The sequence below is a fragment of the Lysinibacillus boronitolerans JCM 21713 = 10a = NBRC 103108 genome, assembly GCF_000772935.1.
Taxonomy (GTDB): Bacteria; Bacillota; Bacilli; order Bacillales_A; family Planococcaceae; genus Lysinibacillus; species Lysinibacillus boronitolerans.
The window spans coordinates 173,014-230,684 of the sequence record NZ_JPVR01000076.1 but is presented as its reverse complement, the minus strand read 5'-3'; the positions used below and the strand labels follow the sequence as shown (position 1 = coordinate 230,684).

At 38.3% G+C, this 57,671-nt stretch carries 55 protein-coding genes, 1 riboswitch and 1 other annotated feature (2 of these 57 only partly in view); of the genes, 34 read left to right on the top strand and 21 right to left on the bottom strand.

Translation table 11 applies throughout. From position 1 onward, the window contains the following. From CD31_RS14355 to CD31_RS14340, 4 genes are all read left to right on the top strand, one after another. On the top strand, positions 1-498 hold the end of the coding sequence (locus CD31_RS14355; protein ID WP_036078500.1) for a diaminopropionate ammonia-lyase. It extends 717 nt beyond the left edge of the window; the window shows 498 of its 1,215 coding nt (coding positions 718-1,215); the start codon falls outside the window, past its left edge; it ends in the stop codon at positions 496-498. Between the two features lie 142 nt (positions 499-640). Further along, positions 641-1,399 carry a MerR family transcriptional regulator gene (locus tag CD31_RS14350; protein ID WP_036078498.1) on the top strand — a complete coding sequence of 253 codons (759 nt, stop codon included), beginning with the start codon at positions 641-643 and terminating at the stop codon, positions 1,397-1,399. A 78-nt stretch (positions 1,400-1,477) separates the two neighbouring features. Beyond that, entirely contained in the window at positions 1,478-1,927 is a 450-nt protein-coding gene (locus CD31_RS14345) for a TraR/DksA C4-type zinc finger protein (RefSeq protein ID WP_036078497.1), read from the top strand. Positions 1,928-1,974: 47 nt separating this feature from the next. Then, complete coding sequence (locus tag CD31_RS14340; protein ID WP_036078495.1) at positions 1,975-2,901, top strand: dipeptidase; 927 nt, start codon at positions 1,975-1,977, stop codon at positions 2,899-2,901. Between the two features lie 12 nt (positions 2,902-2,913). Here the strand turns inward: CD31_RS14340 and CD31_RS14335 are convergent, their stop codons facing one another. Further along, a complete protein-coding gene (locus CD31_RS14335; protein WP_036078494.1) occupies positions 2,914-3,834 on the bottom strand; it encodes a 1,4-dihydroxy-2-naphthoate polyprenyltransferase in 921 nt (306 codons plus the stop codon). A gap of 247 nt (positions 3,835-4,081) precedes the next feature. On the opposite strand from CD31_RS14335, the gene CD31_RS14330 reads away from it, so the two are divergent. The 6 genes from CD31_RS14330 (at position 4,082) to CD31_RS14305 (ending at position 11,873) form a co-directional block, all read left to right on the top strand. Next, a complete protein-coding gene (locus CD31_RS14330; RefSeq protein ID WP_036078490.1) occupies positions 4,082-5,467 on the top strand; it encodes an isochorismate synthase in 1,386 nt (461 codons plus the stop codon). After that, a complete protein-coding gene (gene menD, locus CD31_RS14325; protein ID WP_036078487.1) occupies positions 5,460-7,175 on the top strand; it encodes a 2-succinyl-5-enolpyruvyl-6-hydroxy-3-cyclohexene-1-carboxylic-acid synthase in 1,716 nt (571 codons plus the stop codon). The genes CD31_RS14330 and menD overlap by 8 nt, the downstream gene beginning before the upstream one ends. Beyond that, positions 7,172-7,981 (top strand): 2-succinyl-6-hydroxy-2,4-cyclohexadiene-1-carboxylate synthase, encoded by an 810-nt coding sequence (menH, locus tag CD31_RS14320; protein ID WP_036078485.1) that lies wholly within the window; start codon positions 7,172-7,174, stop codon positions 7,979-7,981. Before menD ends, menH begins: the two co-directional genes overlap by 4 nt. Before the next feature lie 63 nt (positions 7,982-8,044). Beyond that, entirely contained in the window at positions 8,045-8,863 is an 819-nt protein-coding gene (gene menB, locus CD31_RS14315) for a 1,4-dihydroxy-2-naphthoyl-CoA synthase (RefSeq protein ID WP_004225917.1), read from the top strand. Positions 8,864-9,126: 263 nt separating this feature from the next. Beyond that, on the top strand, positions 9,127-10,551 hold the full coding sequence (locus tag CD31_RS14310; protein WP_016992518.1) for an o-succinylbenzoate--CoA ligase: 1,425 nt from the start codon (positions 9,127-9,129) through the stop codon (positions 10,549-10,551). Between the two features lie 131 nt (positions 10,552-10,682). Then, a complete protein-coding gene (locus CD31_RS14305) occupies positions 10,683-11,873 on the top strand; it encodes a transglutaminase domain-containing protein (RefSeq protein ID WP_016992519.1) in 1,191 nt (396 codons plus the stop codon). Here CD31_RS14305 and CD31_RS14300 read toward each other — a convergent pair. The 4 genes from CD31_RS14300 to ytzI form a co-directional block, all read right to left on the bottom strand. Beyond that, positions 11,859-12,899, bottom strand: a complete 1,041-nt coding sequence (locus tag CD31_RS14300; RefSeq protein ID WP_016992520.1) for a metal ABC transporter solute-binding protein, Zn/Mn family — start codon at positions 12,897-12,899, stop codon at positions 11,859-11,861. The genes CD31_RS14305 and CD31_RS14300 overlap by 15 nt on opposite strands. A 110-nt stretch (positions 12,900-13,009) precedes the next feature. Continuing rightward, on the bottom strand, positions 13,010-13,243 hold the full coding sequence (yidD, locus tag CD31_RS14295; protein WP_016992521.1) for a membrane protein insertion efficiency factor YidD: 234 nt from the start codon (positions 13,241-13,243) through the stop codon (positions 13,010-13,012). Next, on the bottom strand, positions 13,206-13,400 hold the full coding sequence (locus CD31_RS23545; protein WP_167334367.1) for a hypothetical protein: 195 nt from the start codon (positions 13,398-13,400) through the stop codon (positions 13,206-13,208). The genes yidD and CD31_RS23545 overlap by 38 nt, the downstream gene beginning before the upstream one ends. A gap of 30 nt (positions 13,401-13,430) precedes the next feature. Then, on the bottom strand, positions 13,431-13,577 hold the full coding sequence (gene ytzI / locus CD31_RS23350; RefSeq protein WP_016992523.1) for a YtzI protein: 147 nt from the start codon (positions 13,575-13,577) through the stop codon (positions 13,431-13,433). A 137-nt stretch (positions 13,578-13,714) separates the two neighbouring features. Between ytzI and CD31_RS14290 the strand changes: the two genes are divergently transcribed. Then, entirely contained in the window at positions 13,715-14,032 is a 318-nt protein-coding gene (locus CD31_RS14290) for a hypothetical protein (protein WP_016992524.1), read from the top strand. Between the two features lie 46 nt (positions 14,033-14,078). On the opposite strand, the gene CD31_RS14285 is transcribed toward CD31_RS14290, so the two are convergent. The 4 genes from CD31_RS14285 to CD31_RS14270 all read right to left on the bottom strand — a co-directional run bounded on the left by CD31_RS14285 (position 14,079) and on the right by CD31_RS14270 (position 18,630). Further along, the gene (locus tag CD31_RS14285; protein ID WP_016992525.1) at positions 14,079-14,750 is read right to left on the bottom strand and encodes an AroM family protein; all 672 of its coding nucleotides are present in this window, start codon (positions 14,748-14,750) and stop codon (positions 14,079-14,081) included. A 5-nt stretch (positions 14,751-14,755) separates the two neighbouring features. Further along, positions 14,756-15,898 (bottom strand): amidohydrolase, encoded by a 1,143-nt coding sequence (locus CD31_RS14280; protein WP_036078482.1) that lies wholly within the window; start codon positions 15,896-15,898, stop codon positions 14,756-14,758. Next, a complete protein-coding gene (locus CD31_RS14275) occupies positions 15,895-16,965 on the bottom strand; it encodes an amidohydrolase family protein (protein WP_036078480.1) in 1,071 nt (356 codons plus the stop codon). The genes CD31_RS14280 and CD31_RS14275 overlap by 4 nt, the downstream gene beginning before the upstream one ends. A 63-nt stretch (positions 16,966-17,028) precedes the next feature. After that, a complete protein-coding gene (locus CD31_RS14270; RefSeq protein ID WP_036078477.1) occupies positions 17,029-18,630 on the bottom strand; it encodes an ABC transporter substrate-binding protein in 1,602 nt (533 codons plus the stop codon). A gap of 219 nt (positions 18,631-18,849) precedes the next feature. Between CD31_RS14270 and CD31_RS14265 the strand changes: the two genes are divergently transcribed. The 10 genes from CD31_RS14265 to CD31_RS14220 all read left to right on the top strand — a co-directional run bounded on the left by CD31_RS14265 (position 18,850) and on the right by CD31_RS14220 (position 28,231). Continuing rightward, positions 18,850-19,812 (top strand): ABC transporter permease, encoded by a 963-nt coding sequence (locus tag CD31_RS14265; protein WP_004225947.1) that lies wholly within the window; start codon positions 18,850-18,852, stop codon positions 19,810-19,812. A gap of 2 nt (positions 19,813-19,814) precedes the next feature. Continuing rightward, a complete protein-coding gene (locus CD31_RS14260) occupies positions 19,815-20,681 on the top strand; it encodes an ABC transporter permease (protein ID WP_004225950.1) in 867 nt (288 codons plus the stop codon). A gap of 17 nt (positions 20,682-20,698) precedes the next feature. Further along, a complete protein-coding gene (locus tag CD31_RS14255; protein ID WP_016995144.1) occupies positions 20,699-21,721 on the top strand; it encodes an ABC transporter ATP-binding protein in 1,023 nt (340 codons plus the stop codon). Next, the gene (locus tag CD31_RS14250) at positions 21,705-22,712 is read left to right on the top strand and encodes an ABC transporter ATP-binding protein (RefSeq protein WP_036078474.1); all 1,008 of its coding nucleotides are present in this window, start codon (positions 21,705-21,707) and stop codon (positions 22,710-22,712) included. Before CD31_RS14255 ends, CD31_RS14250 begins: the two co-directional genes overlap by 17 nt. 44 nt (positions 22,713-22,756) lie before the next feature. Next, positions 22,757-23,710 carry a DUF1177 domain-containing protein gene (locus tag CD31_RS14245; RefSeq protein ID WP_036078472.1) on the top strand — a complete coding sequence of 318 codons (954 nt, stop codon included), beginning with the start codon at positions 22,757-22,759 and terminating at the stop codon, positions 23,708-23,710. Continuing rightward, a complete protein-coding gene (locus CD31_RS14240; RefSeq protein ID WP_036078470.1) occupies positions 23,703-24,971 on the top strand; it encodes a M20 family metallopeptidase in 1,269 nt (422 codons plus the stop codon). The genes CD31_RS14245 and CD31_RS14240 overlap by 8 nt, the downstream gene beginning before the upstream one ends. 134 nt (positions 24,972-25,105) lie before the next feature. Next, on the top strand, positions 25,106-25,867 hold the full coding sequence (locus CD31_RS14235; protein WP_036078468.1) for an IclR family transcriptional regulator: 762 nt from the start codon (positions 25,106-25,108) through the stop codon (positions 25,865-25,867). Between the two features lie 11 nt (positions 25,868-25,878). After that, positions 25,879-26,802 carry an aminopeptidase gene (locus CD31_RS14230; RefSeq protein WP_016995139.1) on the top strand — a complete coding sequence of 308 codons (924 nt, stop codon included), beginning with the start codon at positions 25,879-25,881 and terminating at the stop codon, positions 26,800-26,802. 201 nt (positions 26,803-27,003) lie between these two features. Continuing rightward, positions 27,004-27,471 (top strand): NUDIX domain-containing protein, encoded by a 468-nt coding sequence (locus CD31_RS14225; RefSeq protein WP_036078466.1) that lies wholly within the window; start codon positions 27,004-27,006, stop codon positions 27,469-27,471. Next, entirely contained in the window at positions 27,455-28,231 is a 777-nt protein-coding gene (locus tag CD31_RS14220; protein ID WP_036078464.1) for an alpha/beta hydrolase family protein, read from the top strand. Before CD31_RS14225 ends, CD31_RS14220 begins: the two co-directional genes overlap by 17 nt. A gap of 66 nt (positions 28,232-28,297) precedes the next feature. Here CD31_RS14220 and pckA read toward each other — a convergent pair whose 3' ends face one another. After that, complete coding sequence (gene pckA, locus CD31_RS14215) at positions 28,298-29,884, bottom strand: phosphoenolpyruvate carboxykinase (ATP) (RefSeq protein WP_016994468.1); 1,587 nt, start codon at positions 29,882-29,884, stop codon at positions 28,298-28,300. A gap of 389 nt (positions 29,885-30,273) precedes the next feature. Continuing rightward, a riboswitch (SAM riboswitch) is annotated at positions 30,274-30,392 on the top strand. Between the two features lie 258 nt (positions 30,393-30,650). On the opposite strand from pckA, the gene metK reads away from it, so the two are divergent. Beyond that, complete coding sequence (gene metK, locus CD31_RS14210; RefSeq protein ID WP_036078461.1) at positions 30,651-31,847, top strand: methionine adenosyltransferase; 1,197 nt, start codon at positions 30,651-30,653, stop codon at positions 31,845-31,847. A 179-nt stretch (positions 31,848-32,026) separates the two neighbouring features. Here the strand turns inward: metK and CD31_RS14205 are convergent, their stop codons facing one another. Then, positions 32,027-32,539 carry a gamma carbonic anhydrase gene (locus CD31_RS14205; RefSeq protein ID WP_016994472.1) on the bottom strand — a complete coding sequence of 171 codons (513 nt, stop codon included), beginning with the start codon at positions 32,537-32,539 and terminating at the stop codon, positions 32,027-32,029. A gap of 134 nt (positions 32,540-32,673) precedes the next feature. On the opposite strand from CD31_RS14205, the gene CD31_RS14200 reads away from it, so the two are divergent. Beyond that, a complete protein-coding gene (locus CD31_RS14200) occupies positions 32,674-33,480 on the top strand; it encodes an alpha/beta hydrolase (protein ID WP_016994475.1) in 807 nt (268 codons plus the stop codon). Positions 33,481-33,606: 126 nt separating this feature from the next. Further along, positions 33,607-35,115, top strand: a complete 1,509-nt coding sequence (locus tag CD31_RS14195) for an alanine/glycine:cation symporter family protein (protein WP_016994476.1) — start codon at positions 33,607-33,609, stop codon at positions 35,113-35,115. Positions 35,116-35,181: 66 nt separating this feature from the next. On the opposite strand, the gene mnmM is transcribed toward CD31_RS14195, so the two are convergent. Both mnmM and mnmL read right to left on the bottom strand, forming a co-directional pair. Beyond that, positions 35,182-35,757 carry a tRNA 5-(aminomethyl)-2-thiouridylate-methyltransferase MnmM gene (mnmM, locus tag CD31_RS14190; RefSeq protein WP_016994479.1) on the bottom strand — a complete coding sequence of 192 codons (576 nt, stop codon included), beginning with the start codon at positions 35,755-35,757 and terminating at the stop codon, positions 35,182-35,184. Further along, the gene (gene mnmL / locus CD31_RS14185; RefSeq protein ID WP_036078458.1) at positions 35,754-36,710 is read right to left on the bottom strand and encodes a tRNA modification radical SAM protein MnmL/YtqA; all 957 of its coding nucleotides are present in this window, start codon (positions 36,708-36,710) and stop codon (positions 35,754-35,756) included. The genes mnmM and mnmL overlap by 4 nt, the downstream gene beginning before the upstream one ends. 225 nt (positions 36,711-36,935) lie before the next feature. Between mnmL and CD31_RS14180 the strand changes: the two genes are divergently transcribed. From CD31_RS14180 to leuS, 4 genes are all read left to right on the top strand, one after another. Next, complete coding sequence (locus CD31_RS14180) at positions 36,936-38,114, top strand: MDR family MFS transporter (RefSeq protein WP_016995609.1); 1,179 nt, start codon at positions 36,936-36,938, stop codon at positions 38,112-38,114. A gap of 147 nt (positions 38,115-38,261) precedes the next feature. Next, the gene (locus CD31_RS14175) at positions 38,262-38,609 is read left to right on the top strand and encodes an ArsR/SmtB family transcription factor (protein WP_026023572.1); all 348 of its coding nucleotides are present in this window, start codon (positions 38,262-38,264) and stop codon (positions 38,607-38,609) included. A 56-nt stretch (positions 38,610-38,665) separates the two neighbouring features. Beyond that, positions 38,666-40,408 carry a SulP family inorganic anion transporter gene (locus CD31_RS14170; RefSeq protein WP_036078455.1) on the top strand — a complete coding sequence of 581 codons (1,743 nt, stop codon included), beginning with the start codon at positions 38,666-38,668 and terminating at the stop codon, positions 40,406-40,408. Between the two features lie 65 nt (positions 40,409-40,473). Further along, positions 40,474-40,684 (top strand) — a binding site (T-box leader). 86 nt (positions 40,685-40,770) lie between these two features. Beyond that, the gene (gene leuS, locus CD31_RS14165) at positions 40,771-43,188 is read left to right on the top strand and encodes a leucine--tRNA ligase (protein ID WP_036078453.1); all 2,418 of its coding nucleotides are present in this window, start codon (positions 40,771-40,773) and stop codon (positions 43,186-43,188) included. A gap of 125 nt (positions 43,189-43,313) precedes the next feature. On the opposite strand, the gene CD31_RS14160 is transcribed toward leuS, so the two are convergent. Beyond that, positions 43,314-44,495 carry a NupC/NupG family nucleoside CNT transporter gene (locus CD31_RS14160; RefSeq protein WP_036078450.1) on the bottom strand — a complete coding sequence of 394 codons (1,182 nt, stop codon included), beginning with the start codon at positions 44,493-44,495 and terminating at the stop codon, positions 43,314-43,316. A 374-nt stretch (positions 44,496-44,869) separates the two neighbouring features. On the opposite strand from CD31_RS14160, the gene CD31_RS14155 reads away from it, so the two are divergent. Both CD31_RS14155 and CD31_RS14150 read left to right on the top strand, forming a co-directional pair. Continuing rightward, positions 44,870-45,391 (top strand): sigma-70 family RNA polymerase sigma factor, encoded by a 522-nt coding sequence (locus CD31_RS14155; protein WP_016992555.1) that lies wholly within the window; start codon positions 44,870-44,872, stop codon positions 45,389-45,391. Next, a complete protein-coding gene (locus tag CD31_RS14150; RefSeq protein WP_036078448.1) occupies positions 45,378-46,313 on the top strand; it encodes a DUF4181 domain-containing protein in 936 nt (311 codons plus the stop codon). The genes CD31_RS14155 and CD31_RS14150 overlap by 14 nt, the downstream gene beginning before the upstream one ends. Before the next feature lie 37 nt (positions 46,314-46,350). Here CD31_RS14150 and CD31_RS14145 read toward each other — a convergent pair whose 3' ends face one another. Genes CD31_RS14145 through CD31_RS14115 form a run of 7 tightly spaced genes read right to left on the bottom strand, consistent with a single transcriptional unit; the run spans position 46,351 to position 52,982 of the window. Then, a complete protein-coding gene (locus CD31_RS14145) occupies positions 46,351-47,589 on the bottom strand; it encodes a permease (RefSeq protein WP_244905041.1) in 1,239 nt (412 codons plus the stop codon). Positions 47,590-47,611: 22 nt separating this feature from the next. After that, positions 47,612-48,310, bottom strand: a complete 699-nt coding sequence (locus CD31_RS14140) for a response regulator transcription factor (protein WP_016992558.1) — start codon at positions 48,308-48,310, stop codon at positions 47,612-47,614. Positions 48,311-48,348: 38 nt separating this feature from the next. After that, a complete protein-coding gene (locus CD31_RS14135) occupies positions 48,349-49,089 on the bottom strand; it encodes a sensor histidine kinase (protein WP_036078444.1) in 741 nt (246 codons plus the stop codon). Between the two features lie 37 nt (positions 49,090-49,126). Next, positions 49,127-50,119: an ABC transporter ATP-binding protein gene (locus CD31_RS14130; RefSeq protein ID WP_016992561.1), complete on the bottom strand. Its 993-nt coding sequence runs from the start codon at positions 50,117-50,119 to the stop codon at positions 49,127-49,129. Further along, a complete protein-coding gene (locus CD31_RS14125; protein ID WP_016992562.1) occupies positions 50,116-51,129 on the bottom strand; it encodes an ABC transporter ATP-binding protein in 1,014 nt (337 codons plus the stop codon). Before CD31_RS14125 ends, CD31_RS14130 begins: the two co-directional genes overlap by 4 nt. A gap of 15 nt (positions 51,130-51,144) precedes the next feature. Then, positions 51,145-52,065: a nickel ABC transporter permease gene (gene nikB, locus CD31_RS14120; RefSeq protein WP_016992563.1), complete on the bottom strand. Its 921-nt coding sequence runs from the start codon at positions 52,063-52,065 to the stop codon at positions 51,145-51,147. Positions 52,066-52,079: 14 nt separating this feature from the next. Further along, a complete protein-coding gene (locus CD31_RS14115) occupies positions 52,080-52,982 on the bottom strand; it encodes an ABC transporter permease (protein ID WP_016992565.1) in 903 nt (300 codons plus the stop codon). Between the two features lie 182 nt (positions 52,983-53,164). On the opposite strand from CD31_RS14115, the gene CD31_RS14110 reads away from it, so the two are divergent. From CD31_RS14110 to CD31_RS14095, 4 genes are all read left to right on the top strand, one after another. Then, positions 53,165-54,724, top strand: coding sequence for a glutathione ABC transporter substrate-binding protein (locus CD31_RS14110; protein WP_016992566.1), 1,560 nt, complete (start codon positions 53,165-53,167; stop codon positions 54,722-54,724). A 43-nt stretch (positions 54,725-54,767) separates the two neighbouring features. Next, the gene (locus CD31_RS14105) at positions 54,768-56,018 is read left to right on the top strand and encodes an amidohydrolase family protein (RefSeq protein ID WP_036078441.1); all 1,251 of its coding nucleotides are present in this window, start codon (positions 54,768-54,770) and stop codon (positions 56,016-56,018) included. After that, positions 56,015-57,226: an amidohydrolase gene (locus tag CD31_RS14100; protein ID WP_036078439.1), complete on the top strand. Its 1,212-nt coding sequence runs from the start codon at positions 56,015-56,017 to the stop codon at positions 57,224-57,226. Before CD31_RS14105 ends, CD31_RS14100 begins: the two co-directional genes overlap by 4 nt. Positions 57,227-57,383: 157 nt before the next feature. Continuing rightward, a protein-coding gene (locus CD31_RS14095; RefSeq protein WP_036078437.1) for a DMT family transporter crosses the window boundary here: on the top strand, positions 57,384-57,671 show its beginning. The gene runs 618 nt beyond the window's last position; only the first 288 of its 906 coding nucleotides appear in the window; it begins with the start codon at positions 57,384-57,386; its stop codon lies off the right edge, out of view.

Genomic DNA, 57,671 nt, shown 5'->3' with positions numbered 1-57,671 from the left:
GGGTCCTTTGCAGGATCGGTTGTAGCATTTTTACAACAATTCTATGAGCAGGAAATTACATTTGTCTTGGTTGAGCCACATGTCGCTAATTGCTATTATGAAAGCTTTAAGAAAAATACAGATCAATTTGTCACTGTTGGTGGGGAGATGCAAACTATAATGGCAGGTCTTGCTTGTGGTGAACCGAATCCACAGGCTTGGCAAATCTTAAAAGCCTACACAAAAATAAGTATCTCCTGTGAGGAAGAAATAGCAGCAACAGGTATGCGCGTTCTAGGAAATCCTTTAGCTACAGACACTCGCATTATAGCAGGTGAATCAGGAGCGGCGCCATTTGGTTGCTTTTATGAAATAATGGTAAATGATCAATATCAAGAATTAAAACAAGCCTTGCACCTAAATGAACAGGCGAGGGTGCTGTTTATTAATACAGAGGGTGATACAGATAAAGAGAGTTATCAACAAATAGTATGGCATGGGAAATATGCGAATCAATAGCAAACTAGTGATTTACTAGTTTGCTATTTTTACTTTTGTAAAAGGAATTGAAAGTATAATTAAGTTTAATTAAATTTTTTTATTTTGCTCTTGACCTTAACGTTGCGTCAAAGCTTACAGTAGCATTAGTGGAGGTGATGAGATGGAATATACCATTCAGGAGCTTGCTCAACTATCGGGTGTTAGTACAAGAACATTGCGTTATTATGATGAAATTGGATTGCTGAAACCAGCAAGAACCAATGAGGCAGGTTATCGATTTTATGGCCAATGGGAGGTCGATATGTTGCAGCAGATTTTATTTTACCGTGCTTTGGATATGAAATTAGCGACAATTCAGGCTATTATTCAAGCACCAAACTTTCAGCATGCTGAGGCGCTCAAAACACATAGAGCTGCTTTGCTTCAACGCAAAGAGCAGTTGGAAACGATCTTACAGACAGTAGAAAAAACAATACAATCCATTGAGGAGGAACAACCAATGTCAAATGAAGAAAAATTTAAAGGCTTTAAAGAAAAGTTAATTGAGAATAACGAAAAGCAGTACGGCAAAGAAATCCGTGAGAAATATGGGAATGAAACAGTGGATGCATCCAATGCTAAGCTTATGAACATGACGGAGCAACAATATGAAGCGATGCAACAGCTAGAACAGCAAATGTTTGAACGCTTAGCAGAGGCAATGAAACTTGGAGATCCTACAAGTGACATTGCAATGGAAGTTGCAGAGTTGCATAAACGCTGGCTGAACTTTACGTGGAAAGAGTATTCCAAGGAGGCACATGCAGGGCTGGCACAGATGTATATTGCTGATGATCGTTTTACAGCTTATTATGATGAGCGTGGTGAAACAGGAGCAGCGCAATTTTTACATGACGCGATTATAGCTTATACAAGTTAATAGATAGGTCTTCCTTATGCTGACATGTTTTAGAAATCGTAAATTAGGAAAAAATGAAAGCATGAGGAGGAGATTATTGTGAATCAACAAGTAATGCAACAATTAAAAAGACAACTAGAGCAAGAATTACAAGAAATAGAACAACGAATAGAGCAATCAGAGCGACCACAAGCGACAGAACTATCAAATTATGATAATCATCCAGCTGACAATGCTAGTGATTTAACGGATCAGCTTACAGAAATGGCTATCGATGAGCATCGTGGTGATAATGCTGAAGAAATAAAAGAAGCTCTTCAGGCAATGGCAGACGGTACATATGGCAAGTGTGCAGTCTGTGGTAAAGAAATTCCGATTGGTCGCTTAGAGGCAATGCCACAAGCTCTGACATGTGTGGAGCATGCAGAAAAGAAAGAAGACAATTTACGCCCAGTGGAAGAAGATGTTCTTTCTTCAACACCAAAATCAGATGATTTTATTGAGCTGGAGGAATTCGGCTCTTCTGATACACCACAGGATAAAATTTAGTAAGTTTTTCCTCGCAGAAGCAGTATAATAACTGTAGAGGTGAGGATATGAAGATTATTGATTTACATTGTGATGCGCTTTTAAAGTTAACTACTCTTGAAACGGCCAATTTTGCTGATGATGTGCGAATACATGCTAATCAAAAAAGATTGCAATTAGGGCAAGTAGAGGCTCAAGTGTTCGCTATCTTTATTGACCCAACAATCCCACAAAGTTTACAATTTCTTGAGGTCATGCGCCAAATCGAAGCGTTCCATACTCACGTCTTACAAACAGAGGGCATGGTGCATATTACAGATTGGGCACAGTTAGATCGATTAGCTCCACACGAAATAGGAGCCATTTTAAGCCTAGAGGGCTGTAGTGCCATTGGCGAAGATTTAACAAAGCTGACAGCTGTACTTGATGCAGGGGTGAAATTAGTAGGTTTAACGTGGAATGAAGAAAATGCTGTGGCCCATGGTGCTGAACAGGATGCAACACTTGGATTAAAGCCATTTGGTAAAGAAGTTATACAATTATTAAATGAACGCGATATTATTATTGATGTGTCCCATCTAAATGAGCAAAGCTTTTGGGATGTCTTGCCGCTTGCGAAGCATATTATTGCAAGTCATAGTAATGCACGTGCACTATGTGACCACCCGCGTAACTTAACAGATGCACAGGCAAAGGCACTTGTAGAGGCTGGAGGACATATCCATGTTGTTTATTTCCCACTCTTTATTGGCGAAGATGCAACACTAGACCATCTAGTGGGGCATGTAGCGCATTTAGCGAAACTGGTAGGCGTGGAGCATATAGGATTAGGCTCCGATTTTGATGGGATTGATAGGACTGTCAGTGGCTTAGCACATGCAGGAGAGGCACAAAATTTACTAGAGGCATTACGTACACGCTTTTCAGATGAAGAAGTGTATGGTATTGCAAGCCAAAATTTCCGATGCTATGTAAAAAAAGCAGCAACCCGTTAAGGCTGCTGCATCTTAATAAAAGAAATAATGAATTAATAAACCGATTCCTAATAGGAAGCCAAAGAATGTGTTTGTTTGCGCTGTATATTTCATCGCAGGCATTACCTCTTTGGCTTCTTTTTTGTCTCGGAAAATTTGAATGGCACGTAATGGTTTTGGAATGCTTAGGAAGATGATTAATGCCCAAAACGTAATGCCATCAACGGCTACAAGAGCAATCACCCATAAATAGGAGACGATAAAAAAGCCTGATAATACGGAAATTGCATTGTCTCGTCCTACCAAAATAGCCAAGGTTTTTCGTCCGCCTTCTGTATCGCCAACAATATCACGTATATTGTTCGATAGCATAATGGCACCGACTAAAATCATGCTTGGTACAGAAAGCAAGACAGCATCCAATGTTACTGTAAGCGCTTGAATATAGAAGGCAATTAATACAATGCCCATCCCCATTACTGCGCCAGAAACAATTTCACCAAATGGCGAATAGGCGATTGGGTACGGTCCACCTGTATATAAAAAGCCAATAAGCATACAAACAAGTCCGACAGCAGCTAACCACCAAGATGTGGAGGCACATATGTAAATGCCAAGAAGCATGGCAATAGCATAAAAGCTTAATGCAATCATCATAATTGTTTTTGGCTGTACACCATGACGGACAATTGTTCCGCCAATCCCGACGGAATGCTCGTTATCTAATCCTAATTTGTAATCATAATATTCATTGAACATATTCGTTGCTGCTTGTATAAGCATACTTGCAATGAGCATAGCAAAAAATAGTCCAAAATCAATTGTTTCTTTTTCAATTGCTAAGGCAATTGCTGTTCCTAGAAATACTGGAACAAATGAAGCGGTTAAAGTATGTGGACGTGTTAAATGCCACCAAACTTTAAAACCCCTATCAGCTTCAATGACTTTGGTCATAAGGTCTTTCTCTCCTTCAAATGTTGTCGACTCTTCTTATTTTAAACGAAGATTGAGAAAATGGGTAGGTTCACAGCTTATTACATACTGTTTAATGAAAAAAAGTGATACAATAGAACATGCATTTATGAACTGAAAATAAAAAAGAACGATTAGCAACAGTACGAATAACGTGTTGCCAGCCAAAATATGATGTGTTATTTAACCATCATTCATTATGTACATTGCAACAACGGAGGTAATTTTCATGCAACAGAAGTGGTACCAAGCCACAGAAGTAGAAGTGGACTCTTTGGGCCAAAGCCTTCATTTTTATATGGAAACAATTGAAGTAAGTCGCCTATCTGCACTGGCGTTCTATGCAGCTGGCGAGGAATATTATAAAGGTGAACGATTTTATTGGCAAAATAGAGAAAAAACAATGACATTAGTTGGGTTAGGACATGCTCATACTATTCAAAACAACGCTAAAGAAAACCGCTTTGATGCAGTTGAAGCGGAATGGAAAAACTTAACGAAAAACTGTCCAAAGGGTCAACAAGCGTTACAACCAATTTTGTTTGGCGGTTTTACATTTGATCCTCAAAATAATGTAGATGGGGAATGGACGGATTTCCCAGAGGCTTATTTTGCATTAGCAACTTTTCAACTGGTGATACGCGATGATAAAGCATACGTGAGTATTCATCTTTTGACACAAGACCAACAGGCTGAGGATCAGTTTGAAGCGCTAAGAAAAGAGCGCGATCATTTAATCCATGCAGCTCAGGTTAAAGAAGTGAAAACGTATACAAAACCTGAAATCACAAGTTATTTTGAGCCATATAAGGAACCTTATTTAGCTTCAATTGATCAAGTGACAGCATTAATTAAACAGAAAAAGGCAGATAAAGTGGTCATTGCACGATCACTTGCTTTGCAATTTAAAGAGTATGTATCCGCACCACAAGTACTTTCTCAAATTATTCATGAGCAACCAGAAAGCTATTTATTCGGTTTAGAGCATAGACATTTATTGTTTTTCGGAGCATCACCCGAACGACTTGTGAAGGTAGAAGATGGTCGAGCATTTTCATCCTGTATTGCTGGCTCAATTAAGCGAGGTAAGACTGCAGAGGAAGATGAGGCTTTTGGACAAAGTCTATTAAATGATCCTAAAAATGGCGGAGAACATCAGTATGTTGTGGATATGATTGCGGAAACATTCCGTAAAAATTGTGTGGACATGACGGTGCCAGATAGACCGCGCTTGTTAAAAATACGAGATATTCAACATTTGTATACGCCTGTTGAAGGTCAGTTAAATCAGGATGCAACAATCTTACAATTGACTAAATCATTACACCCAACACCTGCTTTAGGTGGTGTACCACGCACAGAAGCATTGGCAGCCATCCGTAAATATGAGCCGATGAATCGAGGGCTGTATGCTGCGCCAATAGGCTGGCTAGATGCAGAGGGTAACGGTGAATTTGCAGTTGCCATACGTTCAGCAGCCTTACTAAATGATAAAGCTTATTTATATGCAGGCGGTGGAATCGTCGCAGATTCAGAGCCACAATCTGAATATGAAGAAACATTAGTAAAATTCCGTCCAATGCTTCGTGCGCTAGGGGGACAATTACATGAGTGAACGAAAAATACTAACAGATTATGTTTATAAAATGGTCGCATCGCTAGTGCAAGCTGGTGTAGAAAATGTTGTCGTTAGCCCAGGCTCACGTTCAACACCGCTTGCTTATGCGGTTGCTTCTACTAAACAAGTAAAAATGTATCGGCAGGTAGATGAGCGCTCAGCAGCATTCTTTGCGCTAGGGCTTGCTAAGGCAACTACTAAGCCTGTGGTTCTTTTATGTACATCTGGTACAGCAGCAGCAAACTATTTTCCTGCGATTGTGGAGGCAAGTTATGCACGTGTACCATTGATCATTATAACTGCTGATCGCCCACATGAATTACGTGAGGTAGGCGCTCCACAGGCTATCAACCAACCCAATTTATATGGTTCACATGTGAAGTGGAGTGTTGACTTTCCGTTAGCAGATGGTGCTGAACCAACATTGCCTTTTATTGAGCGTCATCTTGCTCGTGCGGTAGCCATTGCAACAAGCGCACCATTTGGACCAGTACATATCAATGTACCTTTCCGTGAGCCATTATTAATTGATTTGCAGCAGGACCTACCAGCAGTGTCGTTTAAGCACAGCAGTATGGGACAATTAATCCCAACACGCGTGGATCAGCAGGAACTAGCCTCTATTATAGAATCAACTAAAAGAGGCTTTATGATCATTGGTGAGTTAGCTCTTGGTACAGAATTATCCATTGTTTGGGAATTTGTACGTCAGCTGAAGTGGCCTGTCATTATTGAAAGTTTATCGAATATGCGTACATCCGTACCAGAGGATTGTTTACCATATATCGTGACAACCTATGATGCCATTATGAAGAGTGATGACTTCAAAGCACTAGTGCGACCAGATACAGTAATCCGAATAGGGGCACAACCGGTTTCAAAATTTATGATGCAATTTATCACAAAGTCACGTCCAAATGCGTATGTGATTATCGATGAAGACCCGATGTTTAGAGATGCTACAGGCGTATCTACGCATTTTATTCATGCGAATGTCGATCAGTGGCTAACAGAATTAGCTATCACTGAAACAGCTATCGAGGAAGCATACTTAGCTGAATGGCAAAAAGCGAATCAGCTTGCCTCTATGTATATTGAGCAATACGCAGAGGTAGAAAAGGATGAAGGGGCTATAGTCAGTCGTTTACTCAAAATGATTCCTGACGGTAGTGATATTTTCGTTAGCAGTAGTATGCCAGTACGAGATATTGATACATTTTTATTGGCTACCCCGAAAGATTTACGTGTTTTTGCCAATCGAGGAACGAACGGGATAGATGGTGTCGTATCAACAGCAATCGGTTTCAGTCAAGGAAATAATCGAGAAAGTTATTTACTAATTGGTGATTTAGCCTTTTTACATGATGTGAATGGACTCATTGCTTCCAGATATCAGGAATGTAACTTAACGATTATTGTGATGAATAATGATGGTGGTGGTATTTTTTCATATTTACCACAGTCAACTGTTGAAGATCACTATGAGGATTTATTTGGCACACCAACAGCCCTTGAATTCCGTGATATTGCACATATGTATGAAATGGACTATATACGCGTCGAAACAATCTCTGAGCTTTCTGAGAAATTTTCAGCAAGTAAAAACCGTTCTTTACGATTAGTTGAAATATTTACAGATAGAACCGAGAATGTGAATGCACATCGAGCTCTATGGAATCGAATTAATGCGGAGTTAAAAGCATGACAAAGTGGATGATTCGTGGTCTTGAAACCCATGTGGATATATGGAATGAAGACGGTGAGTACACAGTCGTTGCGTTACATGGATTTACTGGTAGCTCGGCAACTTGGCATAATCTAGCGAAAACTCTACCCCATATTCGTGTTATTGCCGTTGATTTAATCGGACATGGACAAACAGCTATTCCACAGCACGTACAGCGTTTTTCTATGGAAGAGCAATTACAGGATTTAGAAGAACTATTTTGCCAACTCCATTTAGAGAAATTTACGCTGTTAGGCTATTCAATGGGTGGAAGAATCGCTTTATCCTATGCTATTACGTATCCAGATCGCATTCATCGACTCATTTTAGAGAGTGCATCTCCTGGCCTACGAACAATCGAAGAGCAAAATGAACGTTGTAAGCGAGATGAAGCATTGGCGCAAAAAATAATGACAAATGGTATACTGTCCTTTGTCAATGCATGGGAAAACATACCGCTTTTTGCTTCACAGCAACGTCTACCTAAAACTGTAAGAGAAACTATTCGAGAAGAGCGACTATCACAGAAGGAAGAGGGACTCGCTGGTAGCTTGAGAGGTGTTGGGACAGGCGTTCAGCCCTCAAATTGGGATAGACTGGCGCAACTAGAAATACCTGTCCTGCTAATTACTGGTTCATTGGATGAGAAATTTTGTAAAATTGCACTAGAAATGAAAGCGCTATTAAATACTGTTAAGCATTTAACAGTAAATGACGCTGGACATGCAATTCATGTGGAAAATCCCGCTGAGTTTGCTACAATAGTAGAGGAGTATTTAACGTAATATATGATTACGTTAGCGCCTCGCTAGAAACGAGACGAATTTAATGATATAGGAGGCAATTCAATGACACGTCAATGGACTACATTACATACTTATGAAGACATTAAGTATGAGTTCTATAACGGTATCGCAAAAATTACGATTAACCGTCCAGAAGTGCGTAATGCATTCCGCCCAAAAACGGTTATGGAAATGATTGACGCATTCTCACGTGCACGCGATGATAAAAATATCGGTGTTATTATTCTAACTGGTGAAGGTGAACATGCTTTCTGCTCAGGCGGAGACCAAAAAGTTCGCGGTCACGGTGGCTACGTAGGGGAAGATGAAATACCACGTCTAAACGTTCTTGATTTACAACGTTTAATCCGTGTCATTCCAAAACCTGTCGTAGCAATGGTAGCTGGCTATGCAATTGGTGGAGGTCACGTTTTACATGTTGTTTGTGACTTAACAATTGCTGCTGACAATGCTCGCTTTGGACAAACTGGACCAAAAGTAGGTTCATTCGACGCTGGTTATGGCTCAGGCTATCTTGCTCGTATTATTGGTCATAAAAAGGCACGCGAAATTTGGTACCTTTGCCGTCAATACGATGCACAACAAGCACTTGATATGGGCTTAGTCAATACGGTTGTGCCTTATGCGCAATTGGAAGATGAAACAGTTCAATGGTGTGAAGAAATGCTTCAAATGTCACCAACTGCACTACGCTTCTTAAAAGCAGCGATGAATGCAGATACAGACGGTTTAGCAGGTCTTCAACAAATGGCTGGAGACGCTACACTTCTTTACTACACAACTGATGAAGCAAAAGAAGGTCGCGACGCATTCAAAGAAAAACGTCAACCAGATTTTGGTCAATTCCCAAGATTCCCTTGATTAATAGAGGATTTAAAGCTCGTATCTTTTTGGAGATACGAGCTTTTTATATGTCTAGAGAAGATTGGTGGATAGAATGCTAAAAGAAGGGGATAGAAGCAGCTAAGAGGTGGATAAAAGGCTTAAACTAGCGGATAGCACCTAAAATGTGAAGGATATTGTAGGGCTTGCGATAGGAGAGCATTCCTAAAGTAACAGACTGACATGCAAATGGACAAAATATATGATAAAACGTTAAGATGTAGGTGATTGGAGTGACAAAGATGTATCCTAACTGGATTTTACAACGAGCTTATTTAACACCATTACGCAAGGCACTTACTTTTAAAAAGCAAAGCTGGACTTTTCAAGAATTAAGTGATGAATCGATAAAGCGTGCCCGACAATTAGTGACACTCGGTATACAACAGGGTGATCGAATTGCTATCATGGGGCCAAGTAAGCCTGAATTAGTTATCATGATGTATGCCTGCATGCATTTGCAATGTGAGATGGTCATGCTTAATCGCAGACTTTCACAGGATGAGCTAGCTTATCAGCTAAAGGATTCAGAGGCTGTAGCAGTGTTGATTGCCGATGAGGATGTAGAAAAGCTACCATCTGAAACAACCTATCATTTATTTTCAGCAATTGAAGAGGGTGCAGAGGGTGCAGTAAATATTGTCAAAGAATGGCCTCTTCATCAAACAACAACAATTATGTATACTTCGGGTACAACGGGCTTTCCTAAAGGTGTTCGCCAAACAGTTGGAAATCATCAGGCTAGTGCGACTGCCTCTGTTTTAAATATTGGGCTACAGGCTCAGGATGTTTGGCTATGTGCGGTACCTTTATTCCATATTAGTGGATTTTCCATACTAGTGCGATCACTACTATATGGTAATCAAATCTTTTTATATGATCAATTTGATGTGGAAGCTATCGCACAAAATATTATGGATGGGGATGTCACCCATATGTCTGTTGTAGCGGTGACCTTGGAACGAATTCTACATACGCTAGAGCAACGCAATGCGAAAGCTTCCTCTTATTTTAAGCTGATGTTAGCAGGAGGTGGGCCTGTTCCCGTTGATTATTTAGCAAGAGCACATGCATTAAATTTAGCTGTCGCACAAACGTATGGAATGACTGAAACCTCCTCGCAAACAGCTACATTGGCAAGTGAAGATGCTATGCGGAAAATTGGTTCTGCTGGAAAGCCTTTATTTTTTAATCAAATAATGATTGCTGAGCCAAATGCTAAGGGTGAAGGGGAAATTTGCATTCGAGGGCCCCATGTCACACCTGGCTATATTGGACGTTTTGCACAAAAAAATGCAACGAAGGCTGGCTGGCTTCATACAGGTGATATTGGTTATGTGGATGAAGAGGGTTATTTATTCGTCATTGATCGAAGGGCAGATTTAATCATTTCAGGGGGAGAAAATATTTATCCTGCAGAAATAGAAAACGTGCTACTCACACATCCAGCTGTCAAAGAAGCGGGTGTATGTGGGATGCCTGATGAACAATGGGGGCAGGTGCCAATTGCATTTATCGTGCTAAATGAGCAGCTATCTGTTGAGCAATTACAAGCCTTTTGTTTACAGAAACTTGCTAAATATAAAGTGCCTAAGGAAATTATTATCACAGACAGTCTACCACGCAATGGTGCGGATAAATTGTTGAGACGGAAATTATTACAATAAAAATCTTGTGAAAGAAGTCTTCTTAAAAGGAAGGCTTCTTTTTTATTTAAACTTTTAGCATGAAATTAATCATTTATTAACATAATAAAAAAAGAGAGGCATAAACTATTTAGTAAAGGAGAATGACTCATATGAGGAAATATATATATAATGTTGTCATTATATTATTTGTTCTACAAATGAGTCATGTGCAAGTATTTGCAAACTATGAAAAAGAAGATGTAGCAACAGCTCATTCAATTGAAACACTACAATCTCTCATTAATAAAGAAGTTATGCAACTATCATCCGAATTCTCGATTCGTTATACTGGCGACATAGCCGAGATAAAAGATGAACTAACAGAAATTACTAAAGATGCAATTGAAAACTCTTATATTTATACTAATATTTCAAGTTTCCAATGGAAGTACGAAGGTTATAGCAATAATATTGTCATTGCATTTGCATTTACGTACCATCTATCCCAAACGGAGGCATTATTTGTAGAGCAAACGTTGGCGAATATTATTGCACCTATGCATGGATTAAGTGACATAGAAAAACTACAGGCTGCACATGATTTTATTGTCTTGTCCGCGGAATACTCTAAGGAAACGGAAGGAAGTCAATATTCTCCTTATACATTATTAACGGAGAATAAGGGCGTCTGTCAGGCATATGCTTTAGTGTTATACCGAATGTTAGAGATGTTGGGCTTTGAGGTACAATATGTACCTGGAAAAGTAGGAGAACAGCTACATGCCTGGGTATTAGTGAAACTTGATCATGCTTGGTATCATATTGATGTGACATGGGATGACCCTTTGCCTGATCGTAAAGGGGAAGTGCGCTATCAATATTTTTTAGTGTCGGATCGCCAATTAGCACAAGATCATACCTGGGATTATGCAAGTTTCCCTGCTGCAACAAGCGAGAAATATATAGATTTGCAGGAAGAAACGAAAAGACAAAGTTTAGCAACGCCTATACAACATCGTTTCAATCAAAATATGGGATTATCAATCATTGGAGAAAATAGGTTAGCCGTACAACAATTAGTGGAACAGCAGATGAAGCTTGTTACACAAAAAACAGATAAACAAGACAATCTAGTTCAGTTTGACTTTACTGAATGGGCACCGATGCTAGTAGAAAGTAGTATAACGGCTTTTGTTACAATTCAGCCAAAAGTTAAGCATGTGACTAAGCAAAAAACAATGAAGTGGCTAGCGTCTTTTTATCGAACGGAAAAAAGAATGCCACAAGAAAAATACGTCATAATAAAGGAGGTGTCCCATCCATTGCGGGGCACCTCCTTACTCATATCATTGAACGCTTAAAGCTTTTTCTAATGTGTCAATATTTTTTTGCATCAATGTGAAATAGGTTTCCTCATTTTTTTCATCATCAGCTGTTAATACGCTTAAATTATGCAAGACAAGCGATTCTGCACCAACTTCTTTTTGAATAACCTCTGCTAATTTGGAAGAGACATTCTGTTCAAATAAAATATAATGAATGTGCAATTCATTTGCTTTGTCTACAATCTTTGTTAATTCTTTTTGAGATGGCTCATTTTGTGAATTCAAGCCAGCAATCGGCACTTGAGTTAAGCCGTATTGACCAGCAATATAGCCAAATGCAGCATGGGATACAAAGAATGTTTTATTTTGTGCTTTGTCAGTCATTGCTTTGAAATCTTGATCTAAATCCTGTAATTCTTTTACTAATGCCTCATAATTTGTGTTAAAAGTTGCCTCCTGAGCTGGCATTTTTTCAACGAGTGTGTTTTTGATAGACAGTGCTAAGTCTTGACTAATTGTAGGAGATAACCAAACATGCGGATCGATATCGCCATGCTCATGCTCATCATGTCCATGTTCTTCAGCTTCATGTTCATGATCGTCTTCTGTGGCACCATGCTCATGATCGTCATGAGCGTCTGCTTCATGTTCATCATCCTCTGCATGAACATGTCCTGTGCTTACCGCTAATTTTTCATCTGAAACATCATCAGCAGTTGCCACCATTGTGACATCTTCGTTCGCTAAAGTTTTTTTAGCGTTTTCTACAAATCCTTCAAGTCCTAAGCCAATATAGAAAAAGATATCAGCATCTGCTAATTTCATCATATCTTTTTGAGTTGGCTCGAAGGTATGTTCATTCGCACCAGCTGGGTAAATAGAAGCTACTTCAACAGCATCTCCACCAATGCGCTGTGCAAAATAGCTTAACGGATAAACTGTTGTATAAATACTTAACTTATCTTTTTCCTCAGTCTTTTGTGATGTAGACGATTTGTCTCCACAAGCAGCAGTAAATAAAGCAAGAACTGCGACTAACAATAATAAATACAGTTTTTTCATATAAGTAAGATACCTCTCTTAAATAGTAATCATTACGATTTATTTTTTAGAACAGTTATTATGATAACGCACAACTTAAAAAAGTACAAGAAAAAAATGCCCTCCGAAAATTAATTCTTTTTCGAAGGCCATTTTTCAGGCACAGGATCAAAGCCACCAGGATGAAATGGATGGCATTTAGATATACGTGTAATGGTTAAGAGGAAGCCTTTGAATGCACCGTGCTTTTGAAAAGCTTCGAGCCCGTAAGAAGAACAAGTAGGATGAAAACGACAGGTTGGTGGCGTCATCGGTGAAATGAATTTTCTATAAAATTGGATGAGCCAAATAAAGGGGTATTTCATCGCTGCTCTTCCTTTTGCTGAGACGTAAGTTGTTCAGGCTTTGGATCAATTGTTTGTGTAAAGATATTATTTTTTTCTTCATAATGATAATGACAGAAACACCAAACATTAGCATCATCATCGCAATCATAATGATAATTGGTAAAGGTACGCCCATTTATTTCACTCCAAATTTAAGTATTGATAATTAATTCTCTTCTTGATGATAGCTTTGCTTCGGTTTTTCATCAACAGTATGTTTAAAGGCATAGGCACGGTTGACACTAATAATCGTCGCAACCGTGATAAAGATAACGATGATAACTGCGACTATTAAGAGCGTAGTTAAACTCATAGTATCCACTCCGTTCTTTATTCATCATACCTATTATAAATTATCTGGTCCTATTAATTGTGAAGGAAGTTTGACATAAAAGCGAATAAAACAGCACCTATCACTCCATACTATGGAAAAAGGAGTGAATCGTAAAGATGGATCGTCAGCGCGTATATTTTTCACTTGCTAATAGAACGTATTATACCAACCCATATGCAGGACCGTGGAATTTCGAACTGAATGTAGATCGACAAGCATTAGATGTATTTGAGAGGATCTTTCAGCAAATGCAACTGTTAGAAATTTCGAATGCATGGCGTGCACAGTTACCGTATATACAGTATCACTTGGATAGAGAAAATGATGAAATAGATAAAAGATTAATGAAAATCTATGCACTTGTTCATGAATATGGGGATGATGATACGAAGGCATTCGTTGAGCAGCTTCCTTATTTTAATAAGCGTGTCTAGTGAATGAAGGAAAAGGTCACTGCTTTAGAAGTGACCTTTTCGTCTATTAACAAATGGCTTTTAAAATTGTAAAAACTGCTTCTCGAGGGACAATGATGGGGATAGTGAGTTGATCTTTAATCATGTTTTTCATCGTTGTGGAATAGCCCATGCAATCAAGAATAAGCAAATCGGCTCCTTGCTCTTCTAATTGTTGTGCTTTTGACAATAAATGTTGGTTATCAAAGTGGTACGGGGAGCTTGCTGAAAAAGTTACATCGAACTGTGCTTTTTGCCATTTCTCTGCAACCGTTCGTTGTTGTTCGGGTTCGGGACCTATTAAACCAATGGCTAATTTTGTATGTAACCCCTTCACTAAATTCGTCATCATACGATCAGGTAATAAAAGATTTTTATAGGATAATTTATTCGTAAAATCTCCTGTACACATAAGTAGTATCCAAGTGAATTCATGTAGATCATCAATGCATCTTTGAATATAAGGCATGAGTTTTTGTTTACTGAGCTTTACTTGTCGACCATTAGTAAGTAGTGTTACTAACACATCTGAGTCCTCATGAGAAGGCGAAAGGGTGGCAATTTCCTCTGAGGAAAGTGAATCCAGTACACCGAATTCATGAACGTGTAAACCTGCTTCTCTTAATTGCTGTATATCCTCTGCCATATCTTTACGTGGTGCCTGACCAATTGTTACAACGGCAATTTTCGAATGTTGCATTGCGCTCACTCCGCTTCGTAATATTTTTGTCCATTTACATAAGTTTGTAAAACCTTTGCTTCTGTTTCAAAAATAGGGTGCGACCAAACAACAAAATCAGCATCTTTGCCTTCCTCAAGGCTACCAATGCGGTGATCTAGCTGTACGAGCTTAGCTGCATTGATCGTAATACTTTTGAGGGCTGTGTTTTCATCTAAACCATAACGAATCGCCTCTGTCGCACAATACTTTAAGTATTGAATTGGTACAAATGGATGATCTGTCATGATAGCAAACGGAATATTATGTTCTTTAAAAATGGCAGCTATCGCTGGTGTAGAATGACGTGTTTCATATTTAGACGGCGTTAACATATAAGGGCCAAGCGTCGCATGGAATCCACTATCTTTAACGGCATCCACAATGAGATAACCTTCTGTGCAGTGCTCTAAATGAAGCTTCACATTAAATTCTTTGGCAATTCTAATAGCTGTCATAATGTCATCTGCTCTATGGCAGTGAAGGCGAAGGGGCATGTCGCCTCGAAGTACCTCAATAAACGGGCGTAACTCAGCATTTTGTTTAATCTGCTCAGTTTGTTGTTGTTCATTGAGTTGACTTGCACGTTGGAAACCATCCCGTAAAAGCTGTGCAATGGCCATGCGAGTCATCGGCTTGCGTTTATACTGATTGCCAAAGACGTTTTTCGGATTTTCCCCTAGGGCCCCCTTTAAACCGCTCCGCTCTACTAAAACACGAGAGGAAAGGGTAGGTCCTGCTGTTTTAAGAATGCTCCAAATGCCACCAATAACATTGGCACTACCTGGACCAGTTTGCACAGTGGTTACGCCACCTTCTAATGCATGTTGAAAGGAAAAATGTCGGATATCTACACTGTCTAAAGCGTGCATAAGAGGTGTAAAGGGTTCGCTATATTCATTGGCATCATTAATGTCTTCGGTGACTTCAGCCCATGTTCCAACATGAGCATGAATATCAATTAACCCCGGTGTAACATAAGCTCCCTGTAGATCAACTAGCTCTGCTTGTGGGGGAAATTCTTTGGCTGGTCCAATATAGACAATTCGTCCATCTTCGATCCATAACTGTTCACAAGTATCGTTTTGCTCATTGACTGTAAGAAACTTTGCATGATGATAAATAATCATTGTGTCAACCCTTCTTCCCGTGCATAAACTTTTGTTCCTTTAATATAGGTTGCGACAACCTGTGCATCTAGATTTAATGGATGCTTATCCCAAATAACAAAATCAGCAAGAAGACCATCACGAATCGCGCCTGTTTTATGGGCGATCCCTAGAAAATTTGCAGCCCCTGTTGTGAGAGCATATAGCACGTCCTGGCGTGCCATACCTTCTCTTACAGCTAAGCAACCTTCTAATGTTAGATGAGAGGTGCTACTAACAGGATGATCCGTACAAAAAACGAAGGGAATATTGTGCTTAAACAGTTGATGATACAGTTTTGGTGATAGTGCCATCATCTCATTGTGCTCAATATATCGAAATGTAGGACCAGCTATAACCGTATTAAAGGATGTTTCATGAAGGAATGTAACTTCAGTGCCATGGATAATATGAAAATCAAAAGTTGAGCCAAATTCTTCTTGAAGGCGGCTAATGAATTCAAGATCAACGGCTTTGTGCGCTCGAATAACGATTTTCGTAATGGACGGCTCTTGTTGCTGAATTTGTTGTAATGTTTCTCTTAAAATTTTGGCGATGCCCATACGCGTGAGTGGTTTTTTCTTTTCAGCGAAAAATGTACTTTTTGCCTGATGTCCAATAGAGAAGGAATATGCCACATCTTTTGAAATAACCATTTCATCAACCGTTGTATGTGTATGGTGAATAATAGCCGTTTTTGCACCAATCAGGCTCTTAGGAGATGGAACAATATGAGATGCTGTCACCCCATGAGAAACAGCCTTTTGAAAAGCAGTATCAAATGGGTAAATGCCATCAACTACAGAATATTGCAAATGTGAGTCAAGTTCATAGCTATCATCACCTTCCCAACGAATTCCTATTTCAGCTAGACCGATTTGTGAACAGCTATCGATAAAACCTGGTGTAATATAGTAGCCATCTAAATCTAACTCTGTTTCGGGTGTATTAGTAGCGGGTTCAAAGTATTGCCCTTGCACTTGAAAAGATTGCTTATTAAAGCTACGAGTCTCAGAATTAAAAACAAGTCCATTTATATAGCGAGTCATCGGATCAAATCTCTCCTTATGAAGAGAAAAGCGGAGACTAGAATCTCCACTTTTCCAGTTTAATTATTTAGTAATGGATACGTTTGTGCCGTTTGGATGTACAATTTGGACGGAGTTATCAGCAGAAACCTCAAAGCCCTGTACTTTTTTGTTTACACCTGCAACCGTTTGTGTTGCCTCTAATTCAATACGTGGAACATCTGCTAAAATCAGCTTTAATGCTTCTTGGTATAATTTTGCACGTTCTTCTTGCACCACTGTTTCTGATACGGCGCGTTCTAATAATTTATCCACTTCTGGATTGCTGTAGCCTTTACCATTTCCTAACGCACCAATTTGATTTGTGTGGAATAATTGATAAAGGAAGAAGTAAGGATCTGGGTACCAAGTCCAGCCACCAATATTCATTGGGGCATTCCCCTTTGCCACAGTATCACTGTAAGTACCCCATTCAAGCACTTTTATTTCCACATCAATATTTAAGTTTTTCTTTAACTGACTTTGGAAAATCGTTGCGTAAGGAACACGTGCTTCTGATACGAAAATCTCTGTCTTGAAGCCATCAGCGTAACCAGCCTCTGCTAGTAATTTTTTTGCTTCTTCTGGATTATATTTTGGTACCATATCAACTAACGATTGATCATATCCCCATGAACCAGGTGGTAATGGTAAATAAGAAACATCGCCGCCACCCCATTGGTTAACGCCGGAAATAATTTCCTCTACATTTGTTGCCATATAAATCGCTTCACGAACGCGTTTGTCAGCAGTTGGACCTACTTTGTTATTAAGATCAAGATAAACAATCGATAGACCTGGATTTGTTAAAAGCTCAAGGTTACTATCTTGGTTGATGATTTCTCGGTTTTGACCTTTAACGTCCATTGCAATATCAATATCACCAGAACGTAATGCGTTTGTCATCATATTTTGATCGGAGATAAACTTCATTGTTAAGTTTTCGACATTTGGCTTATCGCCCCAGTAATTATCGTGACGAACTAATTTTACCTCTTGGTCTTTTTTCCATTCTGTTAGTTGGAATGGACCTGTACCAACAAAGTGTTCAGAAAAATTATCGCCCCATCCTTCAACTTCTTCTTTTGGAATAATAATATTCCCTGCATCCGTTAGCATAGCAAGTAGGGCAGCATTCGGTGTAGCTAAGTGAATCTCTACTTCATAATCCGATAACACTTTCACTTCTGTCACACCACTTAAACGATTCATAGCAGATTCTTTAGCAGAGCGTTCTAAAGAGTATTTCACATCTTCAGCTGTCATTTCACGGCCATCCTGATACTGACCCTTTTGGAATTTAACACCTTCGCGTAATTTGAATGTGTACACTAACATATCCTCTGATACATTCCATTCAGTCGCTAATGAAGGGATGATATCAGATAGATCTTTGTTATAAACAACTAACGTATCACCCATTTGACGCATTACCTGTGATTCATAAACCCCTGTATATTTGATCGGATCAAACGTTTTTGCATTGGCTGACAGACCAATATTTAATGTGCCTCCAGAAGTAGCTTCTCCCTCTTTTTCATCCGTTGAAGTACTTTTCTCATTGTTTCCACCACAAGCAGCTAAAACACCAATTAGTAAAGTTAAAAAGAGTAGTAGTAAAGACTTTCTTACGTTTAATTTCTTCATATGCACTAGCCTCCTTAGTTTTTGTTTCACAATATGAACCGTTGATTCAAAAATGGTAGGTTCGAGATTAAAATTAGCACACTTGTAAATAGAAAGTAAATATAAAATTACAAAGATTCAGAAAAAAATATATTTACAAACAATTATTAAGTGGTGTACTATGTGGTTATTCACAATATGAACCACTGATTCTAATAATGAAAAGGAGGTCTTGCTAAGATGGGCTCATTTATTTTAAAAAGGTTAGTTAACCTCATCCCCACACTGCTAGTAGTAGGGATTATCGTCTTTATTATTACGCGAATGATTCCCGGTGACCCGGCTTCAGTCATGCTTGGACCACAAGCGAGTGTAGAAGATGTAGAGAATTTAAGAGAAGAGCTAGGATTAAATAAATCCATGCCTTCGCAATTTATTTCATATGTAGGAGATCTAGCACAGTTAAATTTAGGATATTCCTATTCTTATAGTGAGTCTGTCATCGGACTTATTCTCGAAAGGTTCCCTAATACAGTGATATTGGCATTGGCAGCGCTGTTAATAGCAGTCGTGATTGGCATCCCAGCAGGAATATTTGCAGCGAGAAAGCAAAATACCATCATTGATTATGTTGTAATGCTTGTGTCATTAGTTGGTGTATCCATGCCAATTTTCTGGTTGGGCATCATGCTTGTTTTATTCTTTAGTGTTAACCTTGGTTGGTTCCCAGCAACTGGGATGGGGAATATCAGCGATGGCCTATGGACCTATTTGAAGCATTTAATATTGCCAGCATTTGCTTTAGCAACGATTCCAATGGCGACATTTGCACGGATTACCCGTTCAAGTATGTTAGAGGTTATTTCGCAAGATTATATTAAAACAGCTCGTTCTAAAGGTATTAAAGAATATTTAGTAATTGGTAAACATGCATTTAAGAATGCGCTAACACCGATTTTAACCGTGTTAGGAATGCAGATTTCTAATTTACTGGGCGGAGCGGTATTAACAGAAACGATTTTTAGTTGGCCCGGTATGGGTCGATTAATTGTAGATGCCATTGATAAACGTGACTTTGTAGTCGTACAAGGTACTGTTATTTTCATTGCGTTTATCTTTGTGCTTGTTAACTTAGTAGTCGATGTACTTTATAAAGTGGTCAATCCTAAGGTCAATTTAGAATCGGATGGGGGGAAAAAATAACAATGACTCAAGCAATCGTCCAAGAAACGAAAAAAAGAAATACGTTATTGCGCAAGTTGCTAAAAAATAAATTAGCGACAATCGGGTTAATCATTGTCACTTTAATGGGTATTGTTGCTATTTTTGCCCCATTGATTGCTACCCATCCACCGAATGAAATGATTGTCGGTAAATCATTTTTACCGATGAATACAGAAGGACATTTATTAGGAACAGATAACTATGGTCGTGATCTGTTTAGTCGCTTAGTTTACGGTACACGAATATCGATGATTGTTGGGATTGCGGCAGTGCTATTTGGTGCTGTGTTTGGCACACTGTTAGGCTTAGTGGCAGGGTATTTTGGTGGACGCATTGATTCGATTATCATGCGCACAATGGATGGTCTTTTCGCATTCCCGTTTATTTTACTGGCTATTACATTGATGACGGTATTAGGGCAAGGACTTGTCAACGTTATTGTTGCGATTGGTATTGCTAATATTCCAGGTTTCGCACGACTTGTTCGAGGACAGGTTTTAAGTGTAAAAGAGGAAGAATTCGTTGAAGTAACACATTCCTTAGGTGCTACACATACGAGAATTATTTTTAGTCATATATTACCAAACTGTTTAGCTCCTTTAATTGTCTATGGAACGATGAGTACAGCTGGCGCTATTATTTCAGAAGCTGCCCTTAGCTTTTTAGGATTAGGCGTTCAACCACCGACAGCTTCATGGGGCAGTATTTTAAAAGATGGTAAAGACTTTTTAGTATTAAATCCCCAAATGGCGACATTTTCAGGCATTTGTATTTTATTAACAGTTCTTGGAATTAACCTATTAGGGGATGGGTTGCGCGATGCATTAGATCCGAAAATGAAAGTTTAATGGAAGGGGGTGGAGTCATGACTGAACGTTTACTAGATGTAGAAAACTTAACAGTAGAATTTAAAAGTGGCGGCTCTACAATGAAAGCTGTTAATGGAGTAAATTTACAATTAAATAAGAAGGAAACACTAGGTATTGTGGGAGAGTCAGGATCAGGAAAAAGTGTCACAGCAACTGCTCTCATGCGTTTAATTCCATCTCCGCCAGGAAAAATAACGAATGGGAAAATTCTATTTAATGGCCGCGATTTAATAGAAATTTCTGAAAAGGAAATGCGCAATGTCCGAGGCAATGACATTTCAATGATTTTCCAAGATCCTATTACAAGTTTGAATCCAGTATTAACAGTGGGCAATCAAATTATTGAAGTCATTCAAGCACATGAAACAATATCGAAGAAAGATGCAGCTATCAAAGCCGTCGATATGTTAAAAATGGTTGGGATTCCTGAGCCAGAGAAACGATTAAAAATGTATCCTCACGAATTTTCAGGAGGAATGCGCCAACGTGTCATGATTGCTATTGCCCTTGCTTGTAACCCGAAACTACTCATTGCCGATGAGCCAACAACTGCACTGGATGTAACTGTACAAGCTCAAATTCTTGATTTAATGAAAAAATTACAACAAGAACATGATACAGCCATCATTATGATTACGCACGATTTAGGTGTGGTTTGGGAGCTATGTGACAAAGTAAATGTTATGTATGCAGGTCGTACAGTAGAGTCTACTACAACAAGGCAGCTCTATGAAAAACCTTTACATCCCTATACGTGGGGATTATTAGAGTCTCAAATTACAATGGGGACACAAGAGCAACAAAGGCTGCCGGCTATTCCTGGTAGTCCACCAGATTTAACAATGCCACATAGTGGCTGTCACTTCTCAGCACGATGTCCTTTAGCGACAGATATTTGTCGTAGTACTGTACCTGACTTAGTGGAAGTACAGGACAACCATTTTGTAGCCTGCCATTTACAAGCAAAAGATCAAATTGTCCCTAGGAAGGAGGGAATTTTTAATGCAACAGTACAATGAACTTGTCTTAAAGGTAAGCAATTTAAAAAAGCATTTTCCTATTAAAAGTTCAATTCCTTTTAAAAAACCAACACAATTTGTGAAGGCGGTAGATGGTGTAAGTTTTGAGTTATATAAAGGTGAGACACTGGGGATTGTGGGAGAGTCGGGGTGTGGTAAATCGACGGTTGCCCGTTTAATCAACCAGCTAATTTCACCAACAGAGGGAATAGTTGAATTTAAGGGAACGGATTTAGCAAGCTTAAATTCAAAAGATATCCGCTCTGCTCGAAAATCCATCCAAATGGTTTTCCAAAATCCTTATGCATCACTCGATCCTCGTAAAACGATTGAATATCTTATTGCTGAGCCATTAGTGATCCATGGGATTGGTGATGAGGCATCCCGTAAAAAGCGAGTGGTTGAATTACTTGAAACAGTCGGATTAAGTGCATACCATGCAAAACGCCATCCACATGAATTTTCTGGTGGACAGAGACAACGCATTAATATTGCTCGGGCTCTTGCACTGAATCCAGATATTGTGGTGTGTGATGAACCTGTTTCCGCACTAGATGTCTCTGTACAGGCTCAGGTTATCAATCTATTAAAAGATTTACAAAAAGAATTCGGCTTAACCTATATTTTTATTTCACATGATTTGAATGTCGTGAACTACATGTGTGATCGAATTGCTGTCATGTATTTAGGAAAAATAGTGGAAATTGGCACATACAAGGAAATTTACGAAAACCCTCAGCATCCTTATACACAAGCCTTGTTGTCAGCCATTCCTAAGGAAAATCCTTTTGATAAAAAGGAACGCATTATTTTAACTGGTGATGTTCCAAGCCCAGTAAATCCCCCGAGTGGCTGTGCATTCCATAAGCGCTGTCGTTTTGCTACAGAAAAATGTGCAGACGTCCAACCGACACTTGATACAGTATCAGCTACACATCAAGTATCGTGTCATTTATTTAAGTCGATAGAGCAAGAAGTATCATCAATTTAACAAAAGATAAAATTTATTGAAGCAGAAAAAGGAGCGGACTGATTATGTCATTGAAGCATGTTATTGAATTATACGAGGTAATGGATAGTATTTATGTAAACGGAGAAACGATTAAAGAGTATTTACACAATATTGATTCCGCAGCAGATGTTAAGGTAAAAACTATTCAAGGCGAAAGCGGCTCAACTGATTTTGTTCGCGTCCTTGTGAAAGGAAAGAACGGCAAGTCCTCAGGCGGGAATGCACCTACATTGGGAATTATTGGACGATTAGGTGGTATTGGAGCGCGCCCTGAAATGACAGGCTTTGTATCAGATGGAGACGGCGCACTGGCCTGTCTGGCAGGAGCAGCAAAAGCTATTGATATGGCCTTAAAAGGCGATCAATTAGAGGGTGACGTTATTTTCTCCACACATATTTGTCCAACAGCTCCAACCTTACCACATGAGCCAGTGCCATTTATGAACTCGCCAGTGGATATTAGTGTCATGAACGAAAATGAAGTAGAAGATACAATGGATGCTATTCTATCCATTGATACAACAAAAGGCAATCAAGTATGTAACCATAAAGGATTTGCTATAACGCCAACTGTTAAAGAAGGTTACATATTAAAAATTAGTGATGATTTATTGCACGTATATACACAATCTGCTGGTATTTCTCCAGTTGTCCTACCGATCACGATGCAAGACATTACACCATATGGTAATGGATTATTCCATATCAATAGTATTTTACAACCGGCTGTTGCAACATCTAGCCCTGTTGTAGGTGTGGCGATTACAACTGAATCTGTTGTAGCAGGCTGTGCAACAGGTGCAACACATGTCACAGATGTAGAAAATGTTGTGCGATTTGTGTTAGAGGTAGCAAAAACTTATGGTACTAATAAATGCTCTTTCTTTGATGAAACACAATTTTCACATATGAAAGGCTTATATGGTAGCATGAGTCATTTACAAACGAAAGGAAACGAGGTACACACACATGAATGATTTACAAGCACTTAAAGCTCAATTAGTAGATGCAGTTGAAAATCATCAAGAGGAATTGTTAGCGTTTTGTTCAAAGCTCATTCAAATTCCAAGTGTCAATCCTCCAGGGGATACGACTGAAATAACAGCTTTTATCGAAAACTATTTAAATGATGTAGGCATTACTTATCAAAAATATGAAGCTGCAGATAAAATGTTTAATTTAGTAGCATCCATTGGAAATGGGGAAGGAAGAGAACTCGTTTATTGTGGTCATACCGATGTTGTACCTGTTGGTGATCTATCGAAATGGGATTTTGATCCATTTTCAGGAGAAGTGAAGGATGGCTGGATGCTTGGCCGTGGGGCAAGTGATATGAAAGCCGGTTTAGCGGGTATTATTTTTGCAACAAAGCTATTAAAGAAACTGGACATCGAACTACCAGGAAAATTAACCTTGGCAATCGTACCAGATGAAGAAACAGGCGGCGAATTTGGTGTTCCTTGGCTGTTAGAGAGAGGCTATGTGCAGGGAGATGGTTGTTTAATCGCTGAGCCCTCTTCACCTTTAAATCCAACAATTGGACAAAAGGGCTCTTACTGGTTTGAATTAGAAGTGCGTGGGGAACCTGGACATGGAAGCCTATCACCATTGGCTGGACGAAATGCCATTGTCGATGCAATTCGAGCTATTCAAGAGATTCGTACACTATGGGATGTAGAAATTACGATTCCTGAAGAGGTACAGCCACTTATCGAGGTATCAAAAAAATACATGCGTGAAGTGGAAAAAGATCGCTTGAAATATCAAGAAGTTTTAGAGAAAATTACTGTAAATATTGGTACAATTGAGGGAGGTACGAAGTCAAACGTAATCCCAGATTACTGTAAGGTTCAGGTCGATTGTCGTTTACCATTTGGCATTACACAAGAGGAAGTAACAGAAATCTTGACAAATAAACTAGATGGTTTGGCTATCGATTATTCAATCCAACGTTTTGGCTTCAAAAGTGTAGCCAATTATACACCTGCTGAAAATCCTATATGCCAATCGATAGTGGAAAATATTTCTTATGTTACGGGGCAAGAGGCATATGGTGTCATGCAGTGGGCAAGCAGTGATGCTCGTCATTTCAGACAGTATGATATTCCTGTATTGCAATACGGCCCAGCTTATTTACCAAGTATTCATGGTTATAATGAAAAAGTGCGTGTTGAGGATATCGTACGCTGTGCAAAAGTTTATATAACTGCTGCTGTTGATTTCCTATATCAAAAGTAAGAGATTAGCTACTCTCTTACTTTTGATAAAGTGATATCAGGTGCTGACGGCTGCTAAATCTATCGATTATTTCCCCCTTAAGAGAGAGATTTGCAGCCGTTTGTACAGATAAATAGATCAGAAGGATGAGAGATATGCTAAAGACATTAAATTTATCAATTGCGGTTTTAAAAATGTTTACAAAGGAAAAGCCCACATGGGGTGGTCGAGAGTTAGCACTGGCGATGAATATGAATCATACAAATTTATATCGCATTCTTGAAACCTTCGAAAATAATGGGTTTATTACAAAAGATCCTATAACGAAAAAATATTCTCTTGGTATTGCATTATGGGAAATAGGTATGAATATGTATGATTCATTAAACATAGATCAGCTATGTATGCCAGTTCTTGAGAAATTAAAGGATGTCACTGGTGAAACAGCTATTTTTACCGTACTGAATGGACTGGAAGCGTTAACATTACTGAAAGCAGAGCCTGTAAATAAGGTGAAATTTACAGTTTCAAGAGGTAGTAGATCGCCACTTTATGTAGGGGCATCTTATCGTTCAATGCTTGCTTTTTTAAATGAAGAGCAAATTGCAAAGGTTATAGATGAACCATTAACAGCTTATACAAATAATACAATGACAGATGCCACAGAAATACGGGCAGAGCTAGTAAAAATTAGATCATGTGGCTATGCACTTAGTAATAGTGAGTATTCGGTCGATGTATTGGCGCTAGCTATGCCTATATTCAATAGTGAGGAACAGGTCGTAGCATCCATTACCGTTTCTGGACCAATTTATCGTTTTACAGAGCAACGTGTTCCGGAGTTTTTGGGACCTTTAACGGAAGCTAGAAATGAAATAGAAGGAATTATTCGTAGATATCATTTGAATTTTAATTAAGGAGTCCTGTTATGCAGCATTTACATGACATTGCACTAAATGTTTTAAAAGGCAATTTAAATGTTCAATCATCAGAGTCACTATTAATTTTGACAGATCATCACAAACAAGACATCGCGAAAATTTTTTATGAAGCTGGACTATCAATTACAGCAAATACAATGTTCATGGTGATGCCCCTGTTAGAGAAATCTGGTCAAGAGCCAATCCAAGCAGTTTCTGAGCTTATGGCGAATGCCGATGTTACACTGTGTATTACCTCCCATTCCTTAACACATACAATGGCTCGTAAACATGCCTGTGAAAAGGGCGGGCGTGTAGCAACAATGCCAGGTGTGACATTGGAGATGCTAGAGCAAGGTGCTCTTCATGCTGATGCAGAGGAGATCGAAGCTATGGTAGAAAAATATGTCCTTTTACTTGATACGGCAAAAGATATTCGTATTGTCAAGGATGGCCATGAGCTCACGTTTAGTGTAGAAGGCCGTTTAGGAATTCGTTCCACTGGTGTTATTCGTCAACCAGGTGAGTATGGAAATATTCCTTCAGGAGAATCATATATTGCGCCAATAGAAACATCTGCGAATGGAGAGATTTTAGTAGATGGCTCTATTGCAAATATTGGTGTCTTAAAGGAGCCATTATTATTAAAAATTAAGAATGGTCGCTTAGAAGAGGCAATCGGTCCTGATGGTGCACGTCTACTTGCTTTACTTGGGGAAGGTAATGGTAGAATTATTGCCGAGTTTGGCATTGGGGCCAATAAAAGTGCCATCCTATGCGGCAATGTATTAGAGGATGAGAAGGTATTTGGGACAATACATATTGCTTTTGGCAGTAATGCACCATTCGGAGGAGCCAATGCGTCAGATGTGCATATCGATTGTGTTGTAAAAAGCCCAATTGTCTACTTTGACGGTCAGCAAGTCATCTAAAGAAAGCGTGTCTTCTTTTGAAGCACGCTTTTTTCATGCTTTACAAGACTGTAGTTAAGAGTTGCTTGCCATTGTAGGATTACACTATAGTAAATATAGATAGGAATAGGAATGATGATTAAATTCTGTCCATAAAATAGAAGCAATGATGAAAAAAAGTAACTTTTGTTTTGCAACAAGAAAGAACGTGAGGTTGAATAGATGTTAACATTTACAGATTTACATGGCCTACAAGTAGATTTGAGTTTTACAAGAGGTGAATTTAAAGTAGAACCTAAACACGTCCTTGTCCTTTTAAAGCATAAGAATAAATGGTTATGTACGGTCCATAAACGACGAGGTGTAGAAGTGCCAGGGGGGAAGTTAGAAGCAGGTGAAACATTAGAGGAGGCGGCAATTCGAGAAGTTTTTGAAGAAACGGGTGTTCATGTGAAAAATCTTCAATGGTTCGCAGAGTATGCAGTGCATGATGAAATCGTTTTTTGTAAAACTGTTTACACTGCACAATTTTTAGCGCAAGAGGCCATAGAATTTGATTTAGAGACATCAGGCATGCTTTGGTTAACCGATGAAGAATTTGCTCAGCATCCTAACTTGAGCTTTCACATGAAGGATGAGGGGATGAAGAAAATGCTGGAGGAGTTGAAAGACCGTGACATACAATGGTGAAATTGTGGAAAAACGTGCCTATCCCTCACCCAATCCAGCAATACGACTAACAGAAATAACCTATCTATCACAGGGCTTACGTATAAAAGGGTTATTAGCGGAACCAAAAAAAGAAGGTACATATGATGGCTTTTTATATTTAAGAGGCGGTATGCAAAGCATCGGGATGGTAAGACCCTCTCGTATTGCACAATTTGCTGCGCAGGGCTTTATCGTATTTGCCCCATACTATCGTGGGAATCGTGGAGGAGAGGGACGTGACGAATTTGCAGGGGCAGACCGTTACGATGCGGTCTATGCCGTAGATGTACTGAAACAATTTTGCAATGACAATATCCATGTTTTTGGTTTTTCGCGAGGTGGTATTATGGCTCTGTGGACAGCCATTTTAAGAAAGGATATTACTTCTGTTGTAACATGGGCAGGTGTTTCTGATGCAACGGCCACTTATTGGGAACGCACAGATATGCGCAGGATGATGAAGCGCGTTATTGGAGGAACACCGAATCGTGTACCAGAAGCGTATGATGCAAGAACACCTCTTTTTGAGATAGAGCGGATAACAGCCCCTGTACTTATCATTCATGGCTATCGTGATGAAAATGTAGATATAGAACATGCCAGACAATTGGCATTTTTTTTAGAGGATGCAAATAAATCATTCGAAACTTGGTATGATCTTAACTACGCACATCAATATCCACCAGCAAAAAATCGTGAAACTGTCCGTGCTCTTTGCAAGTGGATGAAGCAACAATAAAGCTTAGAGAATACAAAAAAGACAAAGGGAACAACGTATTCGTTCCCTTTGTCTTTTATTTAGTCGTTATTTTAATGGGCCACCAAGTGTAGTGATGGCTTCAGAAACGTTTGAGAATTTCTTGAAGTTTTCATTGAATAAGCCTGCAAGCTCAGCAGCTTTTGCATCGTATGCAGCTTTATCTGCCCATGCTTCACGAGGGTTTAACACTTCTGAAGGTACACCTTCAACTGCTGTTGGAATGTGTAAACCAAACACAGCATCTTGTGTCGTTTCAACATCTGCTAATTTACCATCAATTGCTGCACGAACCATTGTACGTGTGTAAGAAAGTTTCATACGGCTACCTGTGCCATATTCGCCACCAGTCCAACCAGTGTTCACTAGGAATACTTGTGCACCGTGCTCGTCAATTTTTTGTCCTAACATTTCTGCATATACTGTAGCAGGAAGTGGAAGGAATGGAGAACCGAAACAAGTAGAGAAAACTGGTTCTGGCTCAGTTACACCACGTTCTGTTCCTGCAAGTTTAGAAGTGAACCCGCTTAGGAAGTGATACATTGCTTGTTCTTTTGTTAATTTACTGATTGGAGGTAACACGCCAAATGCATCAGCTGTTAGGAAGATGATTGTTTTTGGATGACCTGCAACAGAAGGATCAACGATATTTTCGATATATTGGATTGGGTAAGCTACACGTGTATTTTCTGTTAGAGAACCGTCATCATAGTCACAAATACGAGTTTCTGGATCAACAGCTACATTTTCTAATACAGAGCCGAAGCGAATTGCATTGTAGATTTCTGGTTCTTTTTCAGCAGAAAGATTGATTGTTTTCGCATAGCAACCACCTTCAATGTTGAACACACCATTATCAGACCAACCGTGTTCATCGTCACCGATAAGCTTACGATCTGGGTCAGCTGATAACGTCGTTTTACCAGTACCAGATAGACCGAAGAATAATGCCACATCGCCAGCTTCACCTACGTTTGCTGAACAGTGCATTGAAAGGATACCTTGTTGTGGTAATAAGTAGTTCATGATACCAAAAATAGATTTTTTCATTTCACCAGCATATTCAGTACCACCAATTAAAATAATTTTCTTTTCAAGTGATACGATAATGAATGTTTCAGAGGCAGTACCATCAACCGCAGGATCTGCTTTAAAGTTCGGAGCTGAGATGACAGTGAAGTCGGCAACATGAGAAGCTAATTCATCTGCTGTTGGACGGATAAATAATTGATGAGCAAAAAGATTGTGCCATGCGTATTCATTAATAACTTGAATGCTTAATTGTGAATCTTTGTCAGCACCTGCAAAGCCTTTGAATACGAATAACTCGTCACGTTCTTTTAAATATTTTATTACTTTTACATATAGGTTATCGAACACTTCAGAAGAAATTGGTTGGTTGACTTTACCCCAGTCAATTTGATCTTTTGTGCTTTCTTCTTCTACCGTATATTTATCTTTAGGTGAACGACCAGTGTATTTGCCAGTTTCTGCACGAACTGCGCCATCTACTGTTAACATTGCTTCACCACGAGATGTAGCTTTTTCTGCTAATTGTGGTACTGAAAGTTGAACATTAATGTTACCGCCGTTTAATAATTCCTTCAGTTCGTTTGCAATTTCTACTGAATTCATCGATTAAATACCATCCTTTTTTATAGTATTCCCTTGATTTAGAGGGATTTTTTCTTAATTTCAAAAATAGTATAACACAATTGCTTAAATAATCTATACTAATTAAGAAATTATTTTAGAGTTTTTACCACTTTTCAATAAACTGACAAAAAATAATGTTTTTCGAGTAGAATACCATCAATCCTACTGTAATTAGGCATGAAAATTGAGCCACACATATGTTACCACAAGTAGCTAGGTATGTTGTAGGGATTAATTTGCTTCTATTTACATCATCATCCAAGTATGAAAAGTTTTTGTGTAATAGGTTCTTTCCTTTCTATACAGTAATACATAAGAAAATATTTGACAACGTTCGACCTTTTGAGTAACATGAGATTGAACGGATACTCTTATCCCGAGCTGGTGGAGGGTCAGGCCCTGTGAAACCCGGCAACCTGCATGAACTATTTCACGACATGCGCTGGTGCCAACCTGATGCAAGGGAACATCCCTTGAACGATAAGAGTGAAAGGTTACGTAGTCATTATTCCTTTCCTCATGTAAAGTAACGTGAGAAAAGGATTTTTTTTTTGTTAAAAATCAATGTAAAGGTAAGTATATGTAGTTCTTTCCTTATTATAATGACGGATCTTTCGAAATCCTCGTGTTAAAAGCAGCAGTAACGGCTTGAGAGTTCAATCCTTAGGAGCGGACTTGACATGGGTAATGAGTACCGTATTCATACACAACTACTTATTGTAAGAGTATTTAGGAGGAAAACCAAATGACAAACCGTCGACTGTTTACATCAGAGAGTGTAACAGAAGGACATCCAGATAAGATTTGTGACCAAATCTCGGATGCCATTTTAGATGCTATTTTAGCAGAAGATCCAAATGCGCGTGTAGCATGTGAAACAACTGTAACAACAGGATTAGTATTAGTAGCAGGAGAAATTACAACTTCTACTTATGTTGATATTAAAGGTATCGTTCGTGATACTGTAGCAGAAATTGGCTATACACGTGGTAAATATGGCTTCGATGCAGAAAACCTTGCAGTGCTTGTGGCGATTGGTGAACAATCACCTGATATTGCACAGGGTGTTGATCAGGCATTAGAGGCACGTGAAGGCTCTATGACAGATGCTGATATTGAAGCAATCGGTGCTGGTGACCAAGGCTTAATGTTTGGCTATGCATGTAATGAAACACCAGAGCTTATGCCATTACCAATTAGCTTGGCTCACAAATTAGCACGCCGTTTAACAGAAGTACGTAAATCAGGTGAACTTGCCTATTTACGTCCTGATGGTAAAACGCAGGTAACGATTGAATATGATGACAATAATGTACCCGTTCGCGTGGATACAATTGTTATTTCAACACAGCATGATGAAGAAGCAACACTTGAACAAATTCAATCGGATTTAAAAGAATTTGTTATTGCACCCGTTGTACCGAGTGAATTATTAGATGCTAACACGAAATACTTCATCAACCCAACTGGCCGTTTCGTAATTGGTGGACCAAAAGGCGATGCTGGATTAACAGGGCGTAAAATCATTGTTGATACATACGGTGGTTATGCACGTCACGGTGGTGGTGCCTTCTCAGGTAAGGATGCAACCAAGGTAGACCGATCAGCAGCATATGCGGCACGTTATGTAGCAAAAAACATCGTAGCAGCTGGCTTAGCAGAGCGTGCTGAAGTACAACTTGCCTATGCGATTGGCGTTGCTCAGCCTGTTTCCATTGCTGTCGATACATTTGGCACAGGTAGAGTGAAAGAAAGCGAGATCGTTGAATGGGTACGCAAGCTATTCGATTTACGCCCAGCAGGTATTATTAAAATGCTTGATCTTCGTCGTCCAATTTATAAACAAACTGCTGCGTATGGACATTTTGGTCGTACAGATTTAAATGTACCATGGGAGCAAATTGATAAAGCCGACGCACTACGAGAAAAAGCACGTTTATAAACTATTGAACTAAAGTAATGAAGTCATTAGAAAATTATTCTAATGTATTAATAAGCAAAGGGGCAACATTGCTCCTTTTGTTTTTTTACAAAAAATACCTCGCTAGAATTCGTGAACATACTCGGTACACGAAAACGCGAGGGATTTTTTCGTTAGTATTGATTTTTTGTGTATCTTATTTATTTCTGAAGTGACTTATAATATTGACCTTTTTCTGCGTATTCTCGTACAATGCGTTCCATGTCCTCTTTATCTTCAGCATTTAATTCTCGGACAACTTTTGCTGGACGACCTAATGCTAAACTATTTGGAGGAATGACTTTACCAGGAGGTACTAGGCTTCCTGCTCCAATAAATGCACCTTCTCCAATCTCAGCTCCGTCTAAAATAATGGAACCCATACCAATTAAGGCATTTTTGCGAATTGTACAACTATGTAAAGTGACTTGGTGTCCAACTGTTACCTCATCTTCAATAATGAGTGGATATTTTGGACTTTGGTGTAAACAGCAAAGATCCTGAATACTGACACGTTTACCAATAATCGTTGGGGAAACATCACCACGAATAACTGTATTAAACCAAATGGTTGTTTCAGCGCCAATTGTTACATCACCCGTAACAGTTGCGTAATCAGCAATGAAAACAGATGGATCGATCTTTGGCGTTTTATCTTTAAATGGATAAATCATGAAAATCGCCTCTTTTCTTTCTATAATGTAGTATTATCGTATCAAATACGCAACTTTATGGAAATATAAAATTAAAATGTGCTATTTATTTCGATATAATCAAAGAGTAATTATTTTTTAGGAGGACTATGTAAATGTGGAAATGGGAAGCTGATGGACAAGCAAAAGCTGTGATTGCTATTCTTCATGGTGCTTATGAAAATCACCGTTGGTATGCATGGCTGATAGAGAAATTAAGATTAGAAGGCTTCCACATAGTCATGGGGGATTTACCGAATCATGGGGTGAATGCAAGGTTTGCTCGTGTCCATGATGAGGACTTCAAATTGTACAATAAATATACAAGAAACCTGATTGAAAATGCTTTTTCATATAATTTACCAACCTTTGTAATAGGTCATGGACTAGGTGCAACATTAATTCTTCATACACTGCAAAAGAGACAATATGAATGTGCAGGCATAATTTTAACATCACCTTGGTTGCAACTAAAGCTATTACCAGGTAAATTAACAAATGCTTTAACAAGTCTAAGTGCGTTAACAGCGAATGTGAAATTGACACATGACATTACATTAGAGAAATTAACACGTAGTATTGAAGGTAGAGAAGAAATGAAAGATGAGGTTCCGCTCATGTCTGTTGTTTCTGTGAAATGGTATCGAGAGCTTCAGCAGATGATGAAAAATTTAGTGATGCTGCCTAAAGGTGAAATGCCAAATATGCCTATGCTCATTATGACAGCTGAGAAGGATAAAATTACGGACACCCGCCAAACTCGAAATTGGCTTCATCAACAGGAATTCACGGAATTTCAGTTTAAAGAATGGGCAAATTGTTATCATAATTTATTTCATGAGGGAGAGCGGGAAGAGATTTTTATGTATATACGAGATTTTATTAATAATGCTCTTCGAAGAATTGGTTATATAATTAAATAGTTTTACCCCCTTCCATTTACTAGGTTACTTACTTAAATATTGTTACTTAAAAATAATATTGTAATTTTCTGAAAAGTGTAATACTATAATGACTTAAAGTAAGGTAATTCAAATTGGAGGGGTAAAATGGATGTAATTGTGGAGAAGTTGAATGGTATTTTATGGGGACCATGGTTTATTTATGGCATCTTATTAATTGGGTTATTTTTCTCAATTATTACAAGGTTCCTACAAGTAAGGCACATTAAAGATATGTTTGTTTTAATGTTTAAAGGGGAGAAATCGGAAAAGGGAATATCTTCATTCCAAGCAATGTCTATCGCATTATCAGGACGTGTAGGTACAGGTAATATTGCTGGTACTGCGACAGCGATTGGAATGGGAGGACCTGGTGCTGTCTTTTGGATGTGGGCAATCGCTTTCATAGGTGCGGCAACCGCGTATGTAGAGTCAACATTAGCTCAAATCTATAAAGAAGAGAAAGATACTGAATATCGTGGTGGACCGGCCTTTTACATAGAAAAAGGAATGGGCCAAAAATGGTTTGCAGTTATTTTTGCTGTGGCTGCTTTGATTGCGATGTTAATCTTAATGCCTGGCGTCCAATCAAACGCCATTGCAGGTGCTGTTGAAAACGCTTTCGGTTTGGAAACTTGGATAACAGGTCTTATTATTGTTGTTTTATTAGGCGCAATTATTATCGGTGGTGTTAAATCTATTGCAAATGCAGCCCAAATCATTGTACCTTTTATGGCATTAGCATACATCATTATGGCTATTATCATTATTGTTATGAATATCTCTGAAGTACCAACAGTATTTGCATTGATTTTCTCAAGTGCCTTTGGTGCCCAAGAGATTTTTGGGGGCATTATTGGTTCTGCCATTGCTTGGGGTGTTAAACGTGGAATTTATTCCAATGAAGCTGGTCAAGGAACGGGTGCTCACCCTGCAGCAGCTGCGGAAGTATCGCATCCTGCTAAGCAAGGAATTGTTCAAGCGGCGTCTGTGTATATTGATACATTACTAATTTGTTCTGCTACGGCATTTATGATTTTATTTACAGGTATGTACAATGTACAAGATGAAAAGGCAGCTGAAGGAGCAGATCCATTTATCCATATTGGACAATTTAATAGTGGTGGATTAGCAGGCGATGAGCAAATGACCTTTGCGAAAAGTATTGAAGCAGGTGCAGCCTATACACAATATGCAGTTGACTCATCATTACCTGGCTTTGGTGCTCCATTTGTAGCCATTGCGTTATTCTTCTTTGCCTTTACAACAATTATGGCATACTACTATATTGCAGAGACAAATGTCGCTTATTTATTTAGAGGTAGCACAGAAAAGATTTTCATTTGGATTGCAAAGATTGCTATTTTAGTTGCAGCCTTCTATGGTACAATCCGTACGTCTGGTCTAGCATGGGCAATGGGAGATGTAGGTCTTGGTCTAATGGTTTGGATTAACGTTCTGGCTATTTTAATTATTATGAAACCAGCTATTGTTGCATTAAAAGATTACGAGAAACAGAAAAAAGAAGGAAAAGATCCAGTCTTTGATCCTCGTAAACTAGGAATTAAAGGTGCAGATTTCTGGGTTGAATATAATGAAAAACGTAATAATAAATAGATAAAGTGCAAGGCGATCAGCTAGTTTACTAGTTGGTCGCCTTTTAGCTTGTCCTCAACAATACTATTAAATAGGGTATTCTTTCATTTTTTCTAATGCAATGACGAAAGGCGGATCATTTTGTTGATTAAGAAATGCATATTTTAAGACATGGACATATTTTTGCGGAAGTTGACTTACATAATCAATGACCTTATCACGTTCTTCTTTTCCACCTGGATGACCATGATAAATAACAAGAACAATCAATCCTCCCACTTTTAAGAGCTTTAATATATTTTCAATAGCTTGGATTGTTGTATGAGGCCTTGTAATAATATCATGGTTGCTGCCAGGTAAATAGCCGAGATTGAAGATAGCTGCAGCTACTGGCTTGTGTACATATTGCATGACTTCCTCATGCCCTTTATTTAAAACGACTGCCCGATGTTCTAAACCATGATCTAAAAGTCGAAGGAGTGTCGCATCAACCGCCTCTTTTTGGACATCAAAGGCATAAACTTGTCCTTCATCCCCAACAAGCTGTGCCAGAAATAATGTGTCATGACCGTTTCCTGCAGTCGCATCAACAGCCGTATCTCCCTCTTCTATACTATCTTTTAATAACTGCTGGGCATATTGTAAAACACGTTGTAATTTCATTTCGTAACCTCTGCCTTATACAACTTCCCTTGCCAACTACCTCGACGTTCAAGCTCAGCGTCAATACCATTCAACACTTCCCATTTATTGACACTCCACATTGGTCCAATCATTAAATCAATCGGTCCATCGCCTGTAATACGATGAATGACCATTTCAGGTGGTAGGATTTCTAATTGGTCTGCTACTAGTTTTGTATACACATCTTGGTCTAAAAATTCTAACATACCTTTTTCATATTGCTTCACCATAGGCGTTCCTTTTAATAGATGAAGTAAGTGGATTTTAATGCCTTGGACATCTAATTGTGCAACTGCGCGTGCCGTTTCCATCATCATGTCATAGTCTTCGAGAGGCAATCCGTTAATGATATGTGAGCAAACTCGAATGCCATGCTTACGCAATTTTTCAACGCCTTCCACATACGTTGCATAATCATGGGCGCGATTAATAAGATTGGCAGTTTTCTCATGCACCGTTTGAAGACCTAGCTCAATCCATAAATATGTTCGCTCATTTAATTCTGCTAAATATTCGACAACATCATCTGGTAAACAATCAGGACGAGTAGCAATAGAAAGACCTACTACACCTTCTTGCGCCAAAGCTGCTTCAAATTTTTCTTTTAAAACTGGCAGCGGGGCATGTGTATTTGTGTAGGCTTGGAAATAAGCCATGTATTTGCCATCCTTCCATTTCTGATGCATTTTGTCTCGGATTTCAGCAAATTGAACATCAATTGGATCTACCTTATTGCCAGCAAAATCACCAGAACCTGCAGCACTACAAAATGTACAGCCACCAAAAGCGACTGTGCCGTCACGGTTAGGGCAATCAAAGCCTGCATCTAACGCCACTTTAAATACTTTATGACCAAATTGGTCACGTAAATAGCGATTCCATGTATAGTATCTTTTCCCCTCTGAGGGAAAAGGAAAATTTGTCTCTGTCATTTATTTCACTCCTCTAACGCTCTATTCTATCATGTGCTTTTCGTTCCGTCATGGGGGAAGGGTATTATCATGTTATGGATGCAGAAAAATGGTAAGAAACAAAAATAAAAACGAATGAAAATAGGGTAGAAGTCTTGTAAAAAAGGTAAAATTATTTTCCTTGTGCTTTTAAGTATTTCAGCATACACTAACTATTTAGAGAAGCGAAATAATGGAGGTCATCCTATGCCAAAACGTGTTTGGTTTTTAATTATCGGAATGCTTGTGAACACAACAGGCAACTCTTTTTTATGGCCTTTGAATGCCATTTATATGCATGATTATTTAGGCAAATCTTTAGCAATGGCTGGTTTTGTCTTAATGCTGAATTCTGCTGCTGGAGTATTAGGTAATCTATTAGGTGGTTACTTATTTGATAGAATTGGTGGCTATAAAGCTATTATGCTTGGCATCCTGTTAACGATTGCTTCATTAATTGGCTTAACAATTTGGCACGGCTGGCCACATTATGTGTGGTTTTTAACGATACTAGGCTTTAGTGGAGGCATTGTTTTCCCAGGTATGTTTGCCTTAGCTGGGGCTGCCTGGCCAGAAGGTGGACGTAAGGCTTTTAATACTATCTATTTAGCACAAAATGTCGGTGTTGCCGTAGGTCCTGCCCTTGCCGGTATTGTGGCAGATTATCAATTTGACTATGTGTTTAAAGTGAATTTAGGTATGTATATTTTATTCTTTTTCATTGCCTTATTTACATTTAAGCGTTTGGAAGTGGGCAGTATTGCACCTAAAAATGTCTTGAGCGAAAGTAAACGAATCGTAAACAAGGCACCTTTTTATGCTTTGTTAATAATTAGTGCATCCTCCGTTTTATGCTGGCTAGCATATTCTCAATGGAGTGCAACCATTTCATCCTATACACAAGATTTAGGGTTAGGATTAAAGCAATATAGCCTACTTTGGACAATAAATGGTCTTCTAATTGTCATTGGGCAACCACTCATTGCACCGCTCGTAAAGCGATGGGAACACAATTTAAAACGTCAATTAGTATTTGGTGTAACGCTGATTGCTCTTTCCTTTGGCATTATTGCCTTTGCAAACGATTTTAAAATGTTTGGAGCAGCGATGCTTGTCTTAACATTTGGCGAAATGTTTTATACGCCAGCATTACCAACGATTGCTAATCAATTGGCACCAAAAGGTCGACAAGGATTCTATCAGGGGATTATCAATAGTGCTGCTACTGGAGGACGGATGATTGGTCCACTATTTGGTGGTATTATGGTAGATCAATTTGGCATGATTCCTCTCGTTTTAACATTGGTGGTCATCGTACTATTGGCGATTATTCCATGTTTAACATACGATTATCCTTTAAAGAAGAACAAAATAGTAGCAGATTAATAATGTTGCAATCAAAGAGCAAAATCGAGTGTCAAGTCACTTGATTTTGTTCTTTTTTTATAGTAGATATTGAAAAATTGCTGTGACAGGATTACAATCATACATATTCAAATATTTGAATATGTAGTTATATGGAGGGGTTTTTTTATGGAAGAGGGCTTACAACAGTTTAAAGCGGATTTTTTCAAAGCATTAGCACATCCGTTACGCATCAGAATACTTGAACTCCTTGTAGATGGTCAGAAAAGTGTCAATGAGATTCAAGATTGCTTAGAGAAAGAGGGTTCCGCTGTTTCTCAGCAATTAAGTGTATTGCGTGCCAAAAATATTGTTTATGGGGTGAAGGAAGGAAAAAAAGTTTATTATTCTTTAAGTGACCCAATGATTGGTGCATTACTTGGGGTGGCAAAGGATATTTTTAATAACCATTTGGTTCATACCATTTCGAGATTAGAGGAAATGACAAATAATGAAGGTGACGAAGAGAATAAGTAAATCAATGATGATGAAAAATTGGGCTTTGCGTATTATTTCGAAGGGAAGATTTATCTATGAAGTCACTGTTTACAGGACGCTTTGAAGGGTATTCAGTTCATCATGTAAAAAAGGATTTATTGTCAGGGATTATTGTCGGAATCGTTGCTATTCCACTTGCCATGTCCTTTGCCATCGCATCAGGTGTGAAACCTGAATATGGGATTTATACGGCTTGCATTGCAGGTATTCTTATTTCTCTTTTTGGAGGTTCTAAATATCAAATAGGTGGGCCTACGGGGGCGTTTGTGCCAATTCTATTGGGGATTGTTCTTACCTATGGCTATGAAGATTTATTACTTGCGGGTTTAATGGCAGGGGTATTGCTTTGTATCATGGGCTTTTTTAAGCTAGGGACTTTAATTAAGTTTATTCCACGACCTGTAACAGTTGGCTTTACAGCAGGGATAGCAGTGATTATTTTTACAGGTCAAATCGCTAACTTTCTAGGGCTGACAAATGTTAAAAGGCATGAATATTTTATCGCCAACATACAGGAAATCATTAAGCAGCTAGGTACGACAAATACGTATAGTATTCTTACTGCTGTCGTATGCTTGGTGACAATAGTGATAACACCAAAGTTTTTTCCAAAGGTTCCTGGAGCATTAGCGGGTATTGTTGTCTCTACACTTATGGCAACTTTCCTCTTTTCAGGACAAGTTGCTACCATTGCAACGGCTTATGGTCAAATTCCTAATACATTACCTCATTTCGCCTTACCGAATATCACGCTCGAACGATTACAACAACTTATTGGTCCAGCGTTTGTTATTGCAATGCTAGGTGGTATTGAGTCTCTATTATCGGCAGTGGTGGCGGATGGGATGACAAATAGTAAGCATAACAGTAATCGTGAGCTAATTGGGCAGGGGATTGCTAATATTGTGACGCCTTTATTCGGTGGTATTCCAGCAACAGGCGCCATTGCACGCACAGCGACCAATATCAAAACAGGCGCAGTATCCCCTATGTCGGGTATCATTCATGGTGTGTTTGTTCTAATCACATTATTGTTATTAGCTCCATATGCATCTCATATTCCGTTAGCAAGCATGGCTCCAGTACTGATGGTCGTAGCTTGGAATATGAGTGAACGACATCATTTTTCACATATCGTAAAATTAAAATCAGGCGACTCACTGGTATTATTGATTACCTTTTTATTAACGGTATTCACTAGTCTTACATTAGCAGTTGAGGTAGGGCTTGTGCTGGCTGTGCTATTATTTGCGAAACGTATGAGTGAAAAGCTTGTTGTTACAAAAGTACTTCCGGATCATTCAAATAAAAGTGAGAAGGTACAGCCACATGTAGTGCATCAGCAGCATGATTGCCCGCAAATTAGTATGTACACAATTGAAGGGCCGTTGTTTTTTGGTGCTGCACAAATGTTTGAACAAACGATTGAAAGTACTTTGCATCAGCAACCAAGAGTTTTGATATTACGGATGGGGAAAGTGCCCTTTATGGATTCTACTGGAGAAGCATATTTTAACAATATCATAGAAAATTATAAAGCACAGGGCGGTACTATCTTGGTAACGGGTGTGCAAGGTGATTTAAAGGATGCTCTTGAACACAATGGTCTTTACGATAAAATAGGCGCGCAACATTTTTTTCAGCATACAGGAGAAGCAATTACAAAAGCTTTCCATTATTTGAACGCCAATCAATGTATTGGTTGTCAGCACTTTGCTTTTCATGAATGTCAGGATTTATCAAAGTCTAAGGAAGAAAAGGATTTAATTGTTCAGTAATGGGTAAGCTGTAAACAAAGGCTTGTGCTTTTCAATACTTTCCATTAGAATAAATGCAATATCATGTAAAGACTGTGATGAGGAATAGTAGATTTGTGGTTCTTTTTAGAGAGCTAGCGGTTGGTGGGAGCTAGTAAGAATGCAAATTGAACTCGCCTTCTGAGTCTGCCCGCGTGAAACAGCGTGTGTCGTTTCTTCCGCGTTAAGGAAGCTTGAGCCGAGTGTAATCACTAATTTGGGTGGTACCGCGGGAGTACAAATTCTCTCGTCCCTTCTATAAGAAAGGGGCGAGTTTTTTTATTTTTTAAATATTTTGTCAATTATGATGGAGAGCAGCACGATCAATCGAAGGAGGAAAAGAAATGAGTTTTAATCATGAACAAATTGAAAAAAAGTGGCAGCGATATTGGGCTGATAACAAAACATTTAAAACTGAAAATGAAACAGCAAAGCCTAAATTTTATGCATTAGATATGTTCCCATATCCATCTGGCGCAGGACTTCATGTTGGCCATCCAGAGGGGTATACGGCAACTGATATTCTATCACGCTTTAAACGTATGCAAGGCTATAATGTACTTCATCCAATGGGCTGGGATGCTTTTGGTTTACCAGCTGAGCAATATGCACTCGATACAGGGAATGATCCGGCTGAATTTACAGCTAAAAATATTGCGACATTTAAACGTCAAATTCAAGAGCTAGGCTTTAGCTATGATTGGGATCGCGAAATTAACACAACGGATCCAGAGTATTATAAATGGACACAATGGATTTTTATCCAGCTTTATAAAAAAGGCTTAGCTTATGTGGATGAAGTAGCTGTTAACTGGTGTCCAGCACTTGGCACGGTATTAGCGAACGAAGAAGTAATTGATGGGAAATCAGAGCGTGGTGGTCATCCTGTAGAACGCAGACCAATGAAGCAATGGATGCTTAAAATTACAGCCTATGCTGATCGTTTAATCGATGACTTAGAAGAAGTTGATTGGCCTGAGTCTATTAAAGATATGCAACGCAATTGGATTGGCCGTTCAGAAGGGGCTGAAGTGACATTTGCCATTGACGGTTCTGATCAAAACTTCACAGTTTTCACAACACGCCCTGATACATTGTTTGGTGCTACATACTGTGTGCTTGCACCAGAGCATAAATTAGTGGAACAAATTACAACAGCTGACCAACGCCAAGCTGTTGAGGCTTATTTAGAGAAAGTTAAAATGAAATCTGATCTAGAGCGTACAGATTTAGCGAAAGAAAAAACAGGCGTATTTACAGGTGCTTATGCAGTAAATCCGATTAACGGTAAAAAAGTGCCGATTTGGATTGCTGATTATGTGTTAGTGTCTTATGGTACAGGTGCTATTATGGCGGTGCCAGCACATGATGAACGCGACTATGAATTCGCAACTGAATTTGGCTTAGACATCGTTCCTGTACTTGAAGGTGGAGACATCAGCAAAGAAGCATTTACAGGTGATGGTCAACATATTAACTCTGAATTCCTTAATGGCTTAAATAAAGCAGATGGCATTGCGAAAGCCATTGAATGGTTAGAGGAAAAAGGTGTAGGGGAGAAGAAAATTTCTTATCGTCTACGTGACTGGTTATTCTCCCGTCAACGTTATTGGGGAGAACCAATTCCAATGATTCATTGGGAAGATGGCACAATTACGCCAGTTCCAGAATCAGAATTACCATTAATGCTACCAAAAACAGATAATATCCGACCATCAGGTACAGGTGAATCACCATTAGCAAATATTGAAGAATGGGTAAATGTTGTCGATCCAGAGACAGGTAAAAAAGGACGTCGTGAAACAAATACAATGCCGCAGTGGGCAGGTTCGAGCTGGTACTTCCTACGCTATATCGACCCGACAAATACCGAGGCGATTGCAGACCCAGAGTTACTAAAACGCTGGTTACCAGTTGATATATATATTGGTGGTGCGGAGCATGCAGTATTGCATTTACTATACGCTCGCTTCTGGCATAAAGTTCTTTATGATTTAGGCGTTGTGCATACAAAAGAGCCATTCCAAAAATTATTTAACCAGGGAATGATTCTAGGTGAAGGTAACGAGAAAATGTCTAAATCTAAGGGCAATGTCGTCAACCCAGATGAAATCATTACGTCACATGGTGCCGATACATTACGCTTATATGAAATGTTCATGGGCCCACTAGAGGCTTCTGTTGCATGGTCTACAAATGGTTTAGATGGAGCACGCCGCTTCTTAGACCGTATCTGGCGTCTATTTGTCAATGAAGAAGATGGCGCAATTTCAGCAAAAATCCAAGTGTCTAACGATCAATCACTTGAAAAATCATACCACCAAACAGTGAAAAAAGTGACAGAGGATTATGAAGGCATCCGCTTTAACACAGCTATTTCACAAATGATGGTCTTTATTAATGATTGCTATAAAGCTGATGTGATTCCAACGGCTTATGCTGAAGGCTTTGTGAAAATGCTAGCACCAATCGCTCCGCATATTGCAGAAGAACTATGGCAACTATTAGGTCACAATTCAACACTTTCTTACGAGCAATGGCCAACCTATGATGAAGCAAAGCTTGTGGATGATGAAGTCGAAATTGCTGTACAGGTTGCTGGTAAAGTACGTGCGAAGATTGTTGTAGCAAAAGATGCGTCAAAAGAGGACATCGAAAAAGTAGCACTTGCTGATGAAAAGGTTCAAGAATATATGGCAGGAAAGAGCTTAGTGAAAATCATCGTTATTCCAGGCAAACTTGTCAATATTGTCGTCAAATAAAGAGCTATAAAGTAAAAATGTACATTACTAAATTCAATTTTAGTAATGTACATTTTTTAATTTGGCGTTATATAAGCGATAAAATAAGGACTGCACCCATCTAACTGAGTGCAGTTCAATACAATTTAAATAATCAATCCCACAATAATAGCTGTTAGGATACTTACGAGTGTAGCACCGTACAACAACTTTAAGCCAAAGCGGGCAACGACATTACCTTGTCTTTCATTCAAACCTTTTACAGCTCCCGAAATAATACCGATGGATGAAAAGTTGGCAAAGGATACAAGGAATACAGAAATAATGCCTAGTGTACGTTCACTCATGGACGCTGAGACGTCGCCAAGGTTAATCATGGCAACGAATTCATTCGTTACTAATTTAGTTGCCATAATACCGCCAGCAGCCACAGCATCTGCCCATGGAATACCCATTAGGAAAGCGATTGGCGCAAAGATATAGCCTAATATTTCTTGGAAGGATATACCAATAATCATATCGAATAATGAATTGATTAAATCCATTAATGCAACGAAACCAATAAGCATTGCTCCAACAATGATGGCTACTTTAAAGCCATCCATAATATATTCGCCAATCATTTGAAAGAACGCTTGCTTCTGTTCATCTTCAATCGTTAAGATATCTTCTTTTTCATCCACAGTATATGGATTAATGATAGAAACAATAATAAATCCGCCAAACAGGTTTAATACAATGGCCGTTACGACATACTTTGGCTCAATCATCGTCATATAAGCACCAACTACTGACATCGAAACAGTCGACATAGCAGAAGCGCATAACGTATACATACGTTGTGGTGCAATCTTATCTAATTGCTTTTTAACAGTGATGAACACTTCAGATTGGCCAACCATAGCAGAAGCAACTGCATTATAGGATTCCAATTTCCCCATGCCACTTACTTTACTTAAAAATAAACCTACCCATTTCATTAAAAAAGGAAGTATTTTAAAATGCTGCAAGATCCCAATCAGAACAGAAATAAAGACGATCGGTAATAAAACAGCTAAAAAGAAGGGTGATTCTCCTTCATTTGCTAAGCCTCCAAAAACAAATGATATACCCGCATTTGCATAGGACAATAAGTGATCAAATACTTTGGTGATTCCTTTAATTAGCACATAGCCAACCGTTGTATTGAGTAGTAAAGCTGCCAATAAAAATTGGATGATCAACATAATCACTATATATTTATATTTTATTTCTTTTTTGTTTTTACTCATTAATAAAGCTAAGGCAAAAACAAGTAACAATCCACAAAAGGATATTAAGTATCTCATAAGTTCCTCCATAAGTATCTGTGATATTTTGTCCTGATGTTCCAATTTCAGAAGAACAGCTAAAGATCTTAATTAGTCAGACGTCAGACAAACAATCTCACTATAACAGTTTTTTCGCTAGGTATTCAATAGATAATAGAAAAAAAGTATGCAACACAGCATACAAATAAATTCAGTCTAAAAATGTACATTATTTCTTTAGGAGTGACTATTCATAATTAAGGTTGCCAGAATAATTCATTATAAAATACTCTTTTATTGTGTGAAGTTTTTCTCAATTTATGACGATCGTGTTCATGAAACTTTTTGATTTTTTTGAAACCAACTAAGATCGAATGACGACTATAGGGTGAATGTTTAGAGGAGGTGTTTGGGTGAGTGAGCATTTAGTAGCCATTATGGAAGAACACGGAGAATATTGCTTACGAGTGGCTTATCTTTATGTAAAGGACTGGGCAATTGCTGAAGAAATTGTACAAGATGTCTTTTTTTCTTATTATCGGCAGCAGGATCGCTTTGAACATAGAGCATCTCTAAAGACCTATTTAGTTAAAATCACGGTACATAAAAGCCATGATTATCTTCGAAGTTGGAAAAATAAACGCCATCTGCTATTGGAAAAATTACATATTGGGGCAAGTAAACGGACACCGGAAACGATGTTAATAGCACAGGATGAGCGGAAAACATTAACGAATGCGTTATTTGAGTTACCTATTACTTATAGAGAAGTCGTCATTCTTTATTATTATCAAGAATTAAAGGTTAGAGAAATTGCAGATATTCTTACATGTGCAGAAAATACAGTTAAAACCAGATTGCATCGGGCAAGGAAAATGTTACAGGAGAAATTAGCGACTAGTGAGTGGGAGGTGTTAATGGATGACAGCTTTTAAAGAAAAATTGGATCAAGAACTTGGCGAAGCACCACGATTTACGGAATCCTTACAGGAGGATATTTTACGGCAAGTGCAACATGAAAAAAAAGCAAAACGCTGGTCTTATCCATTGATCATCGTAGGCACGATCATCATGTTTCTATTAATAATAGAAATCGGTCCATTAGGGCAGATAGAGCAAACGCAACATGCTTCAATTGTTCAATTAGCACAGCAGCAATCAATAAAAAAATATACAATGATTTACAATTCGGATGAGGAGATTTTTAAGGCTGGGAGACCTGGGTGGGTTATTGGTCAGCAAATAATGGAGCAAAGTTCAGAAAAAGAGCTTTTACAACAATTATTACAGCAAGCTACTATGACGCATATGAATGAGGATATTCGATTTAGATTACAACGTGATGTCTGGGTAGAGTTTGAAAAGGGGCAGATAATTAAGCTAAAAATGTTCATCGGCGAAGAGTATATCATAATTGTTGATTATAACAACAAATCATCTTACAAAGTAGAAAATAAAGATCTGGCAAAGGCTTATATAGATCTTGCTCTCAATGATGATGCTAAATTTGGAATGTCAGGTTTACTCGTTATGCTAGTTTTTATCATAGCTATCCAAATGCTTGTCGATAAACTAATGAGGAAAAAATTTAATATACCAAAGGAATATGTTAATAGTGGACATCGACGTGCTGTTTGGGCTATTAAAATGTTGAATATCATTATGCTCCTGGTGATCGTAATTAAAGGGTGGATTTTATTTACTGTTATCATTGGAGGATATTTAGCTGTCATCCTTTTCAGCTCTATATTTATTGACTATTACTATGGTCGAGAGGAAAAAAGACATTATCTTTCCATTAGTTCGGCCATTGTTGGATTGCTATTACTCATCCTATTCTTCTTTTATATCAGTTAAATAAACGTATAAACCTGAACCCGAAATAATCTCGAGTTCAGGTATTTTTTTCTATCGTTTCAGTCTGAAGCATTAATTGATAAATACTTGAGATGATAAAGCTGGTAGCTAAACCGTATAGCGTATTAAAGCTTAAACCAATACCAATTCCAATGATGATGGATAGAAAAATGACAAGCCAGCTATGTTTATGAATATGGCGATTCGTAAATAAAAGGATTAACATAAACGGTAACATGGTAATGTGCAGGAAGGCAAAAGAATAAATAACACCTAAAATCGTTAAATTGATAGATAAGAAACAGGTAAATAAAATTATCATCAGGCCAATCAAATAGAAATAATAGGGTCTTTTCGTCACAAAAAAACGTTTCGTTGCCCGCATGTCTACAAGCAAGGTTGTGACAATGGCTAATAGGACAATGACGAGAAAAGCAAATGTAAGAAAGCCTGGCTGCACTTCATATAAAAACGTAAAAATCAGTACTTGGAACTGGCCAAATGATCCGCTGTATAGGGCAATCATTAAAATCGCTGTAAATGATAGCGTTAATAACGCTAAAATTAAACCTGAGGAAAACAGACTGCGGCGTACTTTTTTAGGTTTTATAAAGGCAATTAAATACCATGTCGATTTATCAAAAAATACTTGTCCTAAAACGGCTAGTTGAATAATGACATAGAATAGCAGAATTTCGCTATTTTTAAAATAAAATAAATAAGGGTGATATAAGCGAATCCCCTCATATACAGTGTTTGCCCCATTTTGAACAAAGTAATAAATAGGGATAAAAATAAGTAATGAAAAAAGAGCAATAATAAATAAAATTTCCAACCAGAGTATACTTTTCACTGACATGATGCGATCAAGAAATAAGATGCCGATTAAAAAGAAAAAAAGTGTAATAGGTACTGGAATATTTAACATAATTTCAGATAATACACTAATGCTTATTAATTGAATAAGCCAAATTTCAATACCTGTCAGCAGGTAAAATAGCCGTATAACCTTTAAATTCATACCAGACAATTTACGCTGTATAGTAAAGAGCAAAAAACTTTGTGTATGCTGATTTTGTGTGTAATCGCTCTTATTCAGCAATGAGCCAAGTATAATAAACGAAAGAGCTGTTGCTAATGTATAACAAATGCCCGCCATAAAACCAAAAGAAATAAGGGCTGAGGGAGAGGACAATAATAAATTACCATTAATCCATCTCGCTAAAAGAATAATGACTCCTGCTGCTGTGCTTAAACTTGCAAATGGAACGAGCAATGAATATTTCCTTAACATACGATTAAAGGCCTTTACTCATTTTAGAGGATTTATATTGACGTGGTGATTGATTGTATTTTTTCTTAAACGCAACACTAAAATAGTGCTGACTATTAAAACCACAGCTCTCAGCAATCGCAGACATACTTGTGTCTAGATTTTCATTGATTTTCTTTACGGCCATTTCTAAGCGATAATTATTAATATACTCATTAATGCCAATAGACTGCTCCTCCAAAAATTTACGACTTAAATAGCTCGGATTCAAATGAATTTTTTCAGCAATAATATTGAGACTTAGTTTTTCATAATAGTTTTCATGAATATAGGAAAGTGCGCTTTGAATCGCATCATGGTTAGAACTCCACACCTTATATTTCTCCACGATAGCATCTAATTCACTTGCAATGACCGGTTTTGTAAGATAATCCTTTACCCCGATACGCAATGCCTGTTGGGCATATTCAAAGGTTTGATAAGCTGTTACCATGATGATGTCTACCTCATAAAGCGCTTTTAATTCCTTGCTCAACGAGATACCATCTTTCCCAGGCATTTGAATATCCAAAAAGGCGATAGTCATACGATGCTTTTTAGCTAATTGCAGAGCCTGTGAGGCATCTTGGGCAGTATGGAAGGTCCAATTTGGAAAATGTGGCTTTAATAAATAAATCATTTGCTCAAGCTCTAATGGCTCATCATCTGCGATTAAAATATTCATGGTGAGATTCTCCTTTCTCCTTCCAGTTGATAGAAAGCCTATGCGGGAACATGGATTGTAACAGTGTAATGCTGTTCATTGTTTTGAATCGAGAATAAAATATTTTCAAGCCCATAAATGAGCTCAAGTCGTTTTCTAATATTTTCGAGACCATAACCTTGCTGCAATTCGTCTACTACCTGTTCAATTTTTTCTAATGGCTGTGTATTTTTAATTTCAATTAATAAGCTAGTATCCATTTTTTTGATTATAATGGAAAGCTCTGCAGGTCCTATATGTTTTTCAAAGCTATGTTTATATGCATTTTCAATAATGGTCTGCAGAATAAATGGAGGTATTTGGACAGATAGAGCTTCATCATCAATATATTTATTTACAGTCAAACGATGGCCAAATCGCAATTGTTGAATATTTAAATAACTATCGACAAATTGTACCTCGTTCTTTAACGCAATTAACACCTCGTGATTATTGTATTTAAATTTAAAAAATGTTGCCAAAGCCTCAATGCCCGCAACCAAATCTTCCTTTCGATTGATGCGAGCTAGGCTTAATAATGAATTTAATGCATTAAAAAAGAAATGTGGCTGTATTTGCTGATTCAACTGGAGAATATTCGCTCTTTGTAAATCCTGCTCAAGCTCTAAATTTCTTTTTTCCTCCTCAAGGCTATCGATTTGCTTTTCGAAAATAAAGATAAAAGTAAGCAGAAAAGCTCCAATAATTGGAGCAATTACACATAGGAGAATATATATGTTGAAGGTTTCTGGTTGTAACATAATGACCTCTCCGATTATTTTATAAGTGTAAGATACATTAAACTAAATTTTCTGCGAAATGGCAAGCTACCTTATGTGTTGCAGTGATCGCTCGTAAAGCTGGCACTTCTGCTTTACATTTATCTGTTGCGAATGGGCAACGTGTGTGAAAGCTACAGCCAGTAGGAGGATTAAGAGGTGATGGTAGGTCACCTTTTAAAATAATGCGCTCCTTACGATGCTGCTTATCAATGACTGGTATAGAAGAAAATAGTGCTTTTGTATAAGGATGATGTGGCTGTGTGAAAAGGGAATGCTTATCAGCAATTTCTACAACCTTTCCAAGATACATCACCATAATACGGTCTGAAATATGTCGAACAACACTTAAATCGTGTGAGATAAATAAAAAGGTTAAATCTAAATCTCGTTGTAGTTGCTTCAGTAAATTGAGTATTTGAGCTTGAATGGAAACATCTAGGGCAGAAACAGACTCATCACAAATAATAATTTTAGGATTAACAGCAAGGGCTCTTGCAATGCCAATCCGCTGACGCTGACCACCAGAAAATTCATGTGGATAACGCTCTAAGTACTCAGGACGTAACCCAACAAGGGACATTAATTCGAGCATGCGTGCTTCTTGCTGCTCAGGTGGTACAATTTTTTGAATAGACATAGCCTCTGTTAACATTTTACGAATGGTTCTTCGTGGGTTAAGGGATGCATAGGGATCTTGGAAAATAATTTGAATGTCCTTGCGTGCAGCACGAAGCTCTTTTTTGTTCATATTCACTAAATTTTTACCAAATAACAATACCTCTCCAGCAGTAGGCTCATCTAATCTTAAAATAGAACGACCAGTCGTTGATTTACCACAGCCAGATTCTCCAACAATGCTGAGTGTCTCACCAGGCATGATATCGAAAGAAACACCATCCACAGCTTTTACAACTTGCTGTGGACCGAAAAGCTTTTCTTTTTTTAAGAAAAAATGCTGCTTTAAATCATTTACTTGTAATAGTGGTTGGGTGTGTTGTGCTGTTGTCATACTGTCAGCTCCTTCATAAGTGTTTCTCCTTGCCATTCATTACTGTACATCCAGCATCTTACCTTTTTTCCTTGCTCGACAGTCAAAAGTTCTGGCTGTTGGTCACGACATAAATCTGTAGCAAATGGACAACGTTCTGCATAACGGCAGCCAATTGGGTAATTATAGGGACTTGGTACAGTTCCGTGAATAGTAGATAGTTCTTCTTGGTCTTCGTATAGCTTTGGTAATGATTGAATTAATCCGTTTGTATAAGGGTGTAACGGTTTTTCAAAAAGACTTTCTGTTGTGCCTTCTTCTACAACCTGACCTGCATACATAACGGCAATCTTATCGCAAATTTCTGCTACAACACCTAGATCATGGGTAATGAAGATAATGCTCATGCCTAATTGTTTTTGCAGGTTTTGAATAATATCAATAATTTGGGCTTGAATGGTTACATCTAAAGCAGTTGTCGGTTCGTCAGCAATTAACACATCTGGTGTACAGGCTAGTGCCATGGCAATCATAATGCGTTGTCGCATCCCACCACTTAACTGATAAGGCTCCTGCTTCGCTCTTTTTTCTGGTGCAGGAATCCCAACTAGGCGAATCATATCGACAGCCTTTTGCCATGCTTCTTTACGTGATAAGCCTTGGTGCAATCGAATGGATTCAGCAATTTGCTCTCCAACGGATAATACAGGATTTAAGCTTGTCATAGGCTCTTGGAAAATCATCGATATTTTATTGCCCCGAATTTTACGTAACTCTTCATCTGAGAGCTTCAAGATGTCAGTATTATTTAATAAAATTTCGCCATTGATGATTTTACCAGGAGGCGACGGTACTAAACGAAGTAATGACAGCGAAGTCATGGATTTCCCACAACCAGATTCACCAACAATGCCCAGTGTTTCTCCTTTTTTAAGAGTAAAGGACACCCCATCTACAGCTTTGGCAACCCCTTCACTCGAATAAAAATAGGTTTGTAAATTTTTTACTTCCAACACGTTTTCTTGTTTCATCCGTTTTTCCCCTCCTTAGTTTAAATCCATTCGTTTATTAAAGAATCGATACAAAATGTCTACAAAAAGATTAATGAAAACAAATATTAATGAGGCAACAAGTACGCCACCTTGTACGACTGGTATATCACGTGTTCGAATGGCATCTACAATCATTCGTCCTAATCCGTTTACAGCGAAAACAGATTCAACTAAAACTGTTCCGCCAAGTAAACTACCAAACTGTAAGCCTACTACTGTAATAACTGGAATCAAGGCATTGCGTAATGCGTGCTTTAAAATGATGATGTACCCTTTTAAGCCTTTTGCTTTCGCTGTTCGTATATAGTCTTGATTTACAACCTCTAACATACTAGAGCGAGTCATACGAGCGACGATAGCAGCTCCACCAGCACCAAGTGTGATAGCTGGTAGAATAATATGTTTGGCACTATCCCAGCCTGCTACAGGAAGCCAGTGTAACTGTACAGAGAATACATACATTAATAAAATTCCTAACCAGAAACTTGGAAGGGAAATTCCTAATAAAGCGACAACCATTAAGCCTACATCCATAAACGAATAAGGACGGATAGCAGAGATAATACCAGCAATAAGCCCCAGAACAATGGTAATTAAAATACTATAAAAGGCTAGCTCTATTGTAATTGGTAATCGGGAGGTGATTTCCTCGAATACTGGTTGATTATTTTTTAAAGAGTTACCCATATCTCCTTGTAGAAGATTTTTAATATAGTCTGTATATTGAACTGCTAATGGTTTATTGAGCCCTAAATTCTCGCGTAATTCTGCAACTGTTTCTTGAGAAGCTCCTTCTCCTGCTAAAATAATCGCTGGGTCCCCAGGAATCATCTGCATAATTAGAAAAACAACAAGCGTTACACCAAGTGTCACAGGAATAATTTGAGCTAGTCGTTTTAAGATAAATAATGTCATGTGTCTTCTCTCCTTTAATTTTTCATTCTTGGATCTAGTGCATCGCGTAAACCATCACCAAATAAGTTAAAGCCTAATACGAGTATAGAAATCATAATACCTGGGAATAGCGCCATATAAGGAGCAGTAAATAGGAAATCACGTCCGTTCGAAAGCATGGCACCCCATTCAGGAGATGGTGGCTGAGCACCTAAACCTAAGAATGATAGACCTGCTGCAGATAGAATAGCTGTTGCTAAGCGCATGGATGCTTGTACAATAATGGGTGATAAAATATTTGGAAAAATATGCTTGATTAGAATGGTCATATCATTTGCTCCAAGAGTTTTGACTGCATCGATATATTCTAATTTTTTAACTTCCATTGTTGAGCCACGTACAATACGAGCAAACATAGGAATAGAGAAAAAACCAACAGCAATTGTGACATTGATAAGGCTTGGCCCCAATGCACTGACAATAGCTAAAGCTAGTAAAATACCCGGGAAGGCAAGCATGATATCTAAAATTCGACTAATAATAGAATCAACCCATTTGCCATAATAGCCAGAAATAAGACCTAAGAAGGTACCGATTGTACCACCGAATAAAACAGCTGAAATACCAACACCAATGGATAAACGTGATCCATATAAAATACGGCTTAAAATATCTCGCCCTTTGTCGTCTGTTCCCATTAGATGATCAAAACTTGGCCCTTGTAATTTTTGATCTAACTGTACGTCGTATGGATCATAAGGGGCTAATATGGGCCCAATCAGAAACATCAATATATATAGAAGAATGATGATGCCTCCTGCGACAGCTGCTTTATTTTTCTTGATTTTGTTTAGGAAAGAAACAAGATTCTTTTTTCTAGATGCCTTGCGTGCATTCACTAAAACAGAATGATCGATAGTAGTTGTTACTTTATTCATATCGAATACTCCTTTTCTATTTGATTTGATTTCAATTTAGTGAAAAGCGTAAAGAATGTAAATATTTTATGGCTTATTAGTCAGAAAATTTAAAAAACATGTAAATATTTTAAAAAACAAGTGAATTTTATTTCTTTATAATTCGAAATGTAAGGAACAAATCACACAAGGAGGAAATGTTGATGAAGAAAATGAAGTTGTTTTTATTCCTAGCACTAATGACTGTACTTATCCTGCAAGCATGCTCTACCGCTAGCAATAATAGTACGGAGGGTTCCAAAGAAGGATCAAAAAGCGTAGGAGGAGAATTAGTCGTTCTAAGGGCAGCAGATGCGACAAGTCTTGACCCTCATTTTATTACAGATATTCCATCAGCCAATATTATTCATGGCAAGGTATATGAAACACTTGTCGCTTTTGATAGAGATCGTAAAATTGTTCCATTACTCGCAAAAGAGTGGGAGCAAAAAGATGAAGTCACATGGACATTTACATTGAATGAAGGCATTAAATTCCATGATGGAGCAGATTTTAATGCAGAAGCTGTAAAAGCGACATTTGACCGAATTCTAGATCCTGCAACTGGATCACCACAGCGTGATAAATTATCGATGATTAATGAAGTAGTAGTAGATGATGAGTATGTTGTAACGTTGAAGTTAAAAGAACCGTATGCTCCACTTCTTTCTATTTTAGCAAGTCAAGAGGGTAGTATGATGAGCCCTAAAGCAATTGCTGAAGCAGCGGACGAATTAGCAACACATCCAGTAGGGACAGGCCCGTTTGTATTTGAATCTTGGAAATCTGGTCAAGAAATTACATTAATTTCGAATAAAGACTATTGGGGAACTGTACCGAAAGTAGATAAAGTAACATTTAAAGTTGTACCAGAGGATTCTACTCGTCTAGCAATGATTGAAAGCGGAGAAGCGCATATTGCTGAACAAGTACCTGTAACAGAGATTGATCGTATTGAAAATTCTTCAACGATGAACTTATTCCGTGCAGAAGGACTAGCGGTAGAATTTATCGGCTTCAACGTGAAAGATAAATTATTATCGGATGTAAAAGTACGTCAAGCTATTAGCTATGCTGTTGACCGTGAAGCGATTATCAGTGGTATTTATGATAACGTAGGAACACTTGCAAATTCTGCAATGAGTCCAAAAATTATTGGATATTCTAGTGAAACGAAACCGTATGACTACGATGTAGTGAAGGCAAAAGAATTATTAAAAGAAGCTGGCGTTCAAGAGGGAACAAAAGTTAAATTACTGACAAGTGATCGTAAAGAGCGTATCAATATGGCGGAGGTTATTCAATCTCAATTAAAAGGAATCGGATTAGATGTTGAAATTCAAGTAATGGAGTATGGTGCATTTATTTCTGAAATTACGAAAGAACAGCACCAAATCTTTATTAGTGGCTGGGGTAATGCTACTGGTGATGCTGATTATAACCAATATAATCTATTTCACACTGCTTCTATGGGGCCTCCAGGAAACCATTTCTACTATTCAAATCCAGAAGTAGACAAGCTAATTGAGCAAGGACGTTCTGAAGCAAACCAAGAGGCACGTAATGAAATCTACAAAAAAGCAATGCAAATCGAGTTAGATGAAGCTGTGTATATTCCAGTACGTAACTACGAGCATTTAGCGGTTTATAGTAATGCTGTAAAAGGTTTCTGGTTAGATGCATCTAACTACACAATGATCAGTGGCGTTGAAATTGTAGAGTAATCAAATTTGGTGATAGACGGAAAATACCAATTGGGAGGAAACTATGAGTAAACTATTGCTGAAAAATGTGAGATTAGAAGAAGCATATGAGCGCGAAAATGAACACATTGTTGCTACTCGTACAGGTATTTATGATGTTCTAATAGAAGATGGGCATGTTCAACAAGTAGATAAAGATATAGTGGTTGATGGAGATGTAGAAGTGATAGATGCGCAACAGCAGCTATTAGTCCCTTCATTCCGAGAGATGCATATTCATATCGATAAAACGTATTTTGGCGGGGAATGGCAGGCACCGAGGCCCATTACTAAAGGGATTTTAACACGTATTGAAGAGGAAAGAACTCTATTACCACAACAATTGCCGACAGCTGCTTATCGAGCAGAGGAAATGGTGAAGTGGCTCATTTCACAAGGGCACACACATATTCGTTCCCATTGTAATGTGGACCCACAAATTGGGACAAAGCATATTGAAATTACAAAACAGGTTTTAGCAAACTATCAAGATCAAATCACATATGAGATTGTGGCCTTCCCACAGCATGGCTTATTACGCTCCAATGTGGAGGGACTGATGCGTGAGGCAATGGCAATGGGGGCAACGCTTGTTGGTGGCGTTGATCCATCCATTGTAGATCGCAATATCGAAAAGTCATTACAAACAACAATGGGTATTGCACAAGACTATAATGCAGGGATCGATATTCATATTCACACCGCTAACACACTAGGCGAATTTGAATTTTATAAACTGATAGAGTTAACGAAACAAGCGAAAAAAGAAGGACAGGTCACGATTAGCCATGCAATGGCACTTGCTGATTTAGAACAGTCACGCTTAGAAAATTTAGTTCAAGCGATGGCTGAGGTGCAAATGGATGTTACGACAACTGTCCCAATCGATTTGAATCGTTCGACAATACCAATTCCTTATCTTTATAACAATGGTGTAAAGGTATCTGTAGGACATGATAGCTTAACAGATCATTGGTCTCCATATGGTACTGGTAATACGATTATGAAATTAAATGTCATGGCGGAGAGATTCCGTTTTATTGATGAATATTCATTAAGTCGTGCTTGGAAATATGCTTCTGGTGGTATCACACCATTGAATGATGCTGGAGAACGGGTTTGGCCTCAAGTTGGTGATAAAGCCAATATGCTGTTAGTGGATGGCGTGAGTACTGCCCATGTGATAGCAAGAAGATGTCCAATTACTACCGTCATTTCACGAGGTAAAATGATTCATCAACAGGATGTAGGAGAGTTGAAAGGAGAATTCAGATGAAGCACTGGCTTACAAATGTTCTACTTGAAACAGGAGAATATCTAAAGGAAAATGATACAGTTGGAACGAAAGTGGAGCTTTTTCACCTTGAAATTACAGATGGCTTCATTTCCCAAATTGTACCTGCAACAGAGGCAATCGATTCTCCAAATGAAGTCACAGATATGAAAGGAAAGCTGCTATTACCTGCCTTTAAGGAAATGCATAATCATTTAGATAAAACATACTTATCTTTACCGTGGAAGGCTTGTGTGCCCGTAAAGAATTTAAAGGAACGACTTGATCGGGAAGCACAAGAGCTAACCGTTCTTGCTACAACAGGTAAACAACGTGCGGCTGCAATGATTGAAAAAATCCTTAAGAACGGTGCGAATCACATTCGTACACATGTCAATATCGATCCATACATTGGATTAAAAAATTTAGAAGGTGTACTAGCGGCATTGGACGATTATAAAGATGTCGTGACATCCGAAGTCATTGCCTTTCCACAGCATGGTCTATTAAGAGATGATGTCCCTAAATTATTGCGTGAAGCTTTACGCAATGGAGCGACGATGATTGGTGGCCTAGATCCAGCGGGCATCGATAACTCGATTGAGCCTTCTCTGTATGAAGTGATGGATATTGCACAGGAATTTAATGTTGATGTCGATATTCATTTACATGATAGTGGCCATGTTGGGTTTTATACAATCGATAAATGGATAGATATTGTGGAGGATGCCAAATATCAAGGAAGAACGGCAATAAGTCATGCCTTTTCACTTGGTGATGTATCAGTCATGGAACAACATAAAATTGCAGATCGTTTAGCGCAACAACAAGTAAAAATAATGTCAACGGTGCCATTTGATTTGCGACGATTAATTCCACCGATTGAATTACTATCAGAGCACGGCGTGGATGTCCACTTTGGTTGTGACGGCTTTTATGATTCTTGGAGTCCTAATGGCTCAGGAGATATTTTAGAAAAAGCGACTACTTTTGCAGACATTTCTCGTAAACTTGACGAACGCTCTATTCGACAAACATTAAAATATATTACAAGTGGTGTCACGCCATTAGATGCAAATGGTCAGAAGGTCTGGCCGAATGTGAAAGATGAAGCAAGTTTTGTATTCTTTGACGCAGTTTCAAGCGCTGAAGTTATTGCACGTAAACCATCCAACCGAGTGGTTATGTCTAAAGGTAAGTTTATTAACTAAGTATCAATCTAAATCCCCCTTATTTAGATAACATAGCAAACTAGAAAATTTCTAGTTTGCTATACTTATGTTTTAATAGAAAAGATGAATAAAGGAAAGGAAAGTAGATTTGTCATTACTTATGTAGAAATCTCTTTATATGCAGGTGCGATAAAATATGAAGCAATTAACAATCTATATGATTTTATTTAGCTGTGTATTTTTTTGGGCCAGTAATTTCATTATTGGCTCTATTTTAATTGAACATTGGGATCCTTTAACGGTCGCCGTTTTTAGATTAATTGTCATTGTTCTATTTTTAGGGGGGATTAGTTGGAAAGCAATTTGCCAAACAACATTTACGAGAAATGATCTATTGTTATTGATCCTTGCAGGAATATTGGGCGTTTCAATTAATCACTATAGCTTTTATGCTAGTCTCCAGCATACTTCTCCTATCACTGCT

Bases quoted from the DNA above. Each gene is read 5' to 3' on its own strand.
- CD31_RS14350 (WP_036078498.1), top strand. From the start codon at position 641: ATGGAATATACCATTCAGGAGCTTGCTCAACTATCGGGTGTTAGTACA.
- CD31_RS14340 (WP_036078495.1), top strand. From the start codon at position 1,975: ATGAAGATTATTGATTTACATTGTGATGCGCTTTTAAAGTTAACTACT.
- CD31_RS14335 (WP_036078494.1), bottom strand. From the start codon at position 3,834: ATGACCAAAGTCATTGAAGCTGATAGGGGTTTTAAAGTTTGGTGGCAT.
- CD31_RS14330 (WP_036078490.1), top strand. From the start codon at position 4,082: ATGCAACAGAAGTGGTACCAAGCCACAGAAGTAGAAGTGGACTCTTTG.
- menD (WP_036078487.1), top strand. From the start codon at position 5,460: ATGAGTGAACGAAAAATACTAACAGATTATGTTTATAAAATGGTCGCA.
- menH (WP_036078485.1), top strand. From the start codon at position 7,172: ATGACAAAGTGGATGATTCGTGGTCTTGAAACCCATGTGGATATATGG.
- menB (WP_004225917.1), top strand. From the start codon at position 8,045: ATGACACGTCAATGGACTACATTACATACTTATGAAGACATTAAGTAT.
- CD31_RS14310 (WP_016992518.1), top strand. From the start codon at position 9,127: ATGTATCCTAACTGGATTTTACAACGAGCTTATTTAACACCATTACGC.
- CD31_RS14305 (WP_016992519.1), top strand. From the start codon at position 10,683: ATGAGGAAATATATATATAATGTTGTCATTATATTATTTGTTCTACAA.
- CD31_RS14300 (WP_016992520.1), bottom strand. From the start codon at position 12,899: ATGAAAAAACTGTATTTATTATTGTTAGTCGCAGTTCTTGCTTTATTT.
- yidD (WP_016992521.1), bottom strand. From the start codon at position 13,243: ATGAAATACCCCTTTATTTGGCTCATCCAATTTTATAGAAAATTCATT.
- CD31_RS23545 (WP_167334367.1), bottom strand. From the start codon at position 13,400: ATGGGCGTACCTTTACCAATTATCATTATGATTGCGATGATGATGCTA.
- ytzI (WP_016992523.1), bottom strand. From the start codon at position 13,577: ATGAGTTTAACTACGCTCTTAATAGTCGCAGTTATCATCGTTATCTTT.
- CD31_RS14290 (WP_016992524.1), top strand. From the start codon at position 13,715: ATGGATCGTCAGCGCGTATATTTTTCACTTGCTAATAGAACGTATTAT.
- CD31_RS14285 (WP_016992525.1), bottom strand. From the start codon at position 14,750: ATGCAACATTCGAAAATTGCCGTTGTAACAATTGGTCAGGCACCACGT.
- CD31_RS14280 (WP_036078482.1), bottom strand. From the start codon at position 15,898: ATGATTATTTATCATCATGCAAAGTTTCTTACAGTCAATGAGCAAAAC.
- CD31_RS14275 (WP_036078480.1), bottom strand. From the start codon at position 16,965: ATGACTCGCTATATAAATGGACTTGTTTTTAATTCTGAGACTCGTAGC.
- CD31_RS14270 (WP_036078477.1), bottom strand. From the start codon at position 18,630: ATGAAGAAATTAAACGTAAGAAAGTCTTTACTACTACTCTTTTTAACT.
- CD31_RS14265 (WP_004225947.1), top strand. From the start codon at position 18,850: ATGGGCTCATTTATTTTAAAAAGGTTAGTTAACCTCATCCCCACACTG.
- CD31_RS14260 (WP_004225950.1), top strand. From the start codon at position 19,815: ATGACTCAAGCAATCGTCCAAGAAACGAAAAAAAGAAATACGTTATTG.
- CD31_RS14255 (WP_016995144.1), top strand. From the start codon at position 20,699: ATGACTGAACGTTTACTAGATGTAGAAAACTTAACAGTAGAATTTAAA.
- CD31_RS14250 (WP_036078474.1), top strand. From the start codon at position 21,705: ATGCAACAGTACAATGAACTTGTCTTAAAGGTAAGCAATTTAAAAAAG.
- CD31_RS14245 (WP_036078472.1), top strand. From the start codon at position 22,757: ATGTCATTGAAGCATGTTATTGAATTATACGAGGTAATGGATAGTATT.
- CD31_RS14240 (WP_036078470.1), top strand. From the start codon at position 23,703: ATGAATGATTTACAAGCACTTAAAGCTCAATTAGTAGATGCAGTTGAA.
- CD31_RS14235 (WP_036078468.1), top strand. From the start codon at position 25,106: ATGCTAAAGACATTAAATTTATCAATTGCGGTTTTAAAAATGTTTACA.
- CD31_RS14230 (WP_016995139.1), top strand. From the start codon at position 25,879: ATGCAGCATTTACATGACATTGCACTAAATGTTTTAAAAGGCAATTTA.
- CD31_RS14225 (WP_036078466.1), top strand. From the start codon at position 27,004: ATGTTAACATTTACAGATTTACATGGCCTACAAGTAGATTTGAGTTTT.
- pckA (WP_016994468.1), bottom strand. From the start codon at position 29,884: ATGAATTCAGTAGAAATTGCAAACGAACTGAAGGAATTATTAAACGGC.
- metK (WP_036078461.1), top strand. From the start codon at position 30,651: ATGACAAACCGTCGACTGTTTACATCAGAGAGTGTAACAGAAGGACAT.
- CD31_RS14205 (WP_016994472.1), bottom strand. From the start codon at position 32,539: ATGATTTATCCATTTAAAGATAAAACGCCAAAGATCGATCCATCTGTT.
- CD31_RS14200 (WP_016994475.1), top strand. From the start codon at position 32,674: ATGTGGAAATGGGAAGCTGATGGACAAGCAAAAGCTGTGATTGCTATT.
- CD31_RS14195 (WP_016994476.1), top strand. From the start codon at position 33,607: ATGGATGTAATTGTGGAGAAGTTGAATGGTATTTTATGGGGACCATGG.
- mnmM (WP_016994479.1), bottom strand. From the start codon at position 35,757: ATGAAATTACAACGTGTTTTACAATATGCCCAGCAGTTATTAAAAGAT.
- mnmL (WP_036078458.1), bottom strand. From the start codon at position 36,710: ATGACAGAGACAAATTTTCCTTTTCCCTCAGAGGGGAAAAGATACTAT.
- CD31_RS14180 (WP_016995609.1), top strand. From the start codon at position 36,936: ATGCCAAAACGTGTTTGGTTTTTAATTATCGGAATGCTTGTGAACACA.
- CD31_RS14175 (WP_026023572.1), top strand. From the start codon at position 38,262: ATGGAAGAGGGCTTACAACAGTTTAAAGCGGATTTTTTCAAAGCATTA.
- CD31_RS14170 (WP_036078455.1), top strand. From the start codon at position 38,666: ATGAAGTCACTGTTTACAGGACGCTTTGAAGGGTATTCAGTTCATCAT.
- leuS (WP_036078453.1), top strand. From the start codon at position 40,771: ATGAGTTTTAATCATGAACAAATTGAAAAAAAGTGGCAGCGATATTGG.
- CD31_RS14160 (WP_036078450.1), bottom strand. From the start codon at position 44,495: ATGAGATACTTAATATCCTTTTGTGGATTGTTACTTGTTTTTGCCTTA.
- CD31_RS14150 (WP_036078448.1), top strand. From the start codon at position 45,378: ATGACAGCTTTTAAAGAAAAATTGGATCAAGAACTTGGCGAAGCACCA.
- CD31_RS14140 (WP_016992558.1), bottom strand. From the start codon at position 48,310: ATGAATATTTTAATCGCAGATGATGAGCCATTAGAGCTTGAGCAAATG.
- CD31_RS14135 (WP_036078444.1), bottom strand. From the start codon at position 49,089: ATGTTACAACCAGAAACCTTCAACATATATATTCTCCTATGTGTAATT.
- CD31_RS14130 (WP_016992561.1), bottom strand. From the start codon at position 50,119: ATGACAACAGCACAACACACCCAACCACTATTACAAGTAAATGATTTA.
- CD31_RS14125 (WP_016992562.1), bottom strand. From the start codon at position 51,129: ATGAAACAAGAAAACGTGTTGGAAGTAAAAAATTTACAAACCTATTTT.
- nikB (WP_016992563.1), bottom strand. From the start codon at position 52,065: ATGACATTATTTATCTTAAAACGACTAGCTCAAATTATTCCTGTGACA.
- CD31_RS14115 (WP_016992565.1), bottom strand. From the start codon at position 52,982: ATGAATAAAGTAACAACTACTATCGATCATTCTGTTTTAGTGAATGCA.
- CD31_RS14110 (WP_016992566.1), top strand. From the start codon at position 53,165: ATGAAGAAAATGAAGTTGTTTTTATTCCTAGCACTAATGACTGTACTT.
- CD31_RS14105 (WP_036078441.1), top strand. From the start codon at position 54,768: ATGAGTAAACTATTGCTGAAAAATGTGAGATTAGAAGAAGCATATGAG.
- CD31_RS14100 (WP_036078439.1), top strand. From the start codon at position 56,015: ATGAAGCACTGGCTTACAAATGTTCTACTTGAAACAGGAGAATATCTA.